Origin of the sequence: Providencia sp. PROV130 (assembly GCF_028482225.1) — a bacterium.
GTDB classification, from domain to species: Bacteria; Pseudomonadota; Gammaproteobacteria; order Enterobacterales; family Enterobacteriaceae; genus Providencia; species Providencia rettgeri.
Window position 1 is genome coordinate 346,029 of sequence record NZ_JAMPQC010000005.1, and the last position, 57,671, is coordinate 403,699.

Below are 57,671 nucleotides of genomic sequence, written 5' to 3' on the forward strand. Positions count from 1 at the left end.
CTTCTGCTTTTTTACCTGTATCAATTAACGTGATGGCCTGCCAATATTGCCACTCTTCTTTATTTTTCACTTCCGCTGGCAAGCGATTTAACCATGAAGCGACACCTTTCTTATCGCCAGCCCCTAATGCCAAACGCACACGACGCTCTTTCAATGAAGATGAATTGCTTTCTTGAATGGTCTCATCACGCCATTGGGCCTGTTCAGGAGTCACATCTCCCATATATTGCCAAGCAATACTGTCTTTAAGTAATTGCTTTTCTGCCATGTTCATTTTTTGTGCAGAACTTATGCTATTAAGTACCGTACGAGCCGCATCAGGAGATTGACGTGCATAACGACTAAAAGCCGCGATGGTGGCTTGACGAGTAAAATCCGTTGGCGTCATCGTTTTGGCGAATGTCACGACTGAGGCCGAGTCATTTTGTAATTTCACTAACGCATCACCAATTGTTTTATAACTTGGTGGCAAGCGTTTAGCTAAATAACTCGCAATCGAGGTATTGCCCTCTTTTATGGCTAAATTAATGCGCTCAAGAGTCATTTCAGGGGTTAAATAACCCGCTTTTTCCCATTCATTAAATAACTTATCACAAGCACTCGGCATTGAACGGCCATTTAGCCAGGCTTTTTCTGCCCCTTGCCAAGCAACTTGTTTATTTCCCACAGCCCAATTAGCAAAATAAAAATTACATTGTGCTTCTGCGGGTTTAGGAGCTTCAGGGCTAAACTCCAGCAATGATTTCCACTCTTGACGACGAGCTAACTCATTCACAAATCGAGTTTTTAAATTTTTAGCAACGGGTAGTGTCGGGTAAGTATTAATAAACTCCTGAACTTGGCGAGGTGATACAATATCTAAGTCTTGAGTTAGCTCACGATAAGCGAGATAAGGGTAAAGTGGATAATCATGCAAGGTCGGCAGCAAGCGCTCGACTTCATCCATTTTATTGGCATCCCATGCAACCTTAATTGCTTGATAACGCTCCCGCTGTGCCTGTAAGGAATCCGCCCATACAGTGCTGGAAACCAGCAACATTGTTACAGGTACTGCCGATAACCAACCTTTCATATTCACTCGCTCCATCGCTAAACTAAAGTCAAAATACAGGAAAACCTTAACCTATATATACCCCAAATAATTCGAGTTGCAGGTAGGCGACAAGCGAAGATAGACGGAGAGCATAGATAAACTATGTGGCTCGACTAGCCTAGCGCTACAACTTGAAGGATTACACGTATATTAAACATATATCAATAATGTTAATGCTACCGAAAGTTTTTATTTAGTAACAGCGGAGAGTTCTTGAATTTTTCGACTTTACAGTCTTTTACTTTATATTTATTAGGTTTTTACTCTCGAGTTAACGCAGATAGCCTAGACCATCACATACGCAATCAGGTATAGTTCATACCAAAATATTTATTGTTGTTTATCCAATCGCAGTAGGTCATGTATTCCTACTGCATAGAAATAGAAAATTAAAATTCCCTTTATAAATCAAAAGGTAAATAAATTGGCTCAATACGTTTATAGTATGTATCGGGTTGGAAAAATTGTTCCACCGAAACGTCATATTTTAAAAAATATCTCTCTGAGCTTCTTTCCGGGGGCTAAGATCGGTGTTTTAGGTCTTAATGGTGCAGGTAAATCAACATTACTGCGTATTATGGCGGGTATTGATACCGATATCGAAGGTGAAGCACGTCCACAACCCGGTTTGAAAATCGGTTATCTTCCGCAAGAACCTAAGTTAAATCTTGAGCATACTGTCCGTGAAGCCGTTGAAGAAGCGGTTAGCGAAGTGAAAAATGCATTAACTCGTTTAGATGAAGTTTATGCGGCTTACGCGGAAGAAGGTGCAGACTTCGATAAACTCGCGAAAGAGCAAGGCGAGTTAGAAGCGATTATTTCAGCGCAAGATGGCCATAATTTAGATAACCAATTAGAGCGTGCGGCGGATGCACTGCGCCTGCCAGCTTGGGATGCTAAAATCGAAAATCTCTCTGGGGGTGAACGCCGTCGTGTGGCAATTTGCCGCTTACTGCTCGAAAAGCCTGATATGCTACTGCTCGATGAGCCAACCAACCACTTGGATGCTGAGTCTGTCGCTTGGTTAGAGCGTTTCTTACACGACTACGAAGGAACTGTTGTGGCTATAACGCATGACCGTTACTTCTTAGATAACGTTGCGGGTTGGATCCTCGAACTTGACCGTGGTGAAGGTATTCCTTGGGAAGGTAACTACTCTTCTTGGCTTGAGCAAAAAGATGAGCGTTTGGCACAAGAAGCCTCTACAGAAGCTGCTCGCCGTAAGTCTATCGAGAAAGAACTTGAGTGGATCCGCCAAAATCCAAAAGGCCGTCAAGCTAAAGGTAAAGCGCGTTTGGCTCGCTTTGAAGAACTCAATAGCGTTGAATATCAAAAACGTAACGAAACTAGCGAACTGTTTATTCCACCTGGACCGCGTTTAGGGGATAAAGTTATCGAGGTTGAAAACCTAAGTAAATCTTATGGTGACCGCGTTCTGATTGATAACCTGAATTTTTCAATTCCAAAAGGGGCAATAGTCGGGATTATCGGCCCTAACGGTGCGGGTAAATCCACCCTGTTCCGTATGATTTCAGGCCAAGAGCAACCGGATTCAGGCTCAATCACGTTAGGTGATACCGTAAAAATTGCTTCTGTTGACCAGTTCCGTGATGCGATGGATGACAGCAAAACTGTCTGGGAAGAAATTTCTAACGGCCAAGATATCATGCGTATTGGTAACTTTGAAATTCCAAGCCGTGCCTATGTGGGCCGCTTTAACTTTAAAGGCGTTGATCAAGGTAAACGCGTTGGTGAGTTATCAGGTGGTGAACGCGGCCGTTTACACTTAGCTAAACTACTGCAAGTGGGCGGTAACGTACTGTTACTCGATGAACCAACCAACGACCTCGACGTAGAAACTTTACGTGCGTTGGAAAACGCCCTGTTAGAATTCCCGGGCTGCGCCATGGTTATTTCCCATGACCGTTGGTTCCTTGACCGTATTGCAACTCATATTATTGATTACCAAGACGAAGGTAATATTACGTTCTTCGAAGGTAACTTCTCTGAATATGAAGATTACAAAAAACGGACGTTAGGCGCGGAAGCACTGCAGCCGCACCGGATGAAGTATAAGCGTATGACCAAATAAATCCCTGTCATAATTTCGGATTATAGCGGTGTTGGCTGCGCTCGTGAGCCCTAGTCACATACTAATGTATGCTCCTAGGGACTCACTCCCTTGCCGCCTACCTATAATCCAAATTATTTAAGGGATAGGTAGAGTAATAGAGTGTAGTAAAATAAAAATGGCACCTAATGATGCCGTTTTTATTGGATAATTTTATAAATCATCTAGCATCAATAGCTGCTGAACGAGGGTGACACACTCCAAGAAGCGCGTATCGTAATCAGAGGATTCCACACGTACAAATTCAATATTGTTTTTCTTAAGCATTTCAATCAATAAGTCTTGGAAAGCTTTTCGGTCCTTATCGCTCCCCAAGCTTCTTAAACCATCTGCCACCCAAGGGGTGTTATTCTCTAAAACTATTACCAAATCGAATCGGTATTCGTCTATCAATGCCTGAACAAATGGATGCTCTTTGCCTTCATAGCGCAAACAAAAGGCTTGAGTCGTGACAAAGTCGGTATCAATAAATGCAACTTTATTTGCATATTTCACTGCGAAATCAATGTACTGCGCATGCCCTAATGCAATTTTGTCGTAGTCAGAATATTGCAAAGCCATCTCATCACCACCTAAGTGGCTAAACACATAATCACGGCCATATTCCCATGCGCTGGATGTATTGAAAATATTCGCTAACTTATTGACTAACGTCGATTTACCACTTGACTCCCCACCGAGAATGGCGACTTTACGCACAAAGAAGGGTTTGACTTCCGTTGGGATATATTCCCAATAACGAAACGGCGCTTGGCGAATTTGGTTACCGCTAATATTCATAAACGTACGTTCAGGGTCAATCAAAATGGTTTCGATACCTAAGTATTTTTTATAGCGCGGAGCGTCATTCGCTTCCCCTGAATAAATAAAACTTGGGTTAATATTATGCTTTTTCAAAAAGCCTTTCATTCCGTCACTCCACACTTCCCAACCGTGTGGATACGGCTCTATGCCATTTTCATCAAATGAGTGAATATGAATATTTTTTTGATATTTAAAGGTTTGTAATAACCACCGTAAACGGTCACTTACTGTGGGCTGTTGAGACATAGAACTGTTAACAAACAAGTCCTTATCACGGGGCTCATCATGGCAGAGAATAACGTGAAGTTCATCCACTTGGCTGCACGCCCGCTGAATCAAATAAATATGCCCTGTATGTAATGGATAAAATTTGCCGAACACTACCCCAATCGTTTTTTGCTGGTTTGGGTATTCAAGACCTAAAAAGCGATGAAGGGCGGCAATCTTTTGTGCGCTGGGGCTTTTAATTTTGTCGTTAATCAATTGGCTGAGATAGCCTTTGGTCATATCTGTCGCATCCGCAACTTGCTGGAGCGTATACCCTGCCCGTTTAATTGCGTTTTTAAGATAGTCAAATTCAGCCATGTATTTTCCTTTTACCCTAAATTAAAAGCTTATAACTCATCCAAAATACTTAATGCGTCTGCTAATTTCTTCACACCATACACTTTCATGTCGGGTGGTGATTTTTTGGGCATATTCGCATGAGGCACGATAGCGCGTTTAAAACCATGTTTTGCTGCTTCAGAGATACGTTCTTGCCCACTTGGAACTGGACGAATTTCCCCTGCGAGCCCAACTTCACCAAATACCACCAGATCACGGGGTAATGGACGGTCGCGGAAGCTGGAAACGAGGGAAAGTAACAGTGCTAAGTCAGCACTAGTTTCTGTGACTTTAACGCCCCCCACAACATTAACAAAAACATCTTGGTCTGACATTTGCAAACCACCGTGGCGGTGTAATACGGCCAATAAAATGGCTAAACGGTTTTGTTCAAGCCCGACCGCAACACGCCGTGGATTCGACATCATAGAATGGTCGACGAGCGCTTGGATTTCCACCAGCAGCGGTCTTGTTCCCTCCCAAACTACCATTACCGAACTACCTGATGTGATTTCATCACCACGGCTTAAGAAGATTGCTGAGGGGTTACTCACTTCTTTGAGCCCTTGTTCTGTCATGGCAAACACGCCTAATTCATTGACCGCCCCGAAACGGTTCTTATGGCTACGTAAGGTACGGAAGCGGTTATCCGCATCGCCATCTAGCATAATAGAGCAGTCAATACAATGTTCGAGGACTTTTGGCCCTGCCAATGAGCCATCTTTGGTGACGTGACCGACCATAATGATGGCCACTCCGCGCGTTTTCGCAAAACGGGTAAGATAAGCCGCGGTTTCCCTGACTTGTGCCACACTGCCCGGTGATGATTGAATATCGGCCATATGCATCACTTGGATAGAGTCTATTACCATCAGTTTGGGCTGCTCTTGCTCCGCAGTTAAGCAAATTTGCTCAATACTGGTTTCTGACAACATATTGAGTGAGTCAGTCGGTAGCCCTAAACGGTGGGCTCGCATCGCCACTTGTTGAAGAGACTCTTCCCCTGTCACATACAAGGTTTTCATTTCACGCGATAACAAGCACATGGTTTGTAGCAATAAGGTACTTTTACCCGCTCCCGGGTTCCCCCCAATGAGGATGGCACTACCTGGTACGACTCCGCCACCGAGTACGCGGTCAAACTCTTTAAAACCGGTGGTAAAACGAGGCAGTTCTTCGAGGCTGATTTCAGATAATTTCTGAACCTTACTGACCCCAGCCGCATTTCCTGCATAGCCCGTTAAGCGGTCAGTACGCGATGCAGAGCTTGTTGAGGCCAGACGCACTTCCGTAATGGTATTCCATGCATGGCACGCACTGCATTGCCCTTGCCAACGCGGATAATCTGCCCCGCAATCATTACAGACAAACGCCCTTTTAACCCCTTTCGCCACAGCAAACTCCTCTGAAAATTATTCTGTATTACAACCGACGAACCACAGTACTCTAAATTTTCTTAAAATTTTGAATACTAATTTAGCTTAATATTCAAAATAGTTCGGGTTGTGGCTAGGCGGCAAAAGAGGATGTCTTGGGGAGCATACACAAGTATGTGACCCAAGCAGCCGAGTGCAGCCAACACCGCCACAGCACGAAATATGAAGAATATTTAGCGTTCTTCGTGTTTGAGGCCCCCGCTCAACACACACATCACCCCCATCAGATCTGCATGACGAATAGCGACCTTCGCCCTTGCATACACCTTTGGTTTCGCATGATACGCAATACCCAGCCCCGCTTTACGGATCATCTTCAGGTCATTTGCCCCATCACCGATCGCCACCGTTTGTTCAATGGGAATTTCCAGTTTTTCAGCCAATTTAACCAAGGTTTGCGCTTTATATTTCGCATCTACAATTGGGCCTTTAACTTTGCCCGTTAACTTGCCATTTTTGACTTCAAGTTGATTAGCAACCGCTGCCACAAGTTTCAAACGCTGTTGCAAGTTATTAGCAAAGAAAGTAAAGCCACCAGATGCTATCGCAATGTGCCAATTCATCGCTTGTAACTTACGTACGAGGTTCGTTAAGCCCGGCATTAAAGGCAATGTTTCCATCACTTGGTCAAGAATAGCGGCATCAGCGCCTTCAAGTAAGCTGACTCTTGCTCGTAAACTTTCCGTAAAATCGAGTTCCCCTAGCATGGCTCGCTCGGTCACTTCTGCAACCTGCTCTCCCACCCCTGCTAAGCGAGCAATTTCATCGATACATTCAATCTGAATGGCGGTCGAGTCCATATCCATCAGTAATAGGCCCGGTGAACGCAAACGTGGTATTTGCCCTAATGGCACCACATCTAATAAACATTCGTCAGCGAGTTTTTTAATTCGAGGTGTAATACTTCCAGCGATCCTGACTACTTGGTAATCATCAATACGCCATGAAGATACAATCACAATAGCGATCCCTAATCGCTGTTGGAAATTACTGATCCGCGCTTTATCTAAGCCGCGGCCATATAGTAACCACCCACTGTCACCTGCACGATAATCCAATGGCATCACTTCTTCACCACTTAACGACAATGGCAACCCCGGCCATTTTTGGATTTCGTCGGGTAGATAACAATAGGTCAAACTCGTTGACATGAAAATTAGCTCCTGTAATCGAAAAAACTTTTTTATAATGATAAGTTGCGAGCAGCCGAACGAAGCCACTATACTCAATTTTAAGGCTTTGTGACCTTATGTGTTTACTGCTAAAACTGAAGATAATCCCATACTACCTGAAGTATAACGACATTTTTATACTCAAAATAAGTCGAGAGCACCAATAAAGCAATGAAACTTACCTTTAGGCTCCACAAAACAGTGATTATCGTTATCTGCGTTGCGCTGGTAACCTTACTGATGCATGGTATTTCTTATTTAGGAAATAGCCAAAACCAAGGCAGAATTGAGCAATTTAAACAATTGACTTATGTTCTTGCTGAACAAGTCGCCTTCAGCTTATCTGATTATATTGTTCCAGGCAGTAAAGATTTTAACTTAGAGCGCATTAATGCCAATTTAAATAACGTGGTGAAAGATAGGTATATTTTAGATGCCAGTATTTATACCGCTAGCGGCACATTGGTCACTCAAGTCGGAGAGCCTACCACGGTAAAAGAACGGCTCGCCATAGATGACAGCTCATCACTACAAAACTTTCAATACCAGCTTGTTGTTCCCATCCAAGGTACAAAAGAGCCAAAAGGCTATTTACGCTTGACGATTGATACAGAGCTCCTTTCAGCCGAAATTCAACAAGCAGATAACAGTACCAATGTATTGCGAATTTTTATTCTACTTTCTTTGTGTATTGGTTTCGTTTTAGCGAATACATTACTGCGTTTAAAGAAAAAGAAAGGCCACAAGCAAGCGCCTCCACTTGTCGTTAATACAGAGGAAAATCAAGATGATAATGGAGATGACAACAGTAATGAAGATGGCAAGCAAGAGAACAAAGGGACGCCAGCTACTAAGCCAGCACGTTTGAAACGAAAGAAAGAACCTCGACCTTATCGCCCTAAACGGCCTGCCCCAAAAAATAAGCCAAGCTCATCTGATAAATAGCCCTAAAAAGGGCTATTGAGTTAAATTTAAATAGAGGTTGTATCAAACACGATTGGTGCAATAAACTCGACCCGGCCATCGACTAGTAATGTCTCTGGTGGCACAGGAAAAGGCGCAGCACGTGAAATGGTTGCCAATGCTTCTTTATCCAGTATTTTCGTACCGGATGAATTCAATAAACTGGCAGCAATAACCTCACCTTTCTTGTCCAAAACCACACGAATATGAGAGACCCCAGTTGAGCGGAAACGCAGTGCTGCACGTGGATAGCGTTTGGTTTTGGCTATCCGCTGATGAACCTCACTTTGCCAACCTTGGTGCCCACTCACTGCCGCAGACGCATTACTGGAAAAATTCGCACTGCTACTGGATTCGCTCCCTGATGCAGGGGCGGAAGTTACCGTCGACTCCTGCATGGTAACAGGTGCTTCTTCGATGACTTTTTTCTCTTGTGGAATTTTCTTTTTCGGTGGTCGTTTTTTCTCACTGACTTTCGTCAATGTGCCATTATCTACGATCGCAGTTTCAGGTAATTTATCCACCTTTTCAACAACTTCAGGCAATGATTCCTCACGTGTCGTCATTTGTTGTTTAGGGGCATGATTGATTTCAGGCTCAGCCTGCTGTTCAAGCTGATAAACACCCAGCTGCAACGAGATAGCGGGTGGTAATACCCCAGTCTTAGGAATTGAAGAGGTAAACCATCCGATAAAAATGATTGCCAGTGTTCCATGGAAAAGACAACTTAAAACCAAACCGCCTAGTGGACGGAAAATCGGGCGCTCTAACTGACCCGTCATACTGCTCATATTCTGCCTCACGACTTTATTTTTTGCAGATTATAGGCATAATACAAACAAAAATGATATTCATTATTATTAGTAAAAACGCAATTATTAAAATAAATTATTGATTTAAATAAAAAAGTAATCTGAGCAGATTATTAATCAGCACAATAGTGCTCTTTTATGACATTAACACCAGTAAAATGACTATTGATAAATCTCTTGCCCGTAAAATTAGCGGTGCGTATCAGTCAACATATAGCCAACTTGTGCGCTTTTTCCGCAGTCGGCTAGATAACAGCAATGATGCTGATGATTTATCACAGGATGTGTTTACACTATGGCTAAACCGTAAAGAACAAACGCCTGTAAAAGAGAGCCGCGCTTATCTGTTTAAAATTGCGAATCATGTTTTGATTGACCATTGGCGACGTAACCAACGCCAAACTAAATCAGAGACATCCATTGATGACGTTACTCATGAGCCACATTTTGAACAGAGCCAAGCTGATCCTAGTGAAATCTTGGAACATCAGCAACGGATCCAACGGCTGAGCGAAGCACTTGAAACGTTACCCCCCCGTCGACGAGAAGCATTTTTGCTGTATCGTTTTGATGGCTTATCTCAAAGTGAGATTGCTGAGCGAATGGAAATTTCAATCAGTATGGTGGAAAAACATATTGCGGCAGCGCTTGTTCACTGTAAAAAACACCTTGATAATCAGGGCAATAATTCGTAATGACACACGACTCTTTGCAAACATCAGATGATGAAAGCCGCATTGATGAAGAAGCCGCGCTGTGGTTTACCCGCATGCATAGCCAACGCATCAATGCCCTTGAAACTGAGCAATTCAAACAATGGGTTGCAGCATCACCTGAACATGCAAAAGCGTATGATGCCATTGCTGAGCTATGGCGTGATTTTGATGATATGCCGCGCCCTGCTAGCACAATAATTCCGAAAGAAAAACGCCCTTTTTTTCGCTTATGGCGCCCTTTGGGCAATACCTTAGCGGCATTTTTTATTGCAGCTATTTTGTTTTTGCCTTACAGCCACTTGCCTGCGATGTTACTCAATAATATGACGTTAGTGGCAACGGATACGCCTAAAGAAGTCACATTGCCTGATGGTTCCCAGCTGTTTCTTAACCGCAATACCCGTATTCATGTCGCCTATGAAACTCCAGTGCGTAACCTGTACCTAGAACAGGGAAATGTTTACTTTAAAGTCAAATCCAACCCTTATCGCCCTTTTGTTGTTCAAGCTGATAACCGGCGAATTCAAGTGGTAGGAACCGAATTTGAAGTTAACAAAGTGGCTCAGCAAGTTGCTGTGAATGTCAGCCAAGGCATTGTCAGCTTTGAAGATGCCGCAAGCAAACAACCCGTTTTCCTACTTGCTGGTGACAGTGCAGTCAGTCAGTCGCCGAACAGCCCAATCGCTCGCCAACACATCAACCCGCTAGATGTGGCTCGTTGGCGTTTTGGTGAGTTTGTTTTTGTTGATAAACCACTTTCAGAAGTCCTCGACGAACTTAAAAACTACTCATCGATAAATATCGAGCTTTCTCCCGCTCAATTAGCGAAGAGTAAAATCTCAGGTCGCATCAATACCCATCAGCCAGAACAGTTTTTTCAGGCCCTTCCTTCATTACTTCCGGTACAAGTCGTCTATCGCGATAAAAATAACGTATTGATTATCCAAAACAAAAAAAATAAATAAAAAATATTTTCATTTGCAGGTGAGGATAATTCTCATTTCACCCTCTTCTTAACTAGTCATCATTTTGCTGACCTATTTTCGCACGCTTTTTGTGCAGCTTAAGAATAAGGGATAACCATGTCTATTCAGTTTACTCAAAGCCGATTAAGGCCGCTCGCCCTTGCTATTGCGGTGAGTAGCGCCATTGTTTGTCAGTCTGCATCAGCACAAGAACTCGCATTTTCACTACCAGAACAATCACTGGATAAATCCGTTGCTGAAATTAGCCGCCAAGGGCAAATCCAATTGATTTATGATAAAGGTCAGTTAAATGGCTTACGCGCACCGGCCTTGTCTGGCAACTACTCCGCACAAACCGCATTACAAAAAATACTCATCGGTAGCGGTTTAGAGCTAGTCAATGAAAATGGCGTTTTCGTTATTCGTCAGCAAAATTTAAGCCAAGGCACATTGGTATTACCGGAAACTCAAGTCTCTGGCGTTGTTCAGAACCATCCTGCGACAGATGTTATGTCAGCACCGCAATATGTAACGTCAGAAGAGATTAGCCAGAAAAATACCGGTGATGGCAATATCACCGATTTAATGAAAACTAACCCTGCTGTCCAATTTGCAAACAATGACAGTAACTCGATGAACCAAGGGGAAATCAAGCCTTCCCGCATTTCAATCCACGGCTCAAGCAGCTACCAAAATGCTTATCGCCTTGATGGTGTTAGTTTTAACAATGATTTTGACCCCGCAGATAGTGGTCTCGGCGAAACAGCGACCCGTCTGAGCAGTAGCGACCAAGGGATCTACATCGATAGCCGTCTGATCGACAGCATGACAGTGTATGACAATAACATTCCTGTCGAATTCGGTGGGTTCACAGGGGGAACTGTTGAAGTCAATAGCCGCCGCTGGCAAGGGGAAAATAGTGCCCATGCCTATTACCGCTTAACTCGCTCCGGTTGGAATAACCTGTTCCACGATTCATCACAAAGCATCGATACCACTAAAAATGATACGGCTAACCCTGCGCGTTTCCAAAACCGCTACGATAAAAATGACTTTGGTGGCTGGTTTGAATTAGGGGTGAGTGAAAATTCAGGGCTCGTATTCTCGGCCTCACGTCGTAGTTCGACTATCCCGATGACGCTCGCCAATGATGGCGCCGCAATGATCAATGGCGATGGTGAATTGGAAATGACGGATGGTCTAACTGGAAAAAAAGATCAAAAAAGGATTTCTGATAACTACTTTTTGAAATATACCATTGATCTCTCTGATAAAAGCTCCTTAGATCTTTCTACAAACTATGCTGATTATGATAGCCGCTTATTTACTTCCACTATCATGAATTCAGGCTATGACAGTACACATAAAGGTTTAGGTTTTACAGGCGTTTTCAAACATCAATTTGAAGTTGGTCAGTTAGAACTAACAGCAAGTACTCAGCAACTAAAAGATGAACGGGTCAATGACCAAAATTATTATGTCGAAGTTCTTGCAATGGACTCTGACTATAACTGGGATAACCGGAAATACCTACGTAGTGGTGGACAAGGTGATTTAATCTCTGAACAAAATAGCCAAACAGCAAAAGCAGTTATGAGATTCACCTCAATGGAAGATGGGTTAGGTATTACGCATAAACCGACTATTGGTAGTGAGCTCAGCTATACTAAAGGGACATATAAACGAGATAGTGATTTTTATCGTTATAACTATTCAGGCGTCATTGACAAAAATGATTATTGGAATGGCCAACTTGCCAATGTCACTCGGTTCCAAGCAGGTAAGCACTCTGCAGATTACACTAACTACGCATTATTTCTTGATGACAACTTACAATATGGCAAATTAACACTACGTCCAGGCATTCGTTTAGATCGTGATGACTTTGTGAGTCGCACAAATATTGCCCCTCGACTTTCTGGTTCATATGACATTTTTGGCGACAACTCAACGTTATTGATCGCTGGTGCTAACCGTTATTATGGCCGTTCAATGCTAACCTATGCCTTATATGGTGCACAAAATGCAGGTATGCAAAACTGTAATTGGGGCTGTTCATTAGATCCAAATTTAAACGATTGGGATAACCAAAAAGATTACGAAGGCATAGATTCACTAAAAACACCATATAATGATGAACTTACCCTTGCCTTACAACAAGAAATCCTTTCAACCACATGGCGTCTACAATATGTACACCGTGAAGGGTATGACGAAGTCAGAACTCGTACCAAATATGACACCCGTGATGCTGATAAACGTAGTATTCGGATGTACGACAATGGCGGCCGTAGCTCACACGATACCGTAACCCTTTCCGTTAATAACAGCCAACCTTGGGAGTGGGCAGATGCTTCCCATGTAATGACAGCATCACTTACATGGCAACAAAGTGAAAGTAATACCCCGAAAGATTCGGGTTATAACTCATTTGACCCAGCCAATAAAGTCAATCTAAACAAAGTTTGGTATGACGGCAAAATTATTGACGCATCAAAATTGCCTTCAACCAGCTTTAACTCTCCGTTCAAATTTAACTTAGAACTGACCAGTGTTTGGGACGATTATGACCTAACTTGGTACAACCGCCTACAATGGTGGGGAGCCCGAGACCAAGCAGTTCGCTACGATAACGCCTACGCAGTCGACCCTGAATATGGACAAGTTCGTAAGTACACCAAGCAGCATTTCTCCAGTAAATATACGTGGGATACCCGTCTTGGCTGGAAACCTGAATTCGCTCACGGTTTTGGCTTCTCAGTCGAAGTGAACAATATCCTTAACAATAAAAATGTTGCTGACCGCTTTGTCTTTGAAGACCGAGTATTGAAGTCCTACGATCCGGGCCGTCAGTTCTGGTTACAAGTCAATTACGACCTGTAATCCACCAGCAATGTGAGCAATTTAAAAAATATAAGCCATTAAAATAAAACAACAAATGAATAAAACGTCATGAAGACACTGAAACAATTTTTCTATTTAGTAAAACCTTTTTGGGGGCAGCGTGCTGCCCTTTTGTGCTGGATACTGCTGTTTGCCTCACTCGGGCTCACGTTGTCCTCGGTTTGGTTCAACGTCAAAATGAACATGTGGAATGGGGATTTTTATAACGCCCTACAAAAACTCGACGGCCAAGCGCTGTATGGCTTATTGCAATACTTTGTGATTTTAGTCAGCGGGCTAATTTTTGTCGTTGTTATGGGTAATTACCTAAAACAAATGCTGATTATCCGCTGGCGCAAAGGCATGACCGAGCAAGTACTTGGCCGTTGGTTATCGCCAAACAGCAAACATTACCTATTAAGGCTGACATCACAAGAGCCAGATAACCCAGACCAACGTATTGCCGAAGATATTCGTTTACTGATTGAATCGACATTAAATTTAGTGGTGACATTCCTCCACTCAATGTTAACGCTGATTTCATTTGCAGCCATTCTTTGGACATTGTCTGGCAGCCTGTCGTTTAATTTTGCTAATAGCGACTGGACCATCCCCGGCTATATGTTCTGGGCCTGTATCATTTACACCTTGATTGGTATCGCCCTCACCCAATGGATAGGTTTTCCGCTACGTCGCTTGCATATGGATAAACAGCGCCGCGAAGCGGATTACCGTAGCTCATTAATTAATTGCCGCCAACATGGTGATGCCATTGCAGGGCAGCGTGGTGAAACTCAAGATAGAAAAGAGCTGATGGGGCGCTTTGGTGAAATTATCAGCAACTGGAACCGCCTGATCCGTTGTGAGCGGAACCTCTCTTTCTACACAGTGGGTTACCAACAAGTCACCGCCTTAGCGCCTGTATTACTCGCACTTCCTAAATTCCTTGCGGGTGAAATTATGTTAGGTGGCTTAATGCAATTGCGCCAAGCCTTTACCAGTGTTGCCACTTCACTCGGTTGGTTTATTTTTGCCTATAAAGAAATCGCCGCATGGCAAGCTACAGTCTCTCGTTTATACAACTTTGTGGTTTTATTGGAAAACGATAACAAAGCGGTGGTTACTATCGACGAAAAATCACCACCTTTGGTCGCTAAATTATCCGTTTCTACCGCAGATAACCGCTGCTTAATTAATTCCGTGAATATAACCGTCAAACAAGGCGAGTTAACCTTGATTAGTGGCCGTTCTGGCATTGGTAAATCTACCTTATTACGCACGCTAAGTGGTCACTGGCCTTTCTTCAACGGCACTATCAGCCGAACAGAAAAAGTAATGTGGATCCCACAACGCCTCTATTTACCAATTAGTCGGCTTGATAGCTTATTGGCTTATCCCAAAGCGACATCCCAATTTAGTCAGCAAGATTTTCAATATGCTTTGATGTTAGTCGGGTTAGAAAAACTGCATCATCAACTCGCACTCGAAACCGATTGGAACAACCGCTTATCTGGTGGGGAACAACAGCGCATTATGTTCGCACGTTTATTGCTCAACCGACCAAAACTACTGTTATTGGATGAAACCACCTCCGCCCTTGATGAAAACAGCGCATTAGAGCTCCTCGCTCTATTGAAAGCTGAGTTGCATGACAGCGCCATTGTTTTGGTTAGCCATCAGAGCTTCGTTGCTCAATTTGCGGAACAACAAATATTGCTCGTTGAACCTGCGAGTGAAAAATCCTTAAATACAGGAACGCCTGAATATGCTTCGTAAAATTACCTTCGCCACACTGGTAAGCATTCTGCTCGGTGGCTGCACAAGCAGCCCATCTGTGAGCCAAAATTCAACCTCGCTATTACCCGTGCGTGGTGACCTGCAACACTATCAACTCGAAAATGGACTGCAAGTTTACCTTCTACAACGCAATCAACCCGGAGTTGAACTGCGTTTGTTGGTCAGTAGTGGTTCACTGCAAGAAAATGAACAGCAACTTGGCCTCGCGCACTTTACTGAACATATGGCGTTTAAAGGCACCAAACATTTTCCGGGAACCACGGGGTTCAAACAGCTTGAACACCAAGGGCTTAAACTCGGTAGCCATGTTAATGCGATCACCAGTTTAAATTCCACACTATATAAATTATCACTCCCTGAAGCCACGACAGCACAAGTCGCCACGGGCTTACAAGTGATGGCTGATTGGGCATCAAATATGACATTTGACCAAGACGCCTTTGAAAAAGAACGCCCTGTCATTGTTGAAGAGTGGCGCTTACGCCAAGGGATGGGCTATCGCATCAATGATAGTTTAGAAAAATTACGTTACCACGGTAGCCGATACGTCGATCGCAACCCGATAGGTTCATTAGATGTGGTACGCAATGCCCCGATTGAGCAAGCAAAAAACTATTATCAAACATGGTATCAACCTCAGCGAATGTCGCTATTAATTATTGGTGATTTCAATAGTTCATCTGTACGCAATCAGGTTGATAATTTATTTTCGCTCCCTAAACCCGAAAAAGTGGCAGAAGATAACCCACAGTGGAAACAATTTGCCCATTCAAACAATATGTTAGTGCAAGGCGTGTTTGATAAAGAGCAAGGGGCGCGTTATGTGCAATTTGCCTTACAAAAGGATGTTAGCGCACCGCTAAATACGCGCTTAGGGCAGTCCGAAGATTTACTCGATAACCTCTGGTTAGCCATTTTAAACCAGCGTTTCTCCGTCATGGTAGATAACGGCGTTTTACCGTCAATTAGCATCAATGAACAAGGGGCAATGTTAGATAACCAGCGCTTACAACAGTTGATGATCATCCACCCCAAAGGCAATGATTACCAAGGTGCGACTGAGATTTTATTTACAGAGCTGCAACGCCTTGCTACTGAGCCAGTTACCCAAGAAGAACTGGATTCTGCAAAGCAAACCATGTTGAAAAAATTTAGCCTGCAAGCCGCTTCAGAACAACGTTACAGCAATGAGTATTTAGCGGGTCAATTGACGACAGCCCTTGAATACGATATGCCAATGTGGAATAAACGCCAACAATTAGACAGTAGCTATCAACTAATCAAAAATGTAAAACCGCAAGATTTACAACAGCATGTTGCAAAATTCCTCCAAGTTGCCTCCCCGCGTTTGGCTTTAATTGGTCCAGATACCGATGCACAATCCGTGGATAAATCAGCATTTAGTACCCAATGGCTCAACGCTCGTCAAAGCTCACCAGGGCCATTTACGTTGCGCTCAAAAGCGATTACCTTGCGTCTGCCTGAAGTGGCAAAAGGCACTATTGTTGAGCAAGCCAAATTACCCGTTGATAAAACAGAGCATTGGATATTAAGCAATGGTATTCAAGTAATTGTTAAAACAGATAAAAACCTGAAAGATGATATTCAATTTAACTTGCAATTACCCGGTGGTCGCTCGTTAGAAACACAACAAACGGCAGGTTTAACCGATTGGGCATTAAAACTTCCTGAAAGCAGCGGTTATGGGAACTACAGCGCTCGCGATCTGGCTTTACTGGCAAAACAAAACCAAATTAGCGTTCGCCCATACAGTGAATTACTCACGCATGGTTTTCGTGGAAAAACCCCTGTCGATAATCTCGAAACAGCTCTACAGCTACTCAACTTGAAGCTAACAGCACCTCAATTTAGTGGCGAAAAACTAGAGCAACAAAAACAATCTTTTGCTTTGAACCTCTCGAAAACGCCGGTAGAACGCACATTCCTCGATAAAATTAACCAAGAAAGCTATAACCATGGTGAATTTTTAGTGATCAATCCGCAGGGTAGCTGGCAACAATTTACGGCTCAACAGTTGCAGCAAGCCAACCGCCAATTACTCACGTCAACAGCAGATATGACACTGGTGATCAGCGGAGCCGTCAGTAACCGTGACCTCAAGCCATTGTTGGAAAAATGGGTCGCATCTTTGCCCGCGACTAACCAAAAACTGGTATCTCGTGACCAAGGGATCATGCCAAAAATGGCCAGCTTTAATAAAACATATCCCATCAGTAGCAGTGATAAAAGCATGGTCAGCATTCAATTCGCCTCACCCGCCGTGTGGAGCCAACAAGATAGCTTAGCAATTCAACTTATTGATACCATTGTGAGCCAACGTCTGCGCGGCGAATTACGTGAAAAAGCCAGCGGGATCTATGCATTAGGTTTTTCACAGATGTTAGCGAAAAAACCGCAACCTTATTACCTCGCTCGCTTGAATTTCACCACGTCACCTGAGCGTGCTGAAGAAATGACGCAAATCGCCCAAAAAACGATTGGGCAAATTCGTCAAACAGGTGTGAGTGAAAAAGAGTTAACCGAAGCAAAAAATATTTGGCTGACAGAAAATTCACAAGTCACTGATAGTTCTAGTTATTGGACTGAAGCGCTGGCTCAAGTTGCCGCCGATGATGGGCAATATCAGCGTTTAAACCAAGAACACGATATTATTCGTCAACTTACGGTTGAGGATATTAACCACTTGGCTCGTCAGTATTTAGGGCGAAATTCAAAAGTATTTATGATGACGCCTTGATATCAGAAAAACCAACAGCTTTATTCATCAAGCTGTTGGTTTCCATAGCCACATCAACCGTACCATTATTTAAATGAATGCCTTACGTTATAGATAAAATTTAACATTCGATTATTTAAGTTATTAAATAATGAAAACATGCGTTCTTTGAATGATATTTCTTTAGATTTCGCTATTTCAACCTCTAGTTTTAGTTTATCCATTGAAATATCCAGATAGTGTTCAATATCACTAGCAATTTTATTTGCCTTAATTCTTTTATACTTAAGAATATTTACAATCAAATCAATTTTAGAAAGAAATGTTTCTATATTTGCGTTGATTCTTTTTCCATTAATAATTTCAACCACAGAGTCTACAATATTTTTAGATATTGATTTTATTATTAGCATTGATTTAATTCTAGCAATAGCAGCATCTATAATTTTATTTTTTTCTTCGAAACATTTACTATCATATTCAGATTTCAAAAATTCAACATCTAAATTCATTTTCTCTTTTATAAAGTCAATAATCTTTTCATCCTTTAAATTATCACTCAATTTTGTTAAAAATCGCCTACCCTCACTGGTAAACTTATTTTCAGAGAGAATACCCTTGAGAAAAATTATTTTATCAATACTTTCAACTCCTTTGAAAATATCAAAATCAGAAAATTTCTTTATATTTTTAATGTAGTCATTATACTTATATTCGTTTAGCTTAAGTTTAACTAAATACTCATTTGAATAATTAATAAGATATTTTTTAATTTTTGTGATTATTTCTTTCTGGAACCCTTTTTTTTCAAGTAAAGACTCTATCGCGTAGGTTGCAACTCGACAGGATGAGTTATATATAGATAGAAAGCGCTGTTCTTGATACAAGTGAAGAACTTTACTCTTATCATCGTTCATTATTGAATTAGTAATTTTCACAAAAACATTCTCAAGTTCCTTTCTTATATCATCTTCATTCCCAATCGGTTCTTTTGTTCTAATGTAACTCATCAAAAATTTTATATGACTCAATTCATTCTTAGATAAAGCCTCTCCTGTTTTAAAATCATTAATTAAATCATCAAAACTGTCACATTCAACCTTATTTATTTTTTTACTCTCTTCATCCCTCTTACTTTTTTTTAACTCCATTTTACTTTCAATATTACCCGCCATTTTATTTACAGCCTGTTTAAATTTATCTCCCATCTTCCCACTAAAATCGCGCCTTTCATATTCATTTTTAGCGCTAGATATTTCCTTATCTTTAACATCTATAGGTTGGAGAGTTGTCTCTTTATCACTAATATTTATCTTTACATTTTTATTTATTGAAGTATCTCTATCAACTTTCAATCCTTTCTTAAAATACTTATCAATTTTTTCTTTCGCTTTCCCGCTCGCAACAATACCCCATGATTTATTTATTTCTGCCCAGCCATTCTCGCCATTGTTTTTGGCTGTTTTTATTTTATCGATGATGATATCGCTTTTCCCTTCGAAAACCTTTGGATTTTTGGTTATTGCTATTACCATGTCATTCAATGACATAGTTAAATATTTTTTTTCATCAAAATTTTTATTTTTAACAGATAACATATCAACCTCTTCAATTTCTATTTTGTTTTCACTTAAAATAATAAAATAGCGTATAGAATCTCATTAGTTTTTTATATCAAATAGCGATTGCAATACACTCACTTTATTTCATGATTTTTATAGGATAACGCTTATATCTCATTGACATAGTATGTTTTTAATGTGATTAATATATTCTAGAAATAATAATAATGAGAAAAGTAATGAATAACATAACCATCCGCAGAGCAACTCTGGACGATGTGCCTGCAATAACTAAAATGCACGCTGATTATTCGGCGTATGCCAACACCTTACAATTGCCATACCCAACAGAAAAAACCTGGGAAGCTCGCCTCGGGGAAAATGATCCACTCGTCACTCAGTTTGTTGCCACCATTGGTGACGACGTTGTGGGTTTGCTAGTTATCAGCCAACCGAGCCAAGTACGCCGTCGCCATGTTGCGACTTTCGGCATTACCGTCAGTGAAGCTCACCAAGGCAAAGGTATTGGCTCACAACTGATGCAAGTGATGGTGGATTACTGTGACAATTGGCTGAATGTGCGCCGTATTGAATTGGAAGTGTTCGCCCTCAACGATAATGGCCTTGGCTTATATCAAAAATTTGGCTTCGAGGAAGAAGGGAGAATGCGCGATTATGCATTCCGTGACGGGCAATACGTTGATGCCATCATGATGAGTAGGATAAAAAGTTAGTCTTAAAACGCCATAGCACCTATGGCGTTCACCTTAACTATTCATTCAAAAGACTATTCCTTCAAAAGTACTACACCCCGACTAAGCTGCGTAATGGAATACCAAACTGATAATGCAAACGTCGGATCATAGGTAACGTTAAATTACGTTTACCATTTAATATTTCATAAACCCGATTCGCTTTACCTATTGCAGGCTCTAAATCTTTAACTGTAAGCCCTTGTTGTTCCATACGAAATTTAATCGCTTCAATGGGGTCTGGTGCTTCTATGGGATAATGCCTTTTTTCGTACTCTTCAATTAATAAGCACATCACTTCAAAATAATCCCCCTCAGGGGTATTTAGCTCGGGCTCATTATCAAACATAGGAGAAACAGCCAATAAGGCCGCTTCGTAGTCTTGCTCTGTTCTGATGGGTTTAATTTTCATGTCCATGACTCCAAATCCACCGTTTCTGCATCAACTCGATCATACTGTTCATGAGTTCCAATGAATTTAACGAATATCCACCCACGCTGATATGCAATAGCCACAATTAACCGATAACAATTTCCTTTTATATTAAATACCACCCGCTTGTTCTTTAAAATACTTGCGCTGCGGTACATTCCTTTGATATCTGAAGGGGTTTTCCATGTTGCTTTAATCGCTTCATCTAACCAGGACTTCAGTGGTTGTTCTGACTCTGGATATTTTAGCCAAAAATCTTTCAGCGTTTTTAGGGAGATGATTTTCATTAAAATAGCCTAGTCCCATTTTAGGACTAAGTCAATCATCAAATCCCAGTTTAGGACTAGTTTGTCAAACTCTTCCCTCAAAAAAAATGCCACGCTATGCGTGGCATTTAGAAAATCATCTTAGTATTGAGTTAACGACTATTTGTCGCCTAACAACACGGAATCCAGTGCTATTTCAATCATTTCATTGAACGTGGTTTGACGCTCTTCTGAGGTGGTTTGTTCGCCAGTTTTGATGTGGTCAGAAACGGTACAAATCGTTAACGCGCGAGCACCAAACTCAGCGGCAACACCATAGATGCCCGCGGCTTCCATCTCAACACCCAGAATGCCGTATTTTTCCATTACTTTGAACATATCAGGGTCTGGTGAGTAGAATAGGTCTGCTGAGAACAAGTTACCCACACGTACATTCACGTTTCTTGCTTTTGCCGCTTCAACCGCATTATGAACTAAGTCATAGTCTGCAATCGCTGCAAAATCATTTTCTTTAAAACGTTGGCGGTTAACTCGTGAGTCAGTACAAGCACCCATACCGATAACGACATCACGTAATTTTACGTCATCCATTACTGCGCCACATGAACCAACACGAATAATCACTTTCACTCCAAAATCAGTGATCAATTCTTTCGCATAAATTGAGCATGAAGGGATACCCATACCGTGGCCCATAACTGAGATTTTACGGCCTTTGTAAGTCCCAGTGAAACCTAACATGCCACGCACATTATTGACTTGGCGAACATCTTGCAGGAAAGTTTCAGCGATGTATTTTGCACGTAATGGGTCGCCTGGCATCAGAACGACATCAGCGAAATCACCCATTTCTGCATTAATATGTGGAGTTGCCATGATTATTTCCCTTTAAATGATTAAATATTTTTAAGTTAATAAGGTGGCTTTCCCACCTTATTATTAAAAAAAGATGACGGCAAAGCCTTGCCCATTACCTTTCATTCCCCGTCATTACCCTAAATAATTTGAGTTGTCGCTAGGCGGCAAAGAAAATCATCCCTATGAGCATACATAAGTATGTGATTAGGGGGATTTTATGCAGCCAACACCGCGACAGCTCAAAGAATGACGGGTAATGGGTGTTAGAGCATTGGTTTACCATACTCCATCGGCGACAAATCAAAGTACTTAGCGACTGTCTGCCCAATGTCCGCGAACGTTTCACGGTGACCTAATGAGCCTGGTTTAACTTTTGGTCCATAAATCAGTACTGGGATGTGCTCACGGGTATGGTCTGTACCTGGCCAAGTTGGGTCACAACCGTGGTCAGCCGTTAAAATCAGAATGTCATCTTCTTTAACTAATTTCATTAGCTCTGGTAAACGACGGTCAAATAGTTCTAATGCCGCTGCATAACCCGCTACATCACGACGGTGACCATACGAGGAGTCAAAATCAACAAAGTTAGTAAACACGATAGTGTTATCACCTGCCAGTTTCATTTCTTCTACTGTCGCATCAAATAAAGCATCTAAACCCGTCGCTTTAATTTTCTTGGTGATACCAACATGAGCGTAAATATCAGCAATTTTACCGACAGAAACCACTTCACCTTGTTTTTCATCAACCAGTTTTTTCAACACAGTCGGTGCCGGTGGCTCAACCGCTAAGTCATGACGGTTACCTGTACGAGAGAAATTACCCGCTTTGTCACCAACAAATGGACGCGCGATAACACGGCCAATGTTGTAACCACCTTTGGTTAACTCTTCACGTGCGATTTCGCACAGCTCATACAGTTTATCTAAGCCATAAGTTTCTTCGTGACACGCAATTTGGAATACTGAGTCAGCAGAGGTATAGAAAATCGGTTTACCGGTTTTCATGTGCTCTTCACCCAGTTGATCGAGGATAACTGTACCGGATGAATGGCAGTTACCTAAATAGCCCGGCAAGTTTGCTTTCTCAACTAAAGTATCCAGCAGTTCTTGTGGGAAGCTGTTTTCTTCATCAGAGAAATAACCCCAATCAAATAGCACAGGCACACCCGCAATTTCCCAGTGACCTGACGGAGTATCTTTACCCGAAGAAATTTCGCTCGCATAAGCGTATGCGCCAATAATTTCTGCATTAGGATCAAGGCCCGCAGGGAATGAACCGCTTGATTCCTCTCCTGCTTTACCTAAACCTAATTTTGTTAAATTCGGTAAATGCAGAGGCCCTTTACGACCAATATCCGCTTCGCCGCGTGCGCAAGCATCTGCAATGTGACCCAACGTATTTGAGCCTTCATCACCAAATTTATGTGCATCGTGTGCAGCACCGATCCCAAAGGAATCCAAAACCATAATAAATGTGCGTTTCATATTTTTCTCCTGCGGTATTTTTAAATACGATATACCACTAAAATCTTGTGTATTACTCGCTGATTTGGCGATAAACCATTGGTGTTGCTTCAGGTGCTTTATCTCCAATCACCATCGCTTCACGCACTTCTTTCGCCGCTTCTTCCCACGCTTTTTCACTATTTGCATGGATAATTGCCAGTGGCGTTTGGGTATCCACTTTGGCACCTAACGCAGCGATATCACTCAAACCAACACTATAATCAATTGGGTCTGTCGCTTTACGACGACCACCACCTAAAGTCACGACAGACATTCCCAGCGCACGTGTATCCATTTGCGTGATAATGCCGTCTTTTGGTGCATAAACCGCTTTGCTCAGTACCGCAGTTGGCAAGTATTTGTTGTAATTTTCAACAAAATCAGCAGGCCCTTTTTGCGCTGCAACCATACGGCCAAACACTTCAGCCGCTTTACCATTGTCTAATACTGCCTGTAATTTTTGACGTGCTTCTTCGCGGTTTGCGGCTAATGAACCAGACACTAACATTTCTACGCATAATGCCATGGTGACTTCATAAAGACGTGGATTACGGTATTCACCTGTCAAAAATTGTACAGCTTCACGCACTTCAACGGCGTTACCGGCACTGGATGCCAATACTTCATTCATGTCAGTCAATAATGCGGTGGTTTTACAACCTGCCCCATTCGCAACTTTAACAATAGACTCAGCTAACTGTTCTGACTTCTCATAAGTTGGCATAAATGCGCCTGAGCCGACTTTAACGTCCATCACTAGAGCATCAAGGCCTTCAGCCAATTTTTTACCTAAGATTGAAGCTGTAATTAGCGGAATGGAATCCACTGTCGCTGTGATATCACGGGTTGCATAAAAACGTTTGTCTGCAGGTGCTAATGAATTGGTTTGCCCAATAATGGCTACCCCGACATCTTTGATAATGTCACGGAAACGAACATCATCTGGGAAAATATCGAAATTAGGGATCGCTTCGAGTTTATCTAATGTGCCACCAGTGTGGCCTAAACCTCGGCCTGAGATCATAGGTACATAACCACCACACGCTGCGACCATTGGGCCGAGCATTAATGAAGTGACATCACCCACACCGCCAGTTGAATGTTTATCAACTAATGGGCCATTGAGATTGAGTGATTTCCAGTTCAGAACGGTTCCTGAATCACGCATGGCTAGCGTTAATGCAACACGCTCAGGCATGGTCATATCATTAAAATAGATAGTCATTGCCAATGCAGCAATTTGACCTTCTGAAACTGAGTTATCGCGAACACCATTGATAAAGAAACGAATTTCTTCTTCGCTTAATGGCTTACCATCACGTTTTTTACGGATAATTTCTTGTGCCAGAAACACAATATGCTCCTTTAAAGTCGAATTTATCGGCTAACGATATTGCAAAAATTAATAGCTGCTGCTTGATTTTTTAACGTCAAAACCCAGCGTATTTAATAAATTTGCTAATAAGCTAGAAGCACCAAAACGGAAATGGCGGCTATCTGCCCAATCATCACCTAAAATTCGACCAGCTAACGCTAAGTATTCTGCCGCTTCTTCTGCGGTACGTACGCCACCAGCGGGTTTAAAACCTACTGTTTTTTTCACGCCCATATCATGGATAACTTGCATCATGATTTCTGCGCTTTCTAATGTTGCATTAACAGGCACTTTACCTGTTGACGTTTTAATAAAATCTGCGCCCGCTTTAATGGAAATTTCAGAAGCTTTACGGATTAATGCTGCATCTTTTAACTCACCTGTTTCAATGATCACTTTCAACAACACATTGGCTGCTGCGCAAGCATCTTTACAGGCTTTCACTAAGTCAAAACCAATTTGCTCATTACCGGCAATCAATGCGCGATAAGGGAATACCACGTCAACTTCGTCCGCACCGTAAGCAATCGCCGCTTTAGTTTCAGCTAATGCGATATCAATATCATCGTTACCGTGAGGGAAATTTGTGACCGTTGCAATTCGTACATCTGGAGTGCCTTGCTCACGTAATATTTTACGTGCGATTGGAATAAAACGAGGATAAATACAGATTGCTGCCGTATTGCCTGCAGGGCTTTTCGCTTGATGGCACAGTGCGATGACTTTCGCATCAGTATCGTCATCATTTAAAGTGGTTAAATCCATAAGGGACAGCGCGCGTTGTGCGGCCGCTTTTAAATCAGTCATATAACTCTCCAACGTTGTTAATTCTTCAGAACGACACGTTCTTTGTTGGCGAGCGGGCTTGGTTCCTTAAAGATGCTAGTCGGATGCTTTCCGAACTGAGCAGCTGAGATCCTTCTCACCGCATCATGCCCTAGAGTCCTAGACTCTGAGAACTAGCAGTTCCATAGCAGCTTACTAATACCTATTTGACCATGGAATGATGCCATTTTATGTGCTACAAATCACATTAATCGACTGAATGTTACATTATTAAAATAAAAAATGTGATCAACATCTAATTATACCATCTCTCACCATCCATTTTTCTCTCAAATGGCTTTTCAATGTATTCTTCATCATTAATTGACTAAGTTAAGAATAGTTGAAAATTTACGATTGATATAAAAAGTCACAAAAGAATATAGCGAATCAAAATGAAAACGGAAGGATTATTCCCCTTCCGTCTAATTGAATTGGTTGATAGCCAATATAATTTAAATGATTGCTGCTGCGCCTAACGTCAAGAAAAAGCCAGCAATCGTTGCACTCATTAAGTTAGACAGGGTACCGGCCATAACCGCTTTCATACCTAAACGAGCAACATCACCACGGCGATTTGGCGCCATTCCGCCTAAACCACCGAGTAAGATAGCGACGGATGAAAGGTTAGCAAAACCACATAATGCAAACGAAATAATCGCTTTAGTATGGTCAGAAAGTACTTGTTTACCTGCCGCCAGTACTTCAGCATCCGCTTTCATGTATTCACCAAAGTTCATGAATGCAACAAACTCATTCACGACAATTTTTTGGCCGATGAAAGAACCGGCAATTGTCGCTTCACTCCACGGCACACCAATTAAGTATGCGATTGGGGCAAATAACCAACCTAACAATAATTCCAGTGACAGCTGCGGATAATCAAACCAGCCACCAATGCCACCTAAGATACCATTGATCAATGCAATTAAAGCGATAAACGCCAATAACATTGCACCCACGTTCAGCGCTAGTTGCATCCCGGATGATGCCCCAGAAGCGGCCGCATCAATGATATTGGCAGGGCGTTCATCTTCAGCGACTAAATCTGTCGCATCAACCCTATCTTTTACATCTTCTGTTTCTGGAACCATCAGTTTGGCAAATAACAAACCACCTGGAGCAGCCATAAAGGAGGCAGCAATCAGGTATTCCATTGGTACACCCATTTGTGCATAGCCCGCCAAAACTGAACCCGCGACAGACGCTAAACCACCACACATAATGGCAAATAACTCTGATGTCGTCATTGTTGCAATATAAGGGCGAACAACCAATGGCGCTTCCGTTTGCCCAACAAAGATATTTGCTGTCGCAGATAACGATTCTGTTCTTGAGGTTCCCAATATTTTTTGCAGGCCACCACCAAGTACTTTAATCACTAACTGCATGATTCCTAAGTAGTAAAGGACAGCAATCAATGAAGAGAAGAAAACAATGATTGGCAAAACGCGGAAAGCAAAAATAAAACCACCGCCACCAAATAGTTCAAACATTTTATCGGAAACTAGGCCGCCAAAGATGAAGCTCATCCCATCTTGACCATATCCAATAACTTTAGAAACCGCGTCAGACATCCCTTGGAGCACACTACGCCCCGCTGGAACATAAAGAACAAATGCACCAATGGCTAATTGAATTAAAAATGCGCCGCCAACTGTGCGTAGTCTAATTGCTCGGCGATTGCTGGAAAATAGAATAGCTATCGCGATAAGTACCGCCATTCCGATAATACTCATAATGAGCTGCATGGAAGGATCCCTGTTCACTTTATTTTAGGTTGATATATAAGGAAACGTGTAAGTCGCCTTGACTCTTAATTTGATGATTATACCTAGTCATCACCAATAACCCGCAATACTCATCACAAATACATACTGCAATAAACAACAAAAATTCACACAATGTGACAAAAATCACAAAATCAACTCAGTTTAGTCTGGAAAGGCACTAAAATCCCAATTAGTCACAATAAAAACTAAATAGATTTAAATAGCTAATTAATGAAATTATATAAATATTATTTATGATTATGTATGCGGTTTTACTGGGAAAGATTAAATAACGACAAACTATTGTTGTAAAGTTGTTGGGCTATTTCTGCAGGGGATTCGTGGCGAAGCTCACATAATGAACGAAAAACCCACTCAATACGTTCAGGTCGATTTGGCTCGCCTTGAAAACCTGAAACAGGCATATCGGGGGCATCCGTTTCGAATAATAATGAAGTCAAAGGAAGTTGTGACATCACATAGCGAGTTTTATTCGCTCTTTCATAGGTAATTGTCCCACCGACACCAATATAATAACCAAGTTTAACAAAGGCTTGTGCCTGAGATAGGCTACCAGCAAAGCCATGTACGACTCCACGGGCAGGAACATCAAAACGACGTAGCATCGCCGCTAATGGGTCATGACTTTTACGTGAATGCAAAATAACTGGTAAATCAAACTGTTTCGCTAGCTTCAATTGTGCGGACAACACCCCTTGCTGGCGTTCAAACTGAGGGTTTTGCATATAGAGGTCGAGCCCAATTTCCCCTATCGCCACACACTTTTTATTTTTTTGGTTAAGATAATCAACCAAAATATCAATGTGTTGTTCTTGAAATTGGCTCAAATATAACGGATGAAACCCCATGGCAGCATGTAACTGCGGATACTGCTGTGCCAGTTGCCAAACTCGTACAAAATTATCCACACTCACGGTAGGAATAACAATATCACTCACGCCACTTTGTTGAGCAAGCTGCAAACTTTCAGTGAAGGAGTCACTAAAAGGTGGAAAATCAAAATGGCAATGGGTATCGATAAATTGATGTTTAGCCATCACGATTTTCATTTGCGGATATTGCGGCCAAAGGCATTGAGGTAACAGGCTCCGTCACCAATTTCGGAATAAGTTCATTTGGTACTTGTGGCTCAAGCTGAATATCGAGTGGGTTAGACTCAATTTTCTGTGCCAAAGTATGGCTAAAGCGATTTGTGTTGTGGTCAAAGGCATCACCCAGTGCTGCAATAAAATAGCGGCCACACCGGCGCCCCGTATGGTAATCTTGATTAAGCGAAGACACCTTACTGCCCAGCGCACTGCTTTTCAGTGGAACAGGTGGATAAATCTCAAAGACCTGTACATCTTTTGGTGGATTTTCAATAAATTCTTGTGTTCTACGGTAGCTTTTCAGATGAACTTTTAGCATCGCGGCCATACGTTGTAGGCCATTCTTATCCCCTTCCAGCCACCGAGTCATTCTTTTCACCCATTCAGGGGTAAAATACATTTGGGAGGGAACGGTACGGATCACCACAATAGTCTCTGCACCGCGGCGGTATGCCTCTTCAACTGGGATAGCAGCACTAATGCCACCATCTTGGTAAAGCGTGCCATCAAATTCAACACCTTCCCGATAAAAACCCGGAATAGCGCTGGATGCACGAATAATATCGAGCCAATTGTCGGCATCAGGCTTTAGAAAAGCAGCCGAAAAATCATCACTGCGGCTTGCTCCCATATAGAATTCACGGCCTGAATTTAATAAATCGAGCCCTGCTTGTATACGTAATGGGAATTCTTTTGCTGTGGTGTCGACGAGCCAATCTAAATCAATCAGATGGCCTCCACGGATAAAACGTAGTGGATTAAAAAATGCCGAATTGGTCGTATAGCGAGTGATCACACGGCGCGCATAACCCGCTTGCCCACAAATATATGCAGACAGGTTTTGAGCCCCTGCTGAAGTACCTATCATCAGATCAAAAGGGTTGAAGTCAGAAATAAGAAACTCATCCAGTACACCCGCAGTAAAAATCCCTCGTTGACCGCCACCTTCACAAATCAGGGCAGTTTTTCCCGAGTTGATATTATCAAAGAATGCTAGCGGCTCAATCGTGCCGAGTGTAACTGAAACGTGTTTTCCCATAATGCCTCTGGATGGCAGAAGTTCATTTGAAATAGCTCAAAAACAGAATGAGCTTCCTTTTGAAAGCCCATTCTATCGAGATTGTACAATAAATATTCAGCAATATGAGCTATTGAGACATTTATTTATAGATTAGTTAGCAATCACTAAACCATTTTGCACTGATTTCACCCCGTTAACTTGGGATGCAACTTGGGTAATTTTATCCATCTGATCGGCTGATTTTACGAAACCGGATAAGTAAACAACACCATTGACGGTTTTGACTGATACGCTGTTACTTGAAATGCCTTTCGTACCCAGTAATTTTCCTTTTACATCCGCAGTAATCGCTGAGTCATCAATGTACTCACCGGTATTTTTAGCGCCACTCGAAATGGCATTTCCAGTATCTTTACCGGCCATTTCCACTGTCTTAGATGCACTGTCCCACGTTTCTGAAGCTTGTTTTTTCAAAGCACTATCCGATGATGAGCTACAAGCTGCGAGCGCCCAGCTCAACCCAATAACGCCTAACACGCTCAATAGTTTTGCTTTTTTCATAAAAACCTTCCTTTCACTGCAATGGACAACGAATAATATAGCCTAAGTAAAAAAATATAAAAAATAAAGAGAAAGGTAATAAAGACAGAATATTCTTGATGATAAGCACCAAAAAACAGGAAAAGTAGCTTTAAATGAAGTTCGAAATAAGATGACCCACTGACTATTGTTAGTCGTGGGTCATCAACGCAATTAGTGTTCGCGTGTTTTGCGGAATTTAACGTCAGGGTAACGTTCACTGGTGAGGTTAAGATTTACCATAGTCGGTGCGATATAAGATAAGTTATCGCCACCATCAAGGGCTAAGTTTTGCTCATTTTTGCGTTTAAACTCTTCGAATTTCTTCGCATCATCACACTCAACCCAACGCGCAGTAGAAACGTTAACGGCTTCATAAATAGCTTCAACGTTATATTCGCTTTTCAAACGCGAAACTACCACGTCAAACTGCAGCACCCCTACCGCACCAACAATTAAATCATTGTTAGTTAACGGGCGGAAAACCTGTACCGCTCCCTCTTCAGATAACTGAACGAGGCCTTTTAACAGTTGTTTTTGTTTCAATGGGTCACGTAAACGAATACGGCGGAATAATTCAGGGGCAAAGTTAGGAATCCCCGTAAACTTGAGTTCTTCACCTTGCGTGAAGGTATCACCGATTTGAATCGTGCCATGGTTATGTAACCCAATGATATCCCCTGCATAGGCGTTTTCGACCTGAGAGCGATCCCCCGCCATAAAGGTTAAAGCATCAGAAATGACCACGTCTTTTTTGATACGCACTTGGCGTAGTTTCATACCCTTTTCATAAGTACCTGAAACAATACGCATAAATGCAACACGGTCACGGTGTTTCGGGTCCATATTCGCTTGGATTTTAAATACGAAACCGGTGAACTTTTCTTCTGTCGCATTAACTTGGCGTAAATCTGTTTGGCGTGGCTGCGGCTGTGGAGCCCATTCAACTAAGCCATCTAACATATGGTCAACACCAAAGTTACCTAACGCAGTACCGAAAAAGACAGGGGTTAATTCACCCTGTAAGAATGCATCATGGTCAAATTCATGGGATGCCCCTTGAACCAATTCTAGCTCATCACGTAACTGTGCGGCTAATTCTTCACCAACAGCAGCATCGAGATCGGGGTTGTTTAACCCTTTAATTATACGAACTTCTTGAATCGTATGCCCTTGGCCTGTTTGGTATAGGATTGTTTCATCACGTAATAAATGATAAACACCCTTGAATAATTTACCGCAACCGATAGGCCATGTGATTGGACAACAAGCAATTTTCAGCTCATTTTCCACTTCATCCATTAATTCCATCGGGTCACGAATATCACGGTCCAATTTATTCATGAAAGTTAAAATTGGAGTGTCACGTAGACGGGTGACTTCCATCAGTTTACGTGTCCGGTCTTCAACCCCTTTACCTGAGTCAATCACCATCAAGCAGCAGTCAACTGCCGTTAATGTACGATAAGTATCTTCAGAGAAGTCTTCGTGACCTGGGGTATCCAGTAAGTTAACAAGACAATCATTATAAGGAAACTGCATGACAGAGGTAGTAATCGAAATACCACGCTGCTTTTCCATTTCCATCCAGTCAGATTTAGCGTGTTGATTAGAGCCACGGCCTTTTACCGTACCTGCACGTTGAATAGCATGCCCGAACAATAACACTTTTTCAGTGATTGTGGTTTTACCCGCATCGGGGTGGGATATGATAGCAAACGTTCTGCGTGTGCTAACTTCATGGAGAAAGTTCTGATCTGTCATTTAACCGTTCTTTTCGTTTATATACAGATTTGTATAAGCATTCGAAGAGGCTCAATGTGGCTCTTGGCGTCGCAAATCCGTCTTGTTAATCAAAATTGGCGGATATTTTCGCAGATCTTGGGGGTATTAACAATCAAAGCATCGAGGAACAGGCAAAACAGTCCCCCGATGGCTCACTAAATTGACTCAATAAACACCGCCTTTAGGCACTGACTAAACGGGTAATTTCATCCCCTAGCGCCTGTGTACTGGCATTACCTCCCATATCGCGAGTCAAATGTTGACGTTGTTTAATCGCTGTTTCTACTGCGGACATGATAGAATCATGCATCTCAGGGCACCCCAAATGCTGCATCATCATAGCGGCTGCCCAAATCGTACCAATCGGGTTGGCAATATTTTGCCCTGCGATATCAGGTGCTGACCCGTGAACAGGCTCAAACATCGATGGGAATTGTTTTTCTGGGTTAATATTGGCCGATGGCGCAATCGCAATAGTTCCGGTACAAGCAGGCCCTAAATCAGACAAAATATCGCCAAACAGGTTTGATCCAACAATCACATCGTAGAACTCTGGCATTCTCACTAAGTTTGCTGCAAAAATATCAATATGGAATTGGTCAACTTTGATATCTGGGTATTGCTTCGCCATTTCGGCTACACGGCTATCCCAATAAGGCATTGAATGAAATAGCCCGTTAGATTTCGTCGCTGAACTCAAATGTTTTTTCTCGCGTGACAGCGCCAAATCAAAAGCATATTTTAAGATACGGTCGGTACCTTTACGGGTAAAAATACTTTGTTGTAATACCATTTCTTCATCAGTACCTTCGTACTGAATACCGCCAATCGCAGAGTATTCCCCTTCAACATTTTCACGCACGACATAAAAATCAATATCTCCCGGTTTTTTATCTGCTAGTGGGCATTTAATGCCATCAAATAAGCGTACAGGGCGCAAGTTAACATATTGGTTGAAAGCGCGGCGGATGGGTAATAGCAGCCCCCATAATGAAATATGATCAGGAACACCAGGGAACCCTACCGCGCCGAGGAAAATCGCATCAAATTTTTGCAACTGTTCTAAGCCATCTTCAGGCATCATGCGCCCAGTACGGTGATAGGTTTCGCACGACCAATCAAAATGGGTAAAGTTAAGTTTTACATTGTGTTTATTGGCTGCCGCTACTAATACTTTTAATCCTTCAGGGATCACTTCGGTACCAATACCATCACCAGGAATAACCGCTATGTTAAATTGTGACATTGTGAAAACCTCTGATAAATGAATTATGTCTGTTTGTTCTCCAGTTTAGGGGTTGCTGTGATAAAGTATAGATATGAAGTGTAATCCTTAGGTTTACAAACTATGAACAAGCTTCCTTCGTTAGAGGATATCCGCGTTTTTGTCACAGTTGCCCGTTTGATGAGTTTCTCTCAAGCGGCTTCACAGCTGTTGGTGTCCCCAGCTTATGTTTCTAAACGCATTAAGTTGCTAGAAGAAAATTTAGGACAAACTTTATTTTTTAGGACTGCTCGCTCAATTAAGCTAACTCACGAAGGGCAAATTATTTTACGTAGCAGTGAAGTGATGCTAGCTGAATTGGAACAGATGCAACAGCAACTCAACGCCTGTCGCGAAGAGATCCGCGGCTCACTGCGTATCAGTTGTAGCACAGGGTTTGGCAGTACTTATATTAACCCGTTTATCCTCACACTACGGGGAAATTATCCTTTATTAGGCATTGATCTCACTTTAACCGATAAGTCTGTCGATATTATTAGTGAAAATATTGATGTTGATATCTGTATTGGCGGTGCAATAGCGGAGCAATTTATTGCTAGGCGAATTGCACAAAACCAACGAATTCTGTGCGCTTCGCCAACCTATTTAGCAGCACACGGCTACCCAAAATATCCACAAGAGCTAGAACAAAAACACTTTTGTATTGCGATTAAAGAGCGCAACCAAGCCCCCGCAGTATGGAAGCTTGAACAACAGCAAGAAAGTATGACGGTCACCCCCAATAGCAAATTAACCGTCAACAATGGTGAAGTCGCCAAACAGTGGTGTTTAAGTGGTGAAGGGATCCTATTGCGCTCCCAATGGAGTGTGCAGCCTGAGTTACAGTCTGGTCAATTAGTACGAGTATTACCGCAATGGCATCAAACCGCAGATGTTTATGCTGTATATTCGAGAAGTCTCCGAACGAGTGCTAATCTTAGAGTCTTTATCGAAAATCTAGAGCAATACCTTGCGACTCACTTATCACATGGTTTTTAGTTAACCCCATAAGTTATAAGGTAAACATGAATTGATGACAGAAACAGAGACATTCAAAGAACGTTTGTTGAAATTGCTAAAACAGAAAAAAATGAGTCAATTAAAGGCAGCTGAAGCCCTTGGTGTTTCTCGAACGGCGGTTAATAAGTGGACAAAAGGCGGTATGATTGATGAAGATAATCTTGAAAAGCTCGCCACGTTATTAGATGTCGACAAAATATGGTTGAAATACGGTGAATATACCAATAACCAAGTTACTGTTAGCAATTCAGGTGTCATGCGCAACATCAACGAAGTCCATCTTCAAGAATCGGCAGATATCGTGACATGGGAGTGGGACTTATTAACTGGGGAATTGAACTACTCGGACAACGTTGAAGCCGTATATGGTATCAAAATTACCAGTAATGACGATTTCTGGGCCTTAATGAGCCACGACTCTAAAGAAAAATTGGTCAATGGGTATTCCAAAATTATCCGTGAAGGTGGTGCCCATGAAATGGATTTTAAAATTAACTGGGAAGGCGATTACCGCTGGATCACCTCCCGAGCGACAGGAGTCAAAGGTCCTAATGGTAAAGTGACAAAGCTGGTTGGGATCAGCTTAGACAACACAGAACGTAAAAATACCGAACTGCGCCTGCGTAAAATCAAATGTTATTTTGATGTTTTATTATCTCATTTCAATCATTTAGTTGTATTCACAGATAAGGCAGGTGAAATATTAGCCAGCAACTTACACAACCAATCGACTGAAATAGATTACCTTGAACTACAACGTTTATTGTATCAATTAGTGATAAACCATAAGCCTTGGTTAGATGAAGTATTTCGCACTGGACGGGGGCAAATCGTTTTTCAAGATAAGCAAATTACAGCTTATCAACACTTTAATGATGAAAAACAACCTTTTTTAATGTTTGAATTAAAAGATATTTAAAACCAGTATCTTGCCCCACTTATGGCTAAAGCGGGGCAGCTTTGGTTATAAATCAAGAACTAATCGTTTAGATTTAGCTCGCGACACACACAACATCATCGTTTTTTGTTCAGCTTTTTCATCATCATCAAGGTAGTGGTCACGGTGGTCCGCCTCTCCCTCAAGTATCGCCGTCTCACAAGTCCCACAAACCCCATTACGGCATAAACATTCCACGTTAATGCGCTTATCAGCTTCGATTACCTGTAAAATAGACTCATCTCTACCCACTTCCAAACTAAAGCCTGAACGTTGAAAATAGACCTCAAATGAATCCCCTTCACTGGCAATTTCGCCAAAATTTTCAAAATGAACCTGTGATTCACCAAGGTGCTGATGGCCCTTTTCAATCACCTCATTAATTAATGATTGAGGGCCACATACATACAGATGGCTATTACTCACTTGTGCTTTAACCAATTGTTCGACAGACATTCGCTGCCCTTGGCTGCTGTCATAAAGAAATAAACGCGAGCCAATACGCTGTTGTAAATGTTCAAGAAATGCCGCTGTTGCGCTATCACGAAAACAGTAATGAAGCTCAAAATCCATTTCATTTTCTTCTAACTCATAGAGATAAGAAAGAAAAGGCGTGATCCCAATCCCACCTGCGATCAAAATATGCTTACATTGGTTATCCGCAGCTAATGAGAAAAAATTCTGCGCTGGGGACAAATATAAACTATCCCCAGCAGATAGGTGCTCATGCATAAATGCCGAACCGCCTTTCGAATTTTCATCACGTAAGACTGAAATGCAATAGCTTCCACATTGCTGTGGGTCACTGATTAATGAATATGCACGTTGCAAACCAGCCTGCTCACCCATATGAACGGTGACATGACTACCTGCACTAAAAGGCATTAGCGCGCCCTCTTGTGCAACAAACTCGAACATTTTGATATTTGGGCTAATTTGCTCAATTCGACTGACATTGACTGCAATTTTTTGTTGGTTCATCACAGTGACCCTCTCATTATTCAATATCTAAACACAGATACTTAGTACTTAAATAATCCTCAATGCCATATCGAGAGCCTTCTTTTCCTAAACCTGATTGTTTTACTCCTCCAAAAGGAGCAACTTCATTAGAAATTAAGCCTGTATTGATACCGACCATGCCACTTTGCAGTTTTTCAGCAACGCGGTAAACACGGCTAACATCACGAGAAAAGAAATAAGCCGCTAAGCCATAAATCGTATTATTGGCACGAGTAATTACTTCATTTTCATCACTAAAACGAATTAATGTTGCAATGGGACCAAAGATTTCTTCATGAACAATCCTCATTGAGTCATCAACATCAACAAGGACTTTTGGATTAAAGAAATTGCCATACTCCGCCACTTCGCTGCCTAAGGTTAATTGATGTGCCCCTTTCGCGAGTGCATCCTGTAGCAACTCATTCATACCATCAATGGCACGTGTCGTGATCATAGGCCCAATATCCGTTCCTATTTCAAGGCCATTACCGACTTGCAATTTGGCGACTTCTGCAACGAACTTGGATTGAAATTCATCGAAAATAGCATCTTGAAGATAAAAACGGTTCACACAAACACAGGTTTGCCCGCCATTACGAAACTTAGCTTGCACCGCACTTTTTACCGCTTTATCAATATCTGCATCTTCAAAAACAATAAAAGGCGCATTTCCTCCCAGTTCGAGTGACGTTTTCTTAATTGTCGATGCACATTGCTCAGACAATACTCGACCAACTTGCGTTGAACCGGTGAACGAAAACTTGCTGATAAGCTCATGTTTAGTTAGACGTTCACCTAGAACACGAGAATCCCCAGTAATGATGTTAAATATCCCTGCGGGAATACCTGCTTCATCTGCCAATTGAGCGAGGGCGAGTGCCGTAAAAGGCGTTTCAGTCGCTGGCTTGATGATGATACTACAACCCGCAGCCAGTGCTGGAGCCGCTTTACGGGTGATCATCGCTGCAGGAAAATTCCACGGAGTAATCGCACTGCAAACACCGATCGGCTGCTTGATTGTCGAAAGACGGTTACTTCCCACCGTTTGAGGGATGGTTTCCCCATAAACACGTTTTCCCTCTTCTGCAAACCATTCAATAAAAGAAGCGGCATAACGAATTTCACCTTTTGCTTCGTGCAATGGCTTGCCTTGTTCTAGGGTCATCAAGCGCCCAAGATTGTCAACATGGGCTTCAATCAGCTCAAACCAGCGGCGTAGAATGATAGAACGCGCTTTAGCAGTGAGCTTACTCCAATCTTCCATTGCAAAATGGGCATATTTAATCGCTTCATCCACTTGTGCAGCCGACAGGCTGGGAATCGTTCCCAGCACAGATTGGTCAACAGGATTAGTCACAGGGATTTTCTTATCTGAATCAACCCATTGCCCATTGATGTAGCATGACTGACGAAATAGCGCAGGGTGAGTTAAATGATGCATTTGTGACTTCTCCTTTTATTTTTCATGAATAGCGTGATTACTCAGTATGTGCGCCGGCGACAATTTTATGGAAATGGGCGACGCCATGTTCGCTAATTCCACTACGCTGCCTGTCAGCCATAATGCGCCCTTGGCCTCGGTAACCCCGTGATCGCAATCCTTTTTGTACACTTTCTACCAAGCGAAGATCTTCTGGGCGGAATACGGTGCGATACCATTCAACTAAGTTTTTCTGATACTCGGTAAGCTCTTCATTGAGGAAATAAATATCATAGTGCTGCAAGGTTTCCCCTGCATTCACTGGAAACTCATAAATTACCGTCATGAAATCCCCGCCTGGAGGCATATTGAACATGGTGCTTGGCCAAATCCAAAAACCAAAGAAACGTGGATCTAAAACAGATTCATCAAACTGATAGGAGGACTCAGAGGGTTTTGCTTTACCAATTTGAACAGTCCAATTATCCAATAATTGGTGTTCGTATACGTTGACATCAACGGAACTTGCAAAGCTCACATGGTTAGTTGGGCAGTGATAACACTCAATATAGTTATCAACGATGGTTTTCCAATTGGCTGGTGTATGACTAACAAAACGTGCAGCCAATTTTAAATCGCTAATCACCGCACACGCTTCTTGCATTTTTTCGGCTAAGCCAGGAAGTTGCTCTTCAATAGGTTGAGGTTCACCAGCCGTCATATTTACATAGATAAACCCTGCATGCTCAATAACATGGAAGCTACTCAGTGACATTGCATCTGCTTCAAAATTGTTCACATTCTCACAATTGGTCGCATGTGCTAGTTGACCATCTAGCTTGAATGCCCACGCATGGTAAGGGCAAGTAATCACATTTTTGACTTTACCACTTTCACCGCTGATCAACTGGTGTCCACGGTGTGGACAGACATTATAAAAACCACGCAATACATCATCACGACCACGAACAATCACGAGGCTTTCGCCAATGAGCTCACGAGTGATATACGAATTTTTTTCTTTTACCTCACTAACATGAGCGACACAAACCCATGAATTAGCAAATATTTTTTCTTTTTCATACTCAAAAACATCATTAGACGTGTAATAACGAGCAGGGATTGTCCATGCGTTATCAATATCAAGGTGATCATTAATCGAAATGACTTTAGCTGCATTGCTCATAATTGCCCTCACTTGTGTAAACTTATAGTTAACATCTTTTTCAGGAATGTTAATGCAGATCGCATTAATGATCAAATGAAATATTGACAAAAATTTAATCAATAACATTTATTTGTTTTATAACAATGAGTTGAATTAACAATAATTATTGCAACTGTTAATAATTAGTTAATTACTTGTTGACTACGTAATCTTTGCATGGCTATTCTCTGTAAACCAAAAGTAGCATTTAACAAAAAAGTACCCTTAAAAACAAAACGAGTATTCCCTGCAAACCAACTCTCATAAAAGAAAAATAAGTGAGCAACTGGAGAAGAGGTATGATGAATCACAAAAAATCCGTATTTTACGTGTCGCTAGCCTTTAGTCTGGCGTTAATCAGTTTTGGTGCATTTATTCCTGATAAACTGGAAGCTTTTTCACATTCCGCCTTAAGTTTTATCTATAACAACCTAGGTTGGTTTATCCTCGGTTCCGTTTTTATCTTTTTCAGCTTCTGTATGTTTCTTGGATTTTCCAAATTTGGTCACATACGTCTTGGTGATGACAATGATAAGCCGGAATACAGCACAGTCACTTGGATTGCGATGTTATTCAGTGCCTCAATTGGTATCAGTTTGATGTTCTGGGGAGTGGCAGAGCCTGTTTCCTATTATATCAGCCCACCCGTTGGTCAAGGTTCAACAGAACAATCTGCCAAAGCAGCCATGCAATATGTCTATCTACACTGGGGGGTTTCCGCATGGGCTTGTTATGCACTCGTTGGTGTGGCTTTAGGCTATTTCCAATTTAGAAAAAAGCTGCCATCCTCACTTAGTTCTGTTTTCTATCCCTTAATTGGGGATCGGATCTACGGCTCTGTCGGGAAATGGATCAATATATTGGTGATGTTATCGGTCGTTATTGGTATCGCCACATCATTAGGCTTTGGTACACTACAAGTTAACAGTGGTATGAATTACTTATGGGGATTGCCCATTAGTATTTATGTACAAATTGGTTTAATTGCTATCATTACTGTTGTTTATGTTGCTTCGACAATTTCCGGGTTACAAGGCGCAATCAAACACCTATCAAACTTAAATATCATACTTGCTCTAGGATTGATGGCATTCATCTTTCTCTCTGGCCCCACCCAAACTATCTTAAAAGTTTTATTCCAAGGTATTGGTGACTACGTCCAAAATTTTGTCAGCATGTCATTTCGCACTGAACCCTATAATGACGGTACTTGGATTGCTAACTGGACATTGTTTTACTTTGGCTGGTGGATTGCATGGGCGCCGTTAGTTGGGAGCTTTGTCGCTCGTATATCGAAAGGAAGAACAATTAAAGAGTTTATGATTGGCGCGGTGTTTATTCCTGTATTAAGTGCTTTTGCTTGGTTTGCGGTCATGGGTGGGTCAGCAATCCATCTTATTCAAAATCTAGGCCAAACAGCACTGGCTGATGCCGTAAAAACCGATGTCACATCTGCATTGTTTAAGTTCTTGGACTATTTCCCTGCATCAACATTTATTAGTGTTTTAGCCATTGTCTTAGTGCTGATTTTCTTTATTACTTCTGCTAACTCAGCGGTATTTGTACTGGGAATGGTCAGCGAAAATGGGAACCCGAATCCTTCTCATGTCACTAAAACCATTTGGGGAATCATTATTGCAGCAATCGCGATCGTGCTAATTATGACTGGTGGATTATCAGGTTTGCAATCCGCACTGGTTGCCATGGCTGTGCCGTTATCCATCATGATGCTAATTATGTGTTATTCCACCTATAAAGGCCTAAATGAAGAAATCAACGCACAAGCTGCGGCAAAAAAAGAGTTAAAAGATAATATCCAAATAATTAGTAAACCTATTCTTCCTGAAATTGAAAAATAATCGTCACTAAAAGCACAAACCCCAGTATGTCTGACAACATATTGGGGTTTTAATTATATTAGTAATAAATTATTTGTTACTTAAATTTATTCATCGGAAAATAGAGTTAAAGCAAGTACTAAAGCATCTTCTCGGCCTTTTTTGGCAGGGTAGTAATCTTTACGTACCGTTACTTGGTGAAAACCTAGCTTATCGTATAAATGCAAAGCTGATGCATTTGATTCCCTCACTTCTAACCATAATGTGAGAATGCCTTTCTTTATGAGTTCCTTGATAAGCTCTTCTAGCAACAAACGGCCATACCCTTTCCCTTGGTAATCAGGGTGAATAGCAATATTGAATAGGGTCGCCTCATCAAGAACACATTGTGTTATCGCATAACCAATAATTTGATTATTAACAGAAATCTTCAAGTTATGGTACTTTTCCCCTTGATTTCCATAAAAAACTCTCTCAGTCCACGGAAAATCATGGCTTAACTTCTCAATTAAGTACGCAGTTGCGAGATCAGATTGCTTTAGTGTTGAAATTTTCATCATATTGATAAATTTGTTTCCATAGTGCCCGTTTAGCGCCACAGCTTGTATTTAGCTCAGACAAAACAGGTGAAGTAAACATGACTTTTGAACCTTCAGGCTGGATTTCATCACCTAATACCCAACATGGTGTTATTATTGGTGTTGGGATTAAACCTAATTGCTCTGAATTGACACAAACCACATCGTCCTGTGCAATATTCATGGAAAGAAAAATATCTTTTAGCAATTGGCTATTTAAATCAAGGTTCTCATCAGTAATAATAATAAGCTTAGTCGACGCTGGGATCCTTACACCACGTTCACCACGTAACACGGCAGGATTTCTCACCATCCATTGAGTGATCCCCATTTGTTCTAAAAGCCTGTCACGTCGTGTCATTTGATTTTCCAGTCGCAATTTTACAACCACATCTTATCAAAGGGGATTAATAGCGCCAACAGAGCAATGCTATTTCTCTTATCTTTGGTAAGATGTCATCGGTTTTTTTATTATTTTAGGAGATTGACAGAATATGTCATTACTGACACCTGCCAGCGAAGTTATTCAACGCCATCTCGAGCATTTTACAGATCGTCATGTCATTTTGGCTGGTGACATTCAGGATGAGCTTGCTGCAACCTTAGAAGCAGCTAGTGTTCGCGTCATCACCAACCAGTATCATCACTGGCAACGCTTACAACCGTTAATGGGTGATATGGCGTTATTCTCTGCCACAACCCCAGCAGAATTTATCCAGCCTTGCGATACTCTCATTTATTTTTGGCAAAAAAACAAGCAAGAAGCCTGCTTCCAACTCGATGACCTTTGTACTCACCTTGCTGCGGGTAGCCAAATTTTTATCGTCGGCGAGAATCGCAGTGGTGTTAAAAGCGCCGAATCCATTATGGAAGGGATCGCTAACTTACAAAAAATCGACTCTGCACGCCGTTGTGGCTTGTACTATGGTGAATTAGAACAACCCACAACCTTTGATATTGCTCGCTGGTGGCGTCATTATCAAATTGATAATGTTAGAATTAACGCATTGCCTGGGGTATTTAGCCATAATGAGCTTGATATCGGTAGTGACCTACTGTTGTCGACGCTAACTGACCCAATGAGCGGTGATCTGCTTGATCTCGCCTGTGGTAATGGCGTGATCGCTACAGTGAGCGGCACACAAAACTCAGAGATCAAGCTCACTTTAAGTGATGTCAGTGCGTCTGCACTTGATTCCGCAGCATCTACTCTTGAGGCCAATAAACTGGTCGGCAGAGTCATCGCAAGTGATGCTTACTCGGATATTAACGATAAGTTTGATTGGATTATTTCAAATCCACCATTCCATGATGGCCTAAATACCAGTTATCGTGCGGTTGAAAATATGATTTACCAAGCCCCTAAATACCTGAAAAAAGGTGGACGTTTGCGCATCGTGGCTAATGCTTTCTTACCATACCCTGATTTGCTCGATAAAGCTTTTGGTAGTCACGAAGTACTTGCCAAAACAGGAAAATTTAAAGTTTACCAAGCAGTTAAGCGTTAATTTAATCGCTAATAATTTAGACTAAAGCACAATTAATCGTACTACTCATTGGCTGGTGATCCTTTACCGGCCATTTTTTCATCAATCAAAAAATACTTCATAAAAAAATTATTGACGTTCGTCGAAATTAGCCTAAAATCCGCACCACATTATTGCTGGCTAGAAGCATTGATGAATCAAAGTTTAGTTAGGTATTGCGAGGGTGGCGGAATTGGTAGACGCGCTAGCTTCAGGTGTTAGTGTCCTATGGACGTGGGGGTTCAAGTCCCCCCTTTCGCACCACTAGCTTTGTATAAATCACAATAATGTAGTATTGACGAGACAGTATTGCGAGGGTGGCGGAATTGGTAGACGCGCTAGCTTCAGGTGTTAGTGTCCTTCGGACGTGGGGGTTCAAGTCCCCCCTTTCGCACCACTGGTCAGTCATTGTTTATAACACCCTGCCCATTTGACCTTCCTTGTACAACTAGCACTGCCCTAATTCTCTATTTTGTTCTATTTAATCACTGATTAGATGATAGCACTACCTTTGTAGAACAAAGGCCATCATAAAACATGTGAGTGAAATAACTGCGGGGATAATCAATAAACGCCGCGAACCGCGATTAAATAGCATCCCAGCGGTTGCTACCATCATGGTAATCATAATGATTTTTAGATTATCTAAGCCCATATTATTGAGTATATAAGCAATGCTCAGCAATATCACAGCAAAAACACCCCAAAGGCCAGCACCTATTCGCCTTAAACCTGTGGTTTTTGATATGCTAGTTGGCATAGTGACCTCAACACCCTTAAATGATAATGATTATCAATCATATCTAGTTTCTAGTAAATTTCAATGCTTTTTTATTTCACCACGCTATAAATTAACACTTATTTTACAAAATAAAAACTTACGAAAATAGATAAATAAAATGAATATCTTCGGGCTCCAATGCAAATAATTCAGGGTCAGGCTGGGCAATTAAGGAACAACCGAGATGTTGATAAAAGTGCACCGTATTTTCTGAAGGTGTCGCAGAAATATATAACCCTTTTGCCCCTTTTTGTTTCGCCATTTCAACACATTGTTGGAATAACATCCCTGCTAACCCTTTACCACGATATGAGTGGCTCACATGTAGAAAAGACAATTGCAGTAAATTTTTTTGTTCACCGCGCCACACATTATCTAAACTTGCGGCGGCAATTAGCTTGCCCTGCTCAAAAACCCCAAGAAATACCGCTCCTTGGTCATAGCTTTCCAACAAATGAGGGGTATAAGCTTCAGGTTCGCCTTCTGGCCAACCTTTCATATCAAACCGCTGTTTGGATAGCACCAACTCACCATTTTGATATAGATAAAGGTTTTCAATTAATTCAGTGCGGTCGATAGACCAAACAGATGGGATTTCCTCTCGTTGCAGTTCGCGAACTTCTCTCATTATGTCATTCTCATTATTCGTGCCTATGAATAAGCACATTTATTGTTATTTAATAAATCAATTTATCAAGATAATGAATAAAAAAAGAAGTGCAAATGTTTAGTACGTTTATTGAGGAATGGTTGAAAAATAAGAAAAAAAGGGCTAGAAATAAAAAAACTCCCCGCAACATCCTATTGCGGAGAATTTTTACTACAGGGTTGGTTTATTGCTTCAATCCCATTGCATCGCGCATGGTAAAGAACAAATCAGTTTGGTCAGTCAGACCCATTACGTTTGCCGCATGTGGACCATAAGCTGCCACACGTAACTGAGCACCTGTGTGCTCTTGAGAATCATCTTCTTCAGAGTTACCGTAATTTACCACCATCACAGAACCGTCTTTAGTAATCAACGCTTGCGTTAAACCCGTTGATTTAGTGCCTTCTGGAATAATTTGGCTTGAATGAGAATGGTCAGCAGTCACGATAACTAATGTATCACCATGTTTTTTAGCGAAATCTAAGCCAACTTGTATAGCTTGGTCGAGAGCAACCGTTTCACCAATTTGACCACATGGATTTGCTTTATGGTCTTGCTTATCGATAGAAGCGCTTTCAACCTGCAAGAAGAAACCATTTGGGTTGACTTCTAACAGCTCAATCGCTTTTTTCGTCATTTGAGCCAATGTTGGTGCATTCGGGTCTAACTTAGCATTCGGTTTACATTCTAACGGCGCATTGTTGATATTACCGTAATGAACCGCTTTCGGGCCTTCCCATGCAACAGTCATGTTGCCATCATGGAATAAGCCCAGAACAGGTTTATCTTGATTTGCAACAGTAATGCTGTCTAATGACTTAGCGTCACGCACAATATTATACCCACGCTCAATCGCCTGTTGCTCCAACGTTTTACCTTTGTAGTCACCCGCCTTTGCTTCTTGTTTGAAGCTCTTAGCTCCACCACCAAGGGTGACATCTGGGCGAGTTACCAACAGTTGCTCTGAAATTGAACCACGACCGCCATTTTCTAGCGCGTTAGCCGCACATTTTTCTGCTGTTTCCTCAGGGCCATAACATTTACGAGCACTCACATGCGAAAACTGTGCAGCTGGCGTAGCGTCTTGAATCTCAGAAGTTGTGACGTTACCCGTCGCTTTACCATTACGTTTAGCTATCTCAATTAATGTCTCATGGTCGTTACCAAATACATCAATCCCTAATGCACCATTGTAGGTTTTTACACCAGAAGACCACGCCGTGGCAGACGCTGCAGAGTCAGTCACATAGTCTGGTTTTTGGGTTTTCTTATCTAACGCATAATGGGTATATTGGCCTGTAATTGGTAGGGCATCGATACCTTTAAAGAACCCTGAAGCACCTTCTGCATAGTTACGAGCAACGGTTATCTCTGAGTCACCCATACCATCACCAATAAACAGAATCACATTTTTGGCTTGGCCATTGTGAAGTGCCGCTTTCATGATATCAGTTTGCTCTGTCGCTAAACGACGCGCACCTCCAAATTTTGTGATATCACCTTGCGCCGCACGGTTTTCTGACACCGCATCATTTTTATCAGCCGCGTAGGCAGGGACTGCACTTCCTAAAATTAAAGTACTTACCGTGACAGCTAAAAGGGATTTCATAAAATTACCAGTCATAACTGTTTCCTTGCCAATCAATAATGAAAAGAGAAAATGTGTATTTCAAATAATGACAGGCATGCTAAAGGAGCTAGATGACAGTTGAATGACGCTTTTATGGCGAAATGAAGACGTTTGTCATAAATATGAAAAAGCAGCTAAATATAAGCTGCTTTTTGTGAATTAGCGTTATGGCAATTTACCATTGAGACACAAGTTGATTTGTTCCCTCATAAAGCGTTTCACACCAAGAAACGTAGTCGTGCCCGCTAGGTAACTCAATGGCATCCACTTGATAACCTTTGTGTTTTAGCACATCCAGTAATCGGTAGTGGTTTTGAATAATCCCCCCCCAACTGCCACGTTGCTCGAATAAGCCAGCCTCAAGAAAAAAACGGATCGGTTGCGTTGGCATGATTTCGATTTCACGAATTAACCACTCAGGGTCTTTATCTTTTGGAGCCCACCAATAAGATCCTGACATACTGATGACATTACCGAAGATTTCAGGATGTTGTAATGCATTCCATGTCGCGCCAATCCCACCATAACTGGAACCCGCAATAATCGTATGGCTTGCAGGCGCTTGAATTCCCATTTGTGCTAATTGAGGCATAAGCTCATCTGCCAGCAACTTAGGAAAGGCATCGTTTGGGGGGAGCTCATCTCCACGACGCTCTGAATTTATGCTATCAACAAATACAATATTCATAGCTGGAAAACTCCCCTGGTTCATCCACTTATCAAAGAATTTCTCCATTTGATAGTTTTGCAGGTAAATTTGCCCATCCAATAGCAACAATAACGCCGGTGTTTCCATTGGTATATTTGGTTGATAAACCGTTATTTTTCTTTCGTTTTTTAATATTTTACTTGCCAACGTAAAAGTCTCTAAACGGCCTTTAATCTGCCGATTTTCTATATTAGGGAAGTGACACTGGCGTATGTTCGGTACCAATGATAACAACGAAAAACGGTTATATTTATCGACATTTAGGGAAGGAATAACATGAGAATTATATGGGTCAGACTGCGCTGTGACTAAAATAGCTTTACGTTGGGCAAAACCGCCTTCCGGTACAGAAGGGATATCAGGTGCAATTTTATATTGCGATAACGTATCATTAGGGATGATAAAAGAACGATACCAAATATCCGTTCCCGCCAAGTGGGCCATTCTTTCGTGATTACCTGACGGCGCACCTAGAATATAGGCGTTTGCTTTCGCACCACGCCAAAGGAATGTCACCCGTTTTTGTCTATTTGAAAAATCTTCAACCAATGGCGTTCCTTGCGCGGCGACGGCTTGCCAAAATGCGCTTGTATCACCATTTTGATAATATTCATCAAGTAAACTTTGCAGCTTGGGGCTAACGGGCTCATTATCCTTTTTAATGGCTAAAGGCTGGTACTGGGTGACATCAAACTTTAATTGCCAGGGCTTACCCGGCTCACCATTCAACGCTAAATAATAAACCCCATTTTTTGATACTAAATAATCCGCACTATGAGGTTCTTGAACTGAACCGTACTCTTGCAATGCACGCACTGGCTGTTTATTGGAATCCAATAACAGAACCTTGGAAAGACCCTCACCGCGTTGTTTTATAAAATCTTGCTGCGATACTTCAAAAGATAAGCAGCTATGACCTTCGCTATCATGTACCCCTTCAGCAAAGGAAAGCTCAGATAAACGCATACAGTCAGCGTGTGTTGCCATCACCGCAGAAGAAAACAACATACAACCTAAAAGAGGCAAAGATTTCACATCAAATTCCAGCGAGTCAATTGATAATAATTATTACTATCAAAAAACTCTTTTAAACTCAATGGCTCGCAGCACGTTTTTCCACCAGTTGGTTAATTAACTGCAGCGCGCTCAATAAATAATAGCGTTGTTTTTTTATTAATCTCAAATAACGGCGAGTCGCGGGAATGCGGCTCACCATTTCTGATGCCGTGTAAGGCTCAATTTCACAACGCCAACGACCTCGGCTAAACTCTATCTCGCAATGATTAAATTCCAGCTCTTCTAATGTTTGCCTAATAATCGGGTACTCATTCAGCCATTCAATAACTTTCTGCCCATCCATCTGTTTCGAAACAAAATGGACATGCTTCTTCTTTATAGTTCCACGGGTTTTTACTTCAATTTTTGCATTGATACTATCTGCGCATTGGCCAGATACCGTAAAACGGCTATACACGATAAAAGCGAGAAACAATTTTCTTGCCCGTTCAGTCACCTCAATCGTTAATTCAGGTTGAAGCTGCACATGGAGCACTCCGGGTGCCCCCCACTCACATGAATAAGGCGCCATGTCCTTCTCAACACGATTAAGTGTCAATCCTGTTTGATATCCGGCAGGCAAACGTTGCTGGGTAAGCTTACCGATTTTCTTCCACAAAGACGGTTTAGGCGAGGTTACGTAATGGCTCAAGTTGGCCTCCTTCCATTTCTTCATCAGCGAAGGAATTAGATAAAACGTATTCAACATCCACAGGTTTAAATGGGTTCACTTTCTGCACGAAAACGGTCCAAATTAATGCATATCCAGCTGTTAAACCTAACATAATGGCAAAGGGAATATAGATATCCGATTTATTCATGCCTGGTGGAGTGATGTACACAATCGCTAAAATAATCCCGACACTCGAAATAATTTGCGGTATAGGGAAAAAAGGCGAACGATAGGCGCGATGTAAGTCAGGTCGACGAATACGCAATAACACCACTGAAATCGTTACCAGCAAGTAAGCCGTGCCCCAAGAACACACCGCCGCCAGTACCAATGGAATGATACGGTCAAGGTCGCCTTGAATAGCAAAAGCGTGCAAACATGGGATCATTACAGCCACTAAAATACCGAATACTGGAGTTTTGAAACGTGGATGTAAATAAGCAAAGATGCGTGGTAATGCCCCATCAAGTGCCATTCCATAAAGAATGCGAGGAACCGCTGCCATTAACGTATTGATGGTCGCTCCACCAGCCAGTAATAACGCAATGCCTATCCAGTATTTACCAAACTCACCCATAACAATTTCGGCGAATGCAGGGATTGCCATCGGTGTTTCAAGTAAACGCGTACCTGTCTGCGGGTCAACGACCACATTTTCCACTTGGTTCGCTAGTGCAGCACCGAATAACACCATACAGAGTGCGACACAAAATAAACCCGTTGTCATCGCACGGGGAATCACTTTCGCGGAATTTTTAATTTCAGGTGCCATTGGGGTCACTAGCTCACAACCCACAAACATGAACATTGCCATACCAACAAAGCTCAGTATTAGTGTTGGGTCCGTATTGAGTGGCTGACCAAACCAGCCGTCCATATCCACATGAAATGGCAATAACAGCCCACTCACACTAAAAATCACTAACGTGGACCACATGGCAAATGTCAGTACAACCTCGACCTTACCAAAGGCTTCAATACCAAATGCGTTTAAGATACCAAACGTGACAACCAGCCCAACACCAACCATCCAAGATGAGTTACTGGTCTCTAAGACCGTGTTGAGATGTTCAAAATTAACGAGAGCCATAATCCCTGACAGAATAGTTTCGGCAGTTCCTGCAAACACATGCACAATCAAGTAAGCCGAAAGCGCACCTGTTATCGCCCAAAAACGCCCCATCCCACAAGAGATATAGTCATATACTGAGCCTGACGTTGGTAAAATTGCCGCAGCCTCCGAAAATGTGGTTAGCTGAGCTTGCATCATAATGAAACTAAGTAGTACCGCTAAAGCAAACGTATCGCCACCTATACCGAATCCACTCGTGACGGTTAAAATAACAGGACTGGCCATAATCAAGCCAGCAGAACTCGCCAAGGTGGTCGGAAAGCCAACTTTCCCTTTTTCTAAATGTGTCGACAATTTTGAGGATAAATTCATCTTGCTTCCCTCTCACTCTCTACCTAGCTATTAATGTGAATTTTTTGTAAAAACAAAGTAATTTCATATCCACTATAGAAATAAGCTTAAATCCACTGCTATCGTTCTAAAGGACGATACCCAGAGAGAGGGGAAATAAAGTATAGCTCGCGAAAAGTACCCATATTTTTAAGAACAAAAAAAATAATTAAAGCAATATCAACATGTAGCAAACAAATCACTTGTTAATATATTAATAAATATCTGTCTAAAGATACCAAAAAGCAGAAAACCAATATTCATGAGGTATTCATGAGTTTTAAATACTGCTATCAACTTCACGTTATTAACATGTTTATTTTATGTTAAATTAATTAAGAGGCATGATAATAATTCGATTAGTACACAAGGGAATATGATGAATTCACCATTATTCGAGCCTCATCAACAAACATTGATTGATTGCTGCCTAAATACCATTGCACATATTATTCCGGTTTCTGCATTGGTGTATTACCTCGTGAATGATCACTGCCAACCAGACAACTACGTTCTTCACGGGATACCGGCAAAAATGCACGAAGAATATCTCGCTTATTTTCACCAATTGGATCCTTTACACCCTGACCATTTTCGCAGCGATGATTTACGCTTAGTGAGAATGGATCCTGAAATACGCCAGCAAAATCAAGCTTTTTTCCATGATTTTATGCGGCCAAATAACATGACTGATATGGCTGAAATATTTATTCGTCGTAAAAATAAAATTATTGCGGGGATTTCAGTGCTGCGAGACAGTCCATTTAGCCAACAAGAAATCATGCGATTAAACACTATCTTACCTGTCGCTGAGCTGATGACATTTGATGTACTACCTGATTCATTAGTGGCTTATACCCCCAAAGAACAAGAAATTATCCATTTAGTACGAGAAGGTGCGAGCAATAAACGAATTGCACTATTACTGGGGGTTTCGCTATCAACAGTGAAGACTCACTTACGCAATATCTTCACTAAAGCAAATGTGACTAACCGAACCGAGCTTGTTTCATCCGGGTTTATCATTCACCAAGAAAAATGACAATAAATCTAACGGCCACCCGCCGCATCAATAATTGAACCTGTGACATAAGAAGATGCACCACTTAACAGCCATACGATGATTTCAGCAATCTCATGTGGTTCCCCTCCTCTTTTCATCGGTATTTGTGAAGCAACTCGGTCAACTCGACCTTCCTCACCGCCATCTTTGTGCATTTGAGTATAAATATAGCCGGGTCGAACGCCATTAACACGTATTCCTAATCCTGCAAGCTCAAGTGACAACCCTTTTGTGATCGAATCTACTGCGCCTTTAGAGGCGGCATAATCAATATATTCCCCTGCTGCACCTAAACGCGCAGCCGCAGATGAAACATTCACAATGGCTTTATCTTTGAATTGATTAAAATGGTAGGCATGTTTAATAAACTCTCGACAACAAATCAGTAATCCTGTCACATTCGTGGCCAACACCTGATTAATACGCGCTGCAGTCAGCATTTCTGTACGGCACTGCTGAAATAAAATTCCAGCATTATTCACTAAGTAATCTAAATCGCCATACTGTTCTTTGATGATTGTAAATAATTTAACAGCGTCATTTTCATCACTGATATCACATTGCAACGCATTCGCCATCCCCCCCGCCGATTGAATCTCTTGTACAACTTCATCAGCCGCTTGTTGGTCGCTTTTATAGTTAATCAGTACATGCATTCCAAGACTGCCCAATTGAATCGCTGTGGCTCTCCCAATCCCTCGGCTGCCACCTGTAATCAACACTTTCTTCATACTGTTACCTATAATGGATAATAACGAGCTTTCATCATAACCACGAATAAGCCATGGTATCTATAAAATACAAAAAAAACCCGGCACGATGGCCGGGAAATGTTGATTAATTGAATATAAATTGAACACTAATAACGCACCATGACAGATTTTAACTCTGTGTAATACTCAATAAAGGCACTACCAAATTCACGACCAATACCTGATGACTTAATGCCACCAAATGGCACTGCAGGATCAAGGAAAGTATGCATATTCACCCATACAGTTCCCGCTTCAATGCGTGAAATCATGCGCATTGCTTTACTAAGATCATTTGTCCATAAACTCGCAGCTAAACCAAACGGAGTACTATTCATCATATCAATAAGTTCTTCTTCATCATCGTAACTCAAGAAAGTCCCTATTGGTCCAAATGTTTCCTCTTTCATTAACACATCATCTGGACTACTAGCACGAATAATGGTTGGAGGCACAAAATACCCAGCACCTGCAATGGGTTGGCCACCATAAATAATTTCACTGCCCTCTTGGCGAGCTTTTTCAAACAAACCTAAGATTTTTTCATAATGCGCTTTATTGGCCAGCGGCCCCATTTCGGTTGTTTCATCCAATGGAGAACCGACTTTCATCGCAGACAAACGCGTTTTTAGTTGCGCTAATACTTCATCCATCAATTTAGATGGAATATAGAACCGCTCAGCAGCTGCGCAAATTTGCCCTTGATTTAGATATCCCGCTTCAATAATCCCATTAACAATTTTTTCAACCGGGAGGTCAGCTAAGAACGCAGCACCATTTTTCCCACCAAGCTCCAGTGTTACTCGGGTTAACTTACCTTCCATCGCTGAACGCCCTACCGCCAGCCCAGTTGGTACAGACCCCGTAAATGTCACTTTAGAACAAAGTGGATGATGAATCAGTGCCGGCCCAACTTCACGACCACCACCATTCACGATATTAATTACACCGTCAGGAATTCCCGCCTCTTTTGCCAATTCCACCACTCTTAGCATAGTTAGTGGGGTAAATTCACTTGGTTTCAACACAATCGTACAGCCACATGTTAAAGCAGCCGCTAATTTCCAAATGGAAATCATGATAGAAAAGTTCCAAGGAATAATACCAGCGACAACACCAACAGGTTCACGTTGGGTAAATGCAGAATATTTCTCACCATTAAAAGAAGGCAATGAAACATTCAATGTTTCACCGCTGATTTTCGTCGCCCAACCGGCAAAATAACGCAAAAACTGCGCAGATGACCCCACTTCAAGAAAACGAGATAATTGAATGGCTTTACCTGAACATAACGTCTCTAACTGGGCTAATTCTTCAAGGTGCTTTTCAAGCAAGTCAGCAAGGCGGTTTAAGCAATTCCCTCTTTCCATTGGTGTCGTGTTTGCCCAAACCCCTTTAAATGCAGTATGAGCCGCATTCATTGCGGCATCAACTTCCGCTAAAGTTCCTTCTTTTACTTTAGCAATAACCTGTTCAGTGGCTGGGTTAACAACATCAAAAAAAGTATCGCCCTTGCCAGAAACCGGTAACCCGTTGATAAAATGACCGTGCTGACGCTTCAAAAACTCACTGACTTCTGGTAATAGGGTTAACTCGCTCATTGTTATCACTCCACTCAATAGAAATTAATTAGGCATTTACACAAGCTAAGTAATGTTTTACGAAGCGTGGTGTATCAATTTCCCATAAAACCTCGGTACCTTTCGCGGCAAACCAGGTATCGCCTTTATGGTATTCAACCGTTACACCGGTTTTTACATCCGTTAACTTCACCGAACCTTCGTGGACTGTCGCCATTTCATCAAATGGATATACCATTTTGAACTTGCCTTTAGTACAAGCAAAAATACCGCAAGTCAGGTTATCCGTTGGTTCACCGTGGATCATGGCAACACTCGCTTGAGGATCGCCTTCAACAACCACAGAGCCTAAATTTGTCACGCTACCAATATTCAATAACTCTGGCAGTGGTTTGTTTAACAGTAATGGACTAATCATAATTTTTACCTTTAATCGATTTAAATAAACTAGTTAGGTGGATAGCGAATTAGCGACGACCTTGCCAATAACCGGATGTCTGATGCATTATTTTTGCCAACGAAACAATCACATTACGTAAACTATCTTTACCAATAATATTGGCGTGCGGGATAGAACTCATTAAGTCATAACGATGAGAACCTTCCACCATTCCTTCAGCAAGAACTTTGCACACAATCTGGCTTGGCGTAACACCAAAACCTGAATAGCCCTGTGCATAAAACACATTTTTGTGTTGTGGTAATGAACCAATTTGTGGAAATAAATTTGCACTACATGCCATTGGTCCACCCCAAGCTAATTCAATTTTGACATCTTTGAGATAGGGAAAGACTTTTAGCATTAGGTTACGATTCCATGCTTTAAGATCAGATGGAATGTATTCAAGAAAATGAGTGGAACTGCCAAATAGTAGGCGATTCTCATTCGTCACCCGGTAGTAATCTATTACAGGACGAATATCACTATAAGCACCACGGATTGGGCTAATTCGCTCGATTAATTCATCAGGCAGCTCTTCCGTCATTAATTGATATGCGTAAGTATTAATAGTTTTAGGGTAAATCGTCGGCTCAAGGCCATTTAAAAATGAATCGCAAGCCCACAGCATTTTCTGTGCTTTAACCATTCCCATCGCAGTTCTGACTTTGATGGTATTACCATATTCCACATTTAATACTTGGCTATTTTCAAATATTTTAGCGCCATATATTTCACTAATCGCTTTCGCTTCACCCAATAATAAATTCAATGAATGAACATGACCGCCACCCATGTGTTTGATCCCACAGGTATAAGCATCAGAACCAATAATCTGTTTTAGTTCTGAGCCACTGTAAAATTCAATTTCCTCATCAGGATCAACTGACTTGAAATCTTTTAGCCAACTGTGTAGGGTCTTTTCTTGGCGCTTATTGCTTCCTAAGTATGCGTAACCACGGCAAAAATCTGCATCAATATCATATTTAGCGATGCGATCACGCATGATCCCTGCGCCCATATTGCTGAGTTTAAAAATCGTTTCTAAACCCTCTGGCCCGACATATTTTTTAATTGCATCGATGTCATGGCCAATGCCTGCCATTACTTGCCCGCCATTGCGCCCTGAACCACCGTAGCCAAGGTGCCGTCCTTCCAAAATAGCGATATTGGTAATCCCTTTCTCACACAGCTCAAGCGCAGTGTGGATCCCAGAAAAACCACCACCAATAATCACCACATCAACATCAAGATCTTCCTTTAGCGTAGGAAAACGTAAGTCATACTTTTTAGTTGCAGCATAGTAAGTCAATGATTCTACTTGGTTATTCATTATGGATACCCTATTTAGTATCTTTCGATAACTCGATTATCTTAACCTTACATTAACAATTACATAGCCCTTTAGGGACATTCGAAACATAAAGTTAACAATTGTGACGCAAGTAGAATATTTAAATAATAATAAAATTTTAAAAAAAATAAAAAATAATCTAAAAATCAAACAATTAATAAACCATTCTCATGTTAATAATAATGATTATTAATTTAATTTTAGTTCATACAAATCATCTAGACAAAAATAAAAAAAATAATGCAGTAATAAAAAAGATAACAAGCCATAAAATGCTATTAAATCACTAAGTTAAAATAAATATAAAAACACATTATACTTAGCTTAACCTATTCATTAACAAGTTAAATAATTCAACCTGTGAATTAATACTTAGTTTTTGATAGATATTTTTACGATGATTTTTCACTGTTCCTAAACTAATGAAAAGCATCTGTGCAATTTGTGGTGAACCTTTACCTGCTAAGATTAATTCGACAACTTCACACTCTCTTGGTGTCAGCCCAAATCGTGTTTGCATATCAGTATATTGATAGTGGTTCGACACCGAAGAAGGAGAAACGTCTTTATGAAGTCTGACCATACTACGAATGATATCGAAGGCGTCTTTAAGTGGCGCTTGCGTATATTTGCCTGAGAAAAAAGGCCTATCTTCATTACCAAAAAAAATGCCTAATTGCCTGTCAGTTGAAATATCTAATAGCAACCCAGCTTCATCACACCACCCTGTCTTACGATAAAAATTGAGATAATAATCTGTATGGTAAAACCCTTTAGGAGCGAGTTCTTTTAATGTTAATACTTTGGAAGCCCCTCCCTTTTGGATTTCTTGGTAGAATGGGTCCATTAAATAAGCACCTCGTTGATAGATTCTATTAATACTATCGCTATTGCGGCGCTCTACTTTAGAAAGAAATCGGGGTGGAGCTCCTTTTTCAAAGGAGTAAACAATCGCATTATCGAATGCAATAAATGAAGATAACCATGATAATAAATTAGGATAAAATTGGTTAGTTGCAACAGAATCAATGACATCAGGTAGTTTTTCCAGATAGCTCTCCATTCTGCCTCCACAATTATTAACTAATTAATAAAACCCCTCTAGGCGGTTTCATTTATATTGCTTAAAACTTCATAAAGAACACATTATCTTTATAAACTCAACACGATTGTTATTAATATGTTAATCACATCACTCTCTATTAGTAACCCTAATGAATAATTTCATTACATTAGTATTCATAAAAATAGAACTTACATCACATAAAAATAAATTCATCCATATATTATGTTAATTAAAAGTAAATAACCTAATAAAAGGAGAAATAATGTCTAGCAATAAAATTATTATCGATTGTGACCCTGGCCATGATGATGCAATGGCAATTTTCTTAGCATTAGGCAATTCAAATGTAGAGTTACTTGCGGTAACGACGGTTGTCGGAAACCAAACTTTAGACAAAGTTACTTATAATGCACGCGCAATTATGGAATTCGTTAGTGCAAATGATATCCCTATCGCTGCTGGTTGCTCTAGGCCACTAGTGAGAACAATACAAACTGCCCCAGAAGTTCATGGAACAACAGGACTGGACGGCACTCACCTCCCTGAGCCCAAACTACCTATTGATCAACGCCACGCTGTGGACTTAATTATTGATACGCTAAAGTCACATCCTCCTAAAACGGTTACTCTCGTACCTATCGGAGGACTCACAAATATTGCTTTAGCCGTGAGAAAAGCACCTGAAATTGTAGGATTAGTAAAAGAAATTGTTTTAATGGGAGGAGGCTACCATACAGGCAACCGTACTGCAGTCGCTGAATTCAATATCCTTATAGACCCTGAAGCTGCTCATATCGTGTTTAATGAAACTTGGCCTATCACTATGATTGGGTTGGACCTTACACACCAAGCAAGGCCAGACGACCAAATAATGGAAGCAATTGCAGCGTTAAATACACCTGTAAGTGATTTTGTTGTTGAATCTCTAAATTACTACACGGCAGGTTACCGTAGACGTAATGGCTATACTGACCATGCTCCTGTTCACGACCTATGCGCTGTTGCTTATGTTATCGACCCATCCATAATGGAAACGATTAAGGCTCCAATTGATATCGAGCTACAAGGCGTTCTAACAACAGGTATGACAGTGACTGACTTTCGCCACCCAGCTAAAGCAGATTGCCATACACAAGTCGCCACAACATTAAATAACCCTCAGTTATGGGATATGTTTATTGCATCTCTAAAGCAACTAGAAAAATAAAAACAAAAAGGTAGCTTATAAAAACAGCTACCTTTTCAGAAGATTATGATTTGATAATTTCTTTTAACTTAGTGTAGCGTCTAATTAATCGCCATTTTAATTTTACTGTTGTTGCATGCGCCCACACTATTTGCCAATAACCCTTATCAAAAAATAGTTGTACCATTTCCTTCTGTACATCAGGTGATTTAATGGCTAATAGCGCTTGAATCACCCCTAACCCCTCCTTTCCTACCTGCCATAAGCAAGCTGGTGCCTGTTTAACTTGTTCAGGATAACGCTGGTAAATATTTAGAAGCATATCAATAATCTTCAAATACGTTTTTATCTTGCGAACAGAGCGTTCATCACCACTCAATGAATGCGAAACAGATTGGTTATGGATTAAATATCGGTAGTATTGTTCATTAATAAATTGCACGCGCTTCGCCACGAGTAAAACTTCCGTCGTCCAAGGAATGTCTTGATGATGTAACTTAGGTTCAAAGAAAAATT

The 57,671-nt window shown here is 41.4% G+C and carries 49 protein-coding genes and 2 tRNA genes (2 of these 51 cut by a window edge); 16 read left to right on the forward strand and 35 right to left on the reverse strand.

Going from position 1 to position 57,671, the window contains the following annotated elements; all coding sequences use genetic code 11:
- Positions 1–1,072: the 5' portion of a murein transglycosylase gene (gene sltY / locus PSF28_RS05470; protein ID WP_210838178.1), read on the reverse strand. It extends 842 nt beyond the left edge of the window; the window shows 1,072 of its 1,914 coding nt (coding positions 1–1,072); its start codon is at positions 1,070–1,072; the stop codon falls past the left edge of the window.
- 445 nt (positions 1,073–1,517) lie between these two features.
- Here sltY and ettA point away from each other — a divergent pair, with 445 nt between their 5' ends.
- On the forward strand, positions 1,518–3,185 hold the full coding sequence (gene ettA / locus PSF28_RS05475; RefSeq protein ID WP_004914750.1) for an energy-dependent translational throttle protein EttA: 1,668 nt from the start codon (positions 1,518–1,520) through the stop codon (positions 3,183–3,185).
- Between the two features lie 192 nt (positions 3,186–3,377).
- On the opposite strand, the gene nadR is transcribed toward ettA, so the two are convergent.
- From nadR to serB, 3 genes are all read right to left on the reverse strand, one after another.
- Positions 3,378–4,613, reverse strand: a complete 1,236-nt coding sequence (gene nadR, locus PSF28_RS05480) for a multifunctional transcriptional regulator/nicotinamide-nucleotide adenylyltransferase/ribosylnicotinamide kinase NadR (protein ID WP_210838172.1) — start codon at positions 4,611–4,613, stop codon at positions 3,378–3,380.
- Between the two features lie 29 nt (positions 4,614–4,642).
- On the reverse strand, positions 4,643–6,028 hold the full coding sequence (radA, locus tag PSF28_RS05485; RefSeq protein WP_210838169.1) for a DNA repair protein RadA: 1,386 nt from the start codon (positions 6,026–6,028) through the stop codon (positions 4,643–4,645).
- 215 nt (positions 6,029–6,243) lie between these two features.
- Entirely contained in the window at positions 6,244–7,221 is a 978-nt protein-coding gene (gene serB, locus PSF28_RS05490; protein ID WP_004914755.1) for a phosphoserine phosphatase, read from the reverse strand.
- Between the two features lie 222 nt (positions 7,222–7,443).
- Between serB and PSF28_RS05495 the strand changes: the two genes are divergently transcribed.
- Positions 7,444–8,187 (forward strand): AhpA/YtjB family protein, encoded by a 744-nt coding sequence (locus PSF28_RS05495; RefSeq protein ID WP_442958800.1) that lies wholly within the window; start codon positions 7,444–7,446, stop codon positions 8,185–8,187.
- A 26-nt stretch (positions 8,188–8,213) separates the two neighbouring features.
- Here the strand turns inward: PSF28_RS05495 and PSF28_RS05500 are convergent, their stop codons facing one another.
- A complete protein-coding gene (locus PSF28_RS05500) occupies positions 8,214–8,996 on the reverse strand; it encodes an energy transducer TonB (protein WP_210838162.1) in 783 nt (260 codons plus the stop codon).
- A gap of 179 nt (positions 8,997–9,175) precedes the next feature.
- Here PSF28_RS05500 and PSF28_RS05505 point away from each other — a divergent pair, with 179 nt between their 5' ends.
- The 5 genes from PSF28_RS05505 to PSF28_RS05525 all read left to right on the forward strand — a co-directional run bounded on the left by PSF28_RS05505 (position 9,176) and on the right by PSF28_RS05525 (position 18,136).
- Positions 9,176–9,712: an RNA polymerase sigma factor gene (locus PSF28_RS05505; protein ID WP_115168249.1), complete on the forward strand. Its 537-nt coding sequence runs from the start codon at positions 9,176–9,178 to the stop codon at positions 9,710–9,712.
- Positions 9,712–10,698: a FecR family protein gene (locus PSF28_RS05510; RefSeq protein WP_210838160.1), complete on the forward strand. Its 987-nt coding sequence runs from the start codon at positions 9,712–9,714 to the stop codon at positions 10,696–10,698. The genes PSF28_RS05505 and PSF28_RS05510 overlap by 1 nt, the downstream gene beginning before the upstream one ends.
- 117 nt (positions 10,699–10,815) lie before the next feature.
- Complete coding sequence (locus tag PSF28_RS05515) at positions 10,816–13,581, forward strand: secretin and TonB N-terminal domain-containing protein (protein ID WP_272684753.1); 2,766 nt, start codon at positions 10,816–10,818, stop codon at positions 13,579–13,581.
- Positions 13,582–13,650: 69 nt separating this feature from the next.
- Positions 13,651–15,357: an ABC transporter ATP-binding protein/permease gene (locus PSF28_RS05520; RefSeq protein WP_272684754.1), complete on the forward strand. Its 1,707-nt coding sequence runs from the start codon at positions 13,651–13,653 to the stop codon at positions 15,355–15,357.
- Entirely contained in the window at positions 15,347–18,136 is a 2,790-nt protein-coding gene (locus PSF28_RS05525; protein WP_272684755.1) for a M16 family metallopeptidase, read from the forward strand. The genes PSF28_RS05520 and PSF28_RS05525 overlap by 11 nt, the downstream gene beginning before the upstream one ends.
- Positions 18,137–18,201: 65 nt before the next feature.
- Here PSF28_RS05525 and PSF28_RS05530 read toward each other — a convergent pair whose 3' ends face one another.
- Positions 18,202–19,713 carry a hypothetical protein gene (locus tag PSF28_RS05530; RefSeq protein ID WP_004905723.1) on the reverse strand — a complete coding sequence of 504 codons (1,512 nt, stop codon included), beginning with the start codon at positions 19,711–19,713 and terminating at the stop codon, positions 18,202–18,204.
- Between the two features lie 203 nt (positions 19,714–19,916).
- On the opposite strand from PSF28_RS05530, the gene PSF28_RS05535 reads away from it, so the two are divergent.
- Positions 19,917–20,411: a GNAT family N-acetyltransferase gene (locus PSF28_RS05535; protein ID WP_272684756.1), complete on the forward strand. Its 495-nt coding sequence runs from the start codon at positions 19,917–19,919 to the stop codon at positions 20,409–20,411.
- Between the two features lie 70 nt (positions 20,412–20,481).
- On the opposite strand, the gene PSF28_RS05540 is transcribed toward PSF28_RS05535, so the two are convergent.
- The 12 genes from PSF28_RS05540 to PSF28_RS05595 all read right to left on the reverse strand — a co-directional run bounded on the left by PSF28_RS05540 (position 20,482) and on the right by PSF28_RS05595 (position 33,206).
- Positions 20,482–20,841, reverse strand: coding sequence for a helix-turn-helix domain-containing protein (locus PSF28_RS05540; protein ID WP_272684757.1), 360 nt, complete (start codon positions 20,839–20,841; stop codon positions 20,482–20,484).
- Entirely contained in the window at positions 20,838–21,149 is a 312-nt protein-coding gene (locus tag PSF28_RS05545; protein ID WP_210837061.1) for a type II toxin-antitoxin system HigB family toxin, read from the reverse strand. The genes PSF28_RS05540 and PSF28_RS05545 overlap by 4 nt, the downstream gene beginning before the upstream one ends.
- A gap of 138 nt (positions 21,150–21,287) precedes the next feature.
- Complete coding sequence (deoD, locus tag PSF28_RS05550) at positions 21,288–22,004, reverse strand: purine-nucleoside phosphorylase (RefSeq protein WP_004914779.1); 717 nt, start codon at positions 22,002–22,004, stop codon at positions 21,288–21,290.
- A 245-nt stretch (positions 22,005–22,249) separates the two neighbouring features.
- Entirely contained in the window at positions 22,250–23,473 is a 1,224-nt protein-coding gene (deoB, locus tag PSF28_RS05555; protein WP_272684758.1) for a phosphopentomutase, read from the reverse strand.
- A gap of 52 nt (positions 23,474–23,525) precedes the next feature.
- Positions 23,526–24,848, reverse strand: a complete 1,323-nt coding sequence (gene deoA, locus PSF28_RS05560) for a thymidine phosphorylase (RefSeq protein WP_210837057.1) — start codon at positions 24,846–24,848, stop codon at positions 23,526–23,528.
- A gap of 48 nt (positions 24,849–24,896) precedes the next feature.
- Positions 24,897–25,676 (reverse strand): deoxyribose-phosphate aldolase, encoded by a 780-nt coding sequence (gene deoC / locus PSF28_RS05565; RefSeq protein ID WP_210837055.1) that lies wholly within the window; start codon positions 25,674–25,676, stop codon positions 24,897–24,899.
- 473 nt (positions 25,677–26,149) lie between these two features.
- Positions 26,150–27,433: a NupC/NupG family nucleoside CNT transporter gene (locus PSF28_RS05570; protein WP_210837066.1), complete on the reverse strand. Its 1,284-nt coding sequence runs from the start codon at positions 27,431–27,433 to the stop codon at positions 26,150–26,152.
- A gap of 305 nt (positions 27,434–27,738) precedes the next feature.
- Positions 27,739–28,524: a TatD family hydrolase gene (locus PSF28_RS05575; RefSeq protein WP_272684759.1), complete on the reverse strand. Its 786-nt coding sequence runs from the start codon at positions 28,522–28,524 to the stop codon at positions 27,739–27,741.
- The gene (locus PSF28_RS05580) at positions 28,517–29,614 is read right to left on the reverse strand and encodes a patatin-like phospholipase family protein (protein ID WP_210837051.1); all 1,098 of its coding nucleotides are present in this window, start codon (positions 29,612–29,614) and stop codon (positions 28,517–28,519) included. The genes PSF28_RS05575 and PSF28_RS05580 overlap by 8 nt, the downstream gene beginning before the upstream one ends.
- Positions 29,615–29,746: 132 nt before the next feature.
- Positions 29,747–30,157 carry a BON domain-containing protein gene (locus PSF28_RS05585; RefSeq protein ID WP_115166591.1) on the reverse strand — a complete coding sequence of 137 codons (411 nt, stop codon included), beginning with the start codon at positions 30,155–30,157 and terminating at the stop codon, positions 29,747–29,749.
- A gap of 192 nt (positions 30,158–30,349) precedes the next feature.
- Positions 30,350–31,939, reverse strand: coding sequence for a peptide chain release factor 3 (gene prfC / locus PSF28_RS05590; RefSeq protein WP_004914793.1), 1,590 nt, complete (start codon positions 31,937–31,939; stop codon positions 30,350–30,352).
- A gap of 202 nt (positions 31,940–32,141) precedes the next feature.
- Positions 32,142–33,206: a tartrate dehydrogenase gene (locus tag PSF28_RS05595; protein ID WP_210837049.1), complete on the reverse strand. Its 1,065-nt coding sequence runs from the start codon at positions 33,204–33,206 to the stop codon at positions 32,142–32,144.
- A gap of 102 nt (positions 33,207–33,308) precedes the next feature.
- Between PSF28_RS05595 and PSF28_RS05600 the strand changes: the two genes are divergently transcribed.
- On the forward strand, positions 33,309–34,223 hold the full coding sequence (locus tag PSF28_RS05600) for a LysR substrate-binding domain-containing protein (RefSeq protein ID WP_210837048.1): 915 nt from the start codon (positions 33,309–33,311) through the stop codon (positions 34,221–34,223).
- 34 nt (positions 34,224–34,257) lie between these two features.
- The gene (locus PSF28_RS05605; protein ID WP_210837047.1) at positions 34,258–35,163 is read left to right on the forward strand and encodes a helix-turn-helix domain-containing protein; all 906 of its coding nucleotides are present in this window, start codon (positions 34,258–34,260) and stop codon (positions 35,161–35,163) included.
- 45 nt (positions 35,164–35,208) lie between these two features.
- On the opposite strand, the gene PSF28_RS05610 is transcribed toward PSF28_RS05605, so the two are convergent.
- The 3 genes from PSF28_RS05610 to PSF28_RS05620 are packed head-to-tail and all read right to left on the reverse strand — an operon-like array spanning position 35,209 to position 38,792.
- Positions 35,209–36,162, reverse strand: a complete 954-nt coding sequence (locus PSF28_RS05610; RefSeq protein WP_272684760.1) for a PDR/VanB family oxidoreductase — start codon at positions 36,160–36,162, stop codon at positions 35,209–35,211.
- Between the two features lie 16 nt (positions 36,163–36,178).
- On the reverse strand, positions 36,179–37,627 hold the full coding sequence (locus PSF28_RS05615) for an NAD-dependent succinate-semialdehyde dehydrogenase (RefSeq protein ID WP_272684761.1): 1,449 nt from the start codon (positions 37,625–37,627) through the stop codon (positions 36,179–36,181).
- A 37-nt stretch (positions 37,628–37,664) separates the two neighbouring features.
- A complete protein-coding gene (locus PSF28_RS05620) occupies positions 37,665–38,792 on the reverse strand; it encodes an aromatic ring-hydroxylating oxygenase subunit alpha (RefSeq protein ID WP_210837044.1) in 1,128 nt (375 codons plus the stop codon).
- A gap of 320 nt (positions 38,793–39,112) precedes the next feature.
- Between PSF28_RS05620 and PSF28_RS05625 the strand changes: the two genes are divergently transcribed.
- Positions 39,113–40,672 (forward strand): BCCT family transporter, encoded by a 1,560-nt coding sequence (locus PSF28_RS05625; protein WP_272684762.1) that lies wholly within the window; start codon positions 39,113–39,115, stop codon positions 40,670–40,672.
- An 86-nt stretch (positions 40,673–40,758) separates the two neighbouring features.
- Here the strand turns inward: PSF28_RS05625 and rimI are convergent, their stop codons facing one another.
- Positions 40,759–41,211 carry a ribosomal protein S18-alanine N-acetyltransferase gene (rimI, locus tag PSF28_RS05630; RefSeq protein WP_196718586.1) on the reverse strand — a complete coding sequence of 151 codons (453 nt, stop codon included), beginning with the start codon at positions 41,209–41,211 and terminating at the stop codon, positions 40,759–40,761.
- Positions 41,180–41,590 carry a DNA polymerase III subunit psi gene (locus tag PSF28_RS05635; protein ID WP_272684763.1) on the reverse strand — a complete coding sequence of 137 codons (411 nt, stop codon included), beginning with the start codon at positions 41,588–41,590 and terminating at the stop codon, positions 41,180–41,182. Before PSF28_RS05635 ends, rimI begins: the two co-directional genes overlap by 32 nt.
- Positions 41,591–41,723: 133 nt before the next feature.
- On the opposite strand from PSF28_RS05635, the gene rsmC reads away from it, so the two are divergent.
- The 3 genes from rsmC to PSF28_RS05650 all read left to right on the forward strand — a co-directional run bounded on the left by rsmC (position 41,724) and on the right by PSF28_RS05650 (position 43,152).
- The gene (gene rsmC, locus PSF28_RS05640; protein WP_272684764.1) at positions 41,724–42,737 is read left to right on the forward strand and encodes a 16S rRNA (guanine(1207)-N(2))-methyltransferase RsmC; all 1,014 of its coding nucleotides are present in this window, start codon (positions 41,724–41,726) and stop codon (positions 42,735–42,737) included.
- Between the two features lie 196 nt (positions 42,738–42,933).
- A tRNA-Leu gene (locus PSF28_RS05645) sits at positions 42,934–43,019 on the forward strand.
- A 47-nt stretch (positions 43,020–43,066) separates the two neighbouring features.
- A tRNA-Leu gene (locus tag PSF28_RS05650) sits at positions 43,067–43,152 on the forward strand.
- Between the two features lie 108 nt (positions 43,153–43,260).
- On the opposite strand, the gene PSF28_RS05655 is transcribed toward PSF28_RS05650, so the two are convergent.
- The 6 genes from PSF28_RS05655 to PSF28_RS05680 form a co-directional block, all read right to left on the reverse strand.
- A complete protein-coding gene (locus PSF28_RS05655; protein WP_272665662.1) occupies positions 43,261–43,515 on the reverse strand; it encodes a DUF1435 family protein in 255 nt (84 codons plus the stop codon).
- A gap of 118 nt (positions 43,516–43,633) precedes the next feature.
- Positions 43,634–44,164 (reverse strand): GNAT family N-acetyltransferase, encoded by a 531-nt coding sequence (locus PSF28_RS05660; RefSeq protein WP_210837036.1) that lies wholly within the window; start codon positions 44,162–44,164, stop codon positions 43,634–43,636.
- Between the two features lie 205 nt (positions 44,165–44,369).
- Positions 44,370–45,809: an alkaline phosphatase gene (gene phoA / locus PSF28_RS05665; RefSeq protein WP_272684765.1), complete on the reverse strand. Its 1,440-nt coding sequence runs from the start codon at positions 45,807–45,809 to the stop codon at positions 44,370–44,372.
- A gap of 181 nt (positions 45,810–45,990) precedes the next feature.
- Complete coding sequence (locus PSF28_RS05670) at positions 45,991–47,559, reverse strand: alpha/beta hydrolase-fold protein (RefSeq protein WP_272684766.1); 1,569 nt, start codon at positions 47,557–47,559, stop codon at positions 45,991–45,993.
- Positions 47,560–47,617: 58 nt separating this feature from the next.
- The gene (locus tag PSF28_RS05675) at positions 47,618–48,232 is read right to left on the reverse strand and encodes a DUF3156 family protein (RefSeq protein WP_247605317.1); all 615 of its coding nucleotides are present in this window, start codon (positions 48,230–48,232) and stop codon (positions 47,618–47,620) included.
- Positions 48,207–49,697 (reverse strand): APC family permease, encoded by a 1,491-nt coding sequence (locus PSF28_RS05680; protein WP_198642066.1) that lies wholly within the window; start codon positions 49,695–49,697, stop codon positions 48,207–48,209. The genes PSF28_RS05675 and PSF28_RS05680 overlap by 26 nt, the downstream gene beginning before the upstream one ends.
- A gap of 397 nt (positions 49,698–50,094) precedes the next feature.
- On the opposite strand from PSF28_RS05680, the gene PSF28_RS05685 reads away from it, so the two are divergent.
- On the forward strand, positions 50,095–50,757 hold the full coding sequence (locus tag PSF28_RS05685; RefSeq protein WP_210837032.1) for a helix-turn-helix domain-containing protein: 663 nt from the start codon (positions 50,095–50,097) through the stop codon (positions 50,755–50,757).
- An 8-nt stretch (positions 50,758–50,765) separates the two neighbouring features.
- Here PSF28_RS05685 and PSF28_RS05690 read toward each other — a convergent pair whose 3' ends face one another.
- The 5 genes from PSF28_RS05690 to PSF28_RS05710 form a co-directional block, all read right to left on the reverse strand.
- Positions 50,766–51,509, reverse strand: a complete 744-nt coding sequence (locus PSF28_RS05690; RefSeq protein ID WP_272684285.1) for an SDR family oxidoreductase — start codon at positions 51,507–51,509, stop codon at positions 50,766–50,768.
- Positions 51,510–51,637: 128 nt separating this feature from the next.
- Complete coding sequence (locus tag PSF28_RS05695) at positions 51,638–53,131, reverse strand: aldehyde dehydrogenase family protein (protein WP_272684767.1); 1,494 nt, start codon at positions 53,129–53,131, stop codon at positions 51,638–51,640.
- Between the two features lie 28 nt (positions 53,132–53,159).
- Positions 53,160–53,528, reverse strand: coding sequence for a cupin domain-containing protein (locus tag PSF28_RS05700; RefSeq protein ID WP_096865186.1), 369 nt, complete (start codon positions 53,526–53,528; stop codon positions 53,160–53,162).
- A 49-nt stretch (positions 53,529–53,577) separates the two neighbouring features.
- On the reverse strand, positions 53,578–54,882 hold the full coding sequence (locus tag PSF28_RS05705; protein ID WP_272684768.1) for an NAD(P)/FAD-dependent oxidoreductase: 1,305 nt from the start codon (positions 54,880–54,882) through the stop codon (positions 53,578–53,580).
- 340 nt (positions 54,883–55,222) lie between these two features.
- Complete coding sequence (locus tag PSF28_RS05710; RefSeq protein WP_210840405.1) at positions 55,223–55,966, reverse strand: helix-turn-helix transcriptional regulator; 744 nt, start codon at positions 55,964–55,966, stop codon at positions 55,223–55,225.
- A 265-nt stretch (positions 55,967–56,231) separates the two neighbouring features.
- Here PSF28_RS05710 and uriH point away from each other — a divergent pair, with 265 nt between their 5' ends.
- Positions 56,232–57,176 carry a uridine-preferring nucleoside hydrolase UriH gene (gene uriH / locus PSF28_RS05715; RefSeq protein ID WP_210840406.1) on the forward strand — a complete coding sequence of 315 codons (945 nt, stop codon included), beginning with the start codon at positions 56,232–56,234 and terminating at the stop codon, positions 57,174–57,176.
- 43 nt (positions 57,177–57,219) lie between these two features.
- On the opposite strand, the gene PSF28_RS05720 is transcribed toward uriH, so the two are convergent.
- Positions 57,220–57,671: the 3' end of a glycosyltransferase gene (locus PSF28_RS05720; RefSeq protein WP_004914830.1), read on the reverse strand. 535 nt of this gene lie beyond the right edge of the window; 452 of the gene's 987 nt are visible here — the last part of the coding sequence; its start codon lies beyond the right edge, outside the window; it ends in the stop codon at positions 57,220–57,222.

What these genes read in the sequence shown, in the direction of transcription:
- deoB (WP_272684758.1), bottom strand. Translation starts at nt 23,473, where the DNA reads ATGAAACGCACATTTATTATGGTTTTGGATTCCTTTGGGATCGGTGCT.
- PSF28_RS05595 (WP_210837049.1), bottom strand. Translation starts at nt 33,206, where the DNA reads ATGTCACAATTTAACATAGCGGTTATTCCTGGTGATGGTATTGGTACC.
- PSF28_RS05570 (WP_210837066.1), bottom strand. Translation starts at nt 27,433, where the DNA reads ATGAGTATTATCGGAATGGCGGTACTTATCGCGATAGCTATTCTATTT.
- PSF28_RS05580 (WP_210837051.1), bottom strand. Translation starts at nt 29,614, where the DNA reads ATGGGAAAACACGTTTCAGTTACACTCGGCACGATTGAGCCGCTAGCA.
- PSF28_RS05600 (WP_210837048.1), top strand. Translation starts at nt 33,309, where the DNA reads ATGAACAAGCTTCCTTCGTTAGAGGATATCCGCGTTTTTGTCACAGTT.
- PSF28_RS05620 (WP_210837044.1), bottom strand. Translation starts at nt 38,792, where the DNA reads ATGAGCAATGCAGCTAAAGTCATTTCGATTAATGATCACCTTGATATT.
- PSF28_RS05530 (WP_004905723.1), bottom strand. Translation starts at nt 19,713, where the DNA reads ATGTTATCTGTTAAAAATAAAAATTTTGATGAAAAAAAATATTTAACT.
- PSF28_RS05525 (WP_272684755.1), top strand. Translation starts at nt 15,347, where the DNA reads ATGCTTCGTAAAATTACCTTCGCCACACTGGTAAGCATTCTGCTCGGT.
- nadR (WP_210838172.1), bottom strand. Translation starts at nt 4,613, where the DNA reads ATGGCTGAATTTGACTATCTTAAAAACGCAATTAAACGGGCAGGGTAT.
- PSF28_RS05505 (WP_115168249.1), top strand. Translation starts at nt 9,176, where the DNA reads ATGACTATTGATAAATCTCTTGCCCGTAAAATTAGCGGTGCGTATCAG.
- PSF28_RS05585 (WP_115166591.1), bottom strand. Translation starts at nt 30,157, where the DNA reads ATGAAAAAAGCAAAACTATTGAGCGTGTTAGGCGTTATTGGGTTGAGC.
- PSF28_RS05685 (WP_210837032.1), top strand. Translation starts at nt 50,095, where the DNA reads ATGAATTCACCATTATTCGAGCCTCATCAACAAACATTGATTGATTGC.
- PSF28_RS05540 (WP_272684757.1), bottom strand. Translation starts at nt 20,841, where the DNA reads ATGAAAATTAAACCCATCAGAACAGAGCAAGACTACGAAGCGGCCTTA.
- PSF28_RS05660 (WP_210837036.1), bottom strand. Translation starts at nt 44,164, where the DNA reads ATGAGAGAAGTTCGCGAACTGCAACGAGAGGAAATCCCATCTGTTTGG.
- PSF28_RS05655 (WP_272665662.1), bottom strand. Translation starts at nt 43,515, where the DNA reads ATGCCAACTAGCATATCAAAAACCACAGGTTTAAGGCGAATAGGTGCT.
- PSF28_RS05515 (WP_272684753.1), top strand. Translation starts at nt 10,816, where the DNA reads ATGTCTATTCAGTTTACTCAAAGCCGATTAAGGCCGCTCGCCCTTGCT.
- phoA (WP_272684765.1), bottom strand. Translation starts at nt 45,809, where the DNA reads ATGACTGGTAATTTTATGAAATCCCTTTTAGCTGTCACGGTAAGTACT.
- PSF28_RS05535 (WP_272684756.1), top strand. Translation starts at nt 19,917, where the DNA reads ATGAATAACATAACCATCCGCAGAGCAACTCTGGACGATGTGCCTGCA.
- PSF28_RS05635 (WP_272684763.1), bottom strand. Translation starts at nt 41,590, where the DNA reads ATGACACGACGTGACAGGCTTTTAGAACAAATGGGGATCACTCAATGG.
- PSF28_RS05700 (WP_096865186.1), bottom strand. Translation starts at nt 53,528, where the DNA reads ATGATTAGTCCATTACTGTTAAACAAACCACTGCCAGAGTTATTGAAT.
- PSF28_RS05575 (WP_272684759.1), bottom strand. Translation starts at nt 28,524, where the DNA reads ATGGCTAAACATCAATTTATCGATACCCATTGCCATTTTGATTTTCCA.
- PSF28_RS05625 (WP_272684762.1), top strand. Translation starts at nt 39,113, where the DNA reads ATGATGAATCACAAAAAATCCGTATTTTACGTGTCGCTAGCCTTTAGT.
- PSF28_RS05705 (WP_272684768.1), bottom strand. Translation starts at nt 54,882, where the DNA reads ATGAATAACCAAGTAGAATCATTGACTTACTATGCTGCAACTAAAAAG.
- PSF28_RS05690 (WP_272684285.1), bottom strand. Translation starts at nt 51,509, where the DNA reads ATGAAGAAAGTGTTGATTACAGGTGGCAGCCGAGGGATTGGGAGAGCC.
- PSF28_RS05605 (WP_210837047.1), top strand. Translation starts at nt 34,258, where the DNA reads ATGACAGAAACAGAGACATTCAAAGAACGTTTGTTGAAATTGCTAAAA.
- prfC (WP_004914793.1), bottom strand. Translation starts at nt 31,939, where the DNA reads ATGACAGATCAGAACTTTCTCCATGAAGTTAGCACACGCAGAACGTTT.
- uriH (WP_210840406.1), top strand. Translation starts at nt 56,232, where the DNA reads ATGTCTAGCAATAAAATTATTATCGATTGTGACCCTGGCCATGATGAT.
- PSF28_RS05520 (WP_272684754.1), top strand. Translation starts at nt 13,651, where the DNA reads ATGAAGACACTGAAACAATTTTTCTATTTAGTAAAACCTTTTTGGGGG.
- PSF28_RS05510 (WP_210838160.1), top strand. Translation starts at nt 9,712, where the DNA reads ATGACACACGACTCTTTGCAAACATCAGATGATGAAAGCCGCATTGAT.
- PSF28_RS05610 (WP_272684760.1), bottom strand. Translation starts at nt 36,162, where the DNA reads ATGAACCAACAAAAAATTGCAGTCAATGTCAGTCGAATTGAGCAAATT.
- deoC (WP_210837055.1), bottom strand. Translation starts at nt 25,676, where the DNA reads ATGACTGATTTAAAAGCGGCCGCACAACGCGCGCTGTCCCTTATGGAT.
- PSF28_RS05695 (WP_272684767.1), bottom strand. Translation starts at nt 53,131, where the DNA reads ATGAGCGAGTTAACCCTATTACCAGAAGTCAGTGAGTTTTTGAAGCGT.
- PSF28_RS05680 (WP_198642066.1), bottom strand. Translation starts at nt 49,697, where the DNA reads ATGAATTTATCCTCAAAATTGTCGACACATTTAGAAAAAGGGAAAGTT.
- rsmC (WP_272684764.1), top strand. Translation starts at nt 41,724, where the DNA reads ATGTCATTACTGACACCTGCCAGCGAAGTTATTCAACGCCATCTCGAG.
- PSF28_RS05545 (WP_210837061.1), bottom strand. Translation starts at nt 21,149, where the DNA reads ATGAAAATCATCTCCCTAAAAACGCTGAAAGATTTTTGGCTAAAATAT.
- PSF28_RS05500 (WP_210838162.1), bottom strand. Translation starts at nt 8,996, where the DNA reads ATGAGCAGTATGACGGGTCAGTTAGAGCGCCCGATTTTCCGTCCACTA.
- PSF28_RS05615 (WP_272684761.1), bottom strand. Translation starts at nt 37,627, where the DNA reads ATGCATCATTTAACTCACCCTGCGCTATTTCGTCAGTCATGCTACATC.
- PSF28_RS05710 (WP_210840405.1), bottom strand. Translation starts at nt 55,966, where the DNA reads ATGGAGAGCTATCTGGAAAAACTACCTGATGTCATTGATTCTGTTGCA.
- rimI (WP_196718586.1), bottom strand. Translation starts at nt 41,211, where the DNA reads ATGATGAAAATTTCAACACTAAAGCAATCTGATCTCGCAACTGCGTAC.
- deoD (WP_004914779.1), bottom strand. Translation starts at nt 22,004, where the DNA reads ATGGCAACTCCACATATTAATGCAGAAATGGGTGATTTCGCTGATGTC.
- serB (WP_004914755.1), bottom strand. Translation starts at nt 7,221, where the DNA reads ATGTCAACGAGTTTGACCTATTGTTATCTACCCGACGAAATCCAAAAA.